Raw genomic sequence first — 50,097 nt, 5'->3', positions numbered from 1 at the left:
CTGAGCCCGTTAGGTTGCTTACAGCGCCCGGTGTAGTATAGAAAAAAACTGGAATTGCCTGTGATCTAGACGCACAACCTCCTTGATTGCACGCTTCAACGCTATAGTAGCGATGCCCATAATTGCTCAGCTTTACGACAGTGCTTCTACCACTGCCACCATAGATATAGGTTCCGTCTTGATATAATCGATAAGAAGTAGCGCCAGACACTGCCCCCCAACTAATAGTGAGAGATTGATTTACCGGTTGGTAACTCGCAGCAGGACTCGCCACTGGTGAATATGACGGCCTAGGAGGAAGTGGCTCTCGAACGACCCTTGTTGCTCTTAAATCTACACGATTCCCTTGGTAGTCCTCACAAAACCAATGCGTCGTGTGCGCTCCTGCACTCGTGTATCGGTGCGGTCCTGAACGCCCAGAGGTAGCCCTCGGACTCGTATTTCCACTACTATGCGGATATGCCTGACAATACTTTGCCCCTTCAACATTCCAATAGAAAGTCGTGCTTTCACCAACATCAATGACTGAAGGCGACCAGCTAAACTGCTTTACACTCATTTGCGCTTTTACTTGGAAGCTTCCGAGCAACAGTACTAGCGCTAGCCTTTTGATATCCATTCTAATTTTTCCGCAATTTTAAAAACGAAGAATTGTATAGAAAATAGGGAATAAATAAAAGTCTCAATGATAACAAACGTAACAACAGTTAAGCCTAATGGAGCCATTTAGGGTTCTTGGAGGCTAAACCCAAGCGCTTACAAACGTGTCGCGAATTGACAGCGAACACCTACCCAAACGCTGAACAGGGCAAATTTACTCAGCTGGCCATAATTAACGTGGGGAATATTAAACCAGACAGCTAGAAAGGTAATAATGAGTCAATGCTCAACTCATTAATAAAAATAGAACAGGAGCCATATATGGCTCCTAATCATCGCGAATATTAACCCAATAGTTCACCTAACTGCTTGCTTACCGCATCAACAGCTTGTGTACCATCTAGTTTGTGATATTGCGTGTTACCAGCATCCGCTTCCGCACTGTAGTAGTCTACCAGTGGTTTTGTTTGCTCATGGTAAATCGCCAGACGTTTACGTACTGTCTCTTCAGTGTCGTCATCACGAATGATTAGGTCTTCACCCGTTACGTCATCTTTGCCTTCTACTTTAGGCGGGTTGTAAACGATGTGGTAAACACGACCAGAACCTGGGTGTACACGACGACCGCTCATACGCTCAACGATGATCTCATCTGCCACGTCAAATTCGATAACATGGTCAACTTTGATGCCATTTTCTTTCATTGCATCTGCTTGTGGAATTGTGCGTGGGAAGCCATCAAGCAAGAAGCCATTTGCACAATCTTCTTTTGCGATGCGCTCTTTTACCAAGCCGATAATGATTTCATCAGATACTAGTTGACCTGCATCCATGACTTTTTTCGCTTCAAGACCCAACGGAGTCCCTTCTTTGATAGCAGCACGTAACATGTCGCCTGTAGAGATCTGAGGGATCCCATATTTGTCCATTAGAAATTGAGCTTGAGTACCTTTACCTGCACCCGGCGCGCCTAGCAAGATGATGCGCATAATTGAATCCTCGTTTGGAGTTATTGGTGTTTGTGTGGTGAATTTTTCCATATACGGTGCCGATCCTCAAGGAACTTATACTAATTGATAAGGAAGAATGGCAATTTTTCCGTCAAAAACAAAAAAGCTCCGCGAGCTGCAGAGCTTTTGGTCAGAAATTAATCCTGATTATAAAAATGCACCTAGTGCTTTAACTTGGTCTAGCATGCGGCAAGAGAAGCCCCATTCGTTATCATACCAAGCCATCACTTTTACCAGCTTTCCATCTACTTTGGTTTGTGTTGAGTCAAACACTGAAGAAGCTGGATTGTGGTTGAAATCGATAGAAACCAAAGGTAATTCATTGTACTCAAGGATTGCACTCATCGCGCCCTCAGCAGCCGCTTTGATTGCCGCATTCACTTCTTCTTTTGAAGTGTCACGCTTAGCAACAAACGTTAAATCAACCAATGATACATTGATGGTTGGCACACGAACCGCCATACCATCTAGTTTGCCAGCAAGTTCAGGAAGCACTAAGCCAACCGCCTTTGCCGCGCCCGTTTTCGTCGGGATCATCGACTGAGTGGCACTACGTGCACGATATAAATCAGGGTGGTAAACGTCTGATAGATTCTGATCGTTGGTGTAGGCATGAATGGTTGTCATGCTACCTTGCTCAATACCAATAGTATCATTCAATACTTTTGCAATAGGCGCAAGACAGTTTGTGGTGCAAGATGCGTTAGAGATAATGGTTGATTCAGCATTTAGCACTTCGCTGTTAACACCATGAACAACCGTTGCATCCATATCTGTGCCCGGCGCAGATACAATCACTTTTTTCGCACCGGCTTCAATGTGTTTAGCCGCAGCTTCGCGAGAAGTGAACAGCCCAGTACATTCAAGTACGATATCAACGTTTAGCGCTTTCCAAGGAAGATTTGCAGGGTCACGCTCTTGCGTTAGCGTGATTTCATCACCACCGATGACGAGTGTGTTGTCGTTAAGAACAACTTGTTCTTGAAAGCGACCATGTACAGAGTCAAATTGGGTCAAATGCGCGTTTACGTTCGCAGGCGCGAGATCGTTGATGGCAACGACTTTGATGTCTTTATTCTGACCTGACTCGTACAGTGCACGAAGTACGTTACGACCGATACGTCCATAGCCATTAATTGCGATATTAATCATGATAACTGTCCCCTAATCTATTTTACTTCACTTGCTTGTTTCGCAAGCGCTTCAATGGCTTGCCAGTCTTTGTTTGCGATAAGTGCTTTATCAAGCATCCAAGTACCGCCCACACATACCACATTGTCGAGTGCAAGATACTTAGGTGCAGTTGCCAACGAAATACCACCCGTTGGACAGAATTTAACTTGTGGAATTGGTCCACCAATGGATTTAAGCATTGGTGCACCACCTGCAGCTTCTGCTGGGAAAAACTTTAAGAATTCAAAACCGTGACTTGCAAGCTTCATCACTTCGCTTGGCGTTGCAGCACCTGGAAGAAATGGAATACTTGACGACTTAGCCAGTTCCAATAATTCGTCATTAACACCTGGACTTACCATGAAGTCAGCGCCGGCTTCTACAGAGGCATTAAAGGTTGCCTTATCCACTACCGTACCAGTACCAACATAGGCGTCTGGTAAGGCCGCTTTAATGTCTTTTACCGCTTGCGCTGCCACCGGTGTACGAAGTGTCACTTCAAGTGCTTTTAAGCCACCATTAAACAATGCCGTAGCAAGCGGCACCGCGTCTTCGAGGTTATCAATAACGATAACCGGAACCACTGGTGCTGCTGACAATATCTCTTTAATACTCATGCTCACCCTCATTCCCACTGTTATTATTCTTCGATGCCAAATGAGCATGCGCCTTGATCTGCACTGCTCACTACGTGTCTAAATCCTGAGAATAGCTCTCGACCCGTACCAAATGTTTGCGATTGCGGTGAAAGCTGTAATTCGCGCTGTGCCATTTCTTCATCAGAAACGTGTAGCACTAATTCACCTTTTGGTGCATTTAAGGTGATCAAATCACCTTCGTGTACTTTTGCAATTGCACCACCTTCAACCGCTTCCGGCGCAAGGTGGATCGCCGCAGGTACTTTACCCGAAGCACCAGACATGCGACCATCAGTCACAATCGCCACTTTAAAACCTTGGTCTTGTAATGTAGCCATGACAGGTGTCAGTTTATGTAACTCAGGCATACCTTTCGCTTTAGGGCCTTGCTCTTTGATCACGGCAATAAAGTCTTGGTTAAGCTTGCCAGCACTAAAGGCTTCTTGTAATTCGCTTTGAGAGCTGAATACTTTCGCCGGTGCAGTCACCGTTTGGTGCTGCTCTTGTACCGCAGACACTTTAATCACCGCTTTACCTAAATTACCATTAAGTAGTTGCAAGCCGCCTTGCTTGTTAAATGGGTTTGCTACTGGGCGAAGCACTTCTTCATCCAGTGAATTCTCAGGTACTGGTACCCACTTCACTTTGGCAGGACCTTGGTTATCGCTGATGATCACATTGTTGTTGATATCCAGTAGCGGTTCCTTCGTGTAAGCATCAAGCCCTTCACCCACAATCGTTTTTACGTCATTGTGTAAGAAGCCGCCATCTCTTAATTCACGCATTAAGAAGCCCATGCCACCAGCCGCTTGGAAGTGGTTTACATCGGCATGACCATTTGGATAAATACGCGTTAATAACGGCACTACTTCAGACAAATCCGCCATGTCTTTCCAAGTGATTTGAATGCCAGCCGCTTTTGCCATTGCGACTAAGTGAATGGCATGATTGGTAGAACCACCAGTAGACAACAAACCGACCAAACCATTGATCACCGTTTTTTCACTCACGATATCCGCAAGTGCATTGCCGCTTTTACCGTCAAGTAGCTGAGTGAGCATGGTCTCAACCGCACTCGCCGTTAAGCCATCTCTTAATTCTGTGTATGGGTTGATAAACGAGCTACCAGGTAAATGAAGACCCATGATCTCCATTAGCATCTGGTTCGAGTTTGCCGTACCGTAGAAAGTACAAGTACCTGCACTGTGGTATGAAGCACTCTCAGCTTCCAGTAACTCTTCGCGGCTGACTAAGCCTTGTGCAAACTTTTGACGAATACGTGCCTTTTCTTTGTTCGGGATCCCAGATTGCATTGGACCTGCGGGTAAAAAGAAAATCGGCAAATGGCCAAAAGACAAAGCACCAATTAATAGTCCTGGGACGATTTTGTCACATACACCAAGACAGAAAACCCCATCGAAGACATCGTGTGATAATGCCACCGCTGTTGACATGGCAATAACATCACGAGAGAACAAAGACAGTTCCATGCCATCTCGGCCTTGGGTAACCCCGTCACACATAGCAGGTACACCACCCGCTACTTGTGCAGTCGCGTCAAACTTGTTTGCCACTGCTTTAATTAAATCTGGATATTCTTTATAAGGTTCGTGCGCAGACAACATGTCATTGTACGAATTGATAATTGCTAGGTTTGGTTGCTCGTCTTCTTTTAGGCGAGCCTTATCACTGCTTGAGCAAGCAGCCATTACGTGTGCTAGGTTTCCACAGCCCAGTCCCGCTCGTACGCGCGTTTGTTTTTTTGCTTGTTGGATTCGAGCTAAATAGGCTTGACGTGTTGCTTTGCTTCGCTCAATGACGCGTTCGGTGACTTCCTGAATTCGTGGATGCAACATATTACTGACTCTCTAGTGTTAGAGGAAAAAGGCTCTGCACGATTACCAGCATTCGTGGTAATCCTTGTACAGAGCTGCTTTGATTTACCCGTTCAAAGGTACGCTATCAGGTTGTCTCTCACCCCAACCTGACACCGGTGTCACTATATTTACGCATAAAGCTGACACCGGTGTCAACCCTTCTTATAAATTTAGTCTAACTTTTTAAAATGACCAAATTATAACCGCTTAAAACTTTGCCGATATCTACGGTATTAAAATCATTACCTAACTGATTTTATTAGTAATTATTATGACAAAAAGCATAATATTAATGATTGAGCGAAATCATTATTTGGTAGGGAGTTTACAATGAGCCTTAACTTGGCAACGTGACCTTCAATCACTGGGTCAGCGAGCCTGATTATCGCGACATAAATCTGCGCATTTATCTAGTCCGCAACGTTTCCCTAGTAGCTGCGAAAATAAAAAGCCCAACGGCTAAGCGTTGGGCTTTGGGGCAAGTATAAAAATTGAAAAAGTTATGAATTCGAGCGCGCTTTCGTCGACTCTCGAGTGATGAGTTTAGCTTCTAAAACTTGCTGAAACGGTGCTTCTTGCGGTTGAGATATATGCTTAATCAGCTCTTCTACCGCTATCCGAGTCATTTCTTCCACAGGTTGTGCTATCGTCGTCAAACCCGGCCAAATATGCCTTGCGATAGGTGCGTTATCAAACCCAGCAATAGATAACTGCTCGGGCACTTTGATCTCTCGCTGTGTAGCAAGTTTTAACACGGCTGCAGCCATGTAGTCATTTGATGCAAATACAGCCGTTGGTCTTGGCTCTAAGTCCAATATGGCTTTTGCACTGTCTGCACCTGAGTGATAACTAAAGTTACCTTCTGCAACTAACCGCTCTCGATATTCAATACCATGCTTTGCCAGTGCTTTTTGGTAACCAGAAAAACGATTTTCTGTGGCACTGTGATCAGGGTGACCTTTAATAAAGGCAATTTCGGTATGACCTAAATTAATCAAGTGCTCAGTTAACTCAAAAGCGCCCTGCTCGTCATTACTGCGAATTGAAATCGAGTCATCGCCTTCAATGGCAGAAGCAACGCGTGCATAAGGAATATTGCGCTGCTTTAAAAAAGCAATAAGCTCATTGGAGTCTGAAAACGGCGGAGTAAGCACAATACCGTCAAGTCTCGATGTGGTAAGCAGCTGATCAACATTGTCGATAAGGTCTTGGCCGCGCAACTCACAAGGATGTATCAATAAATTGTAACTATGTTTCTGACACGCTTCCAGCGCACCACTTTGCACTCGCGTGATATAGCTTTTTGATGGGTTGTCGTATAAACAACCGATGATAAAGCTACGATTTTGTGCCAAACCGCGTGCGATAGGGTTAGGCTTATAATTCAGCTCTTCAAAGACCTTCAGGACTTTTTCCCGCGTTGCTGGACTAACATTTGGCTCGTTATTTAATACCCGAGATACTGTCTTTTTAGACACTCCGGCATATTCGGCAACGCTATTAATAGTTACTTTTTTCATCGATTTTCCCTTAAGCCCGGCGTCGCTCATGAATACATGCAGCTGCGCCAATCAGTGGGATATTATCTTGTACCACCAAAGTAACTGGAATTTGGCTCGTGTACTGTGACATCATGCCTTTTTCGGTAAAGCGTTCAACAAAACTACTTGCTTGTAATCGCGCTTTCATCCGCGGCAAGATCCCACCACCTATATAAACACCACCTAAGGCACCAAAAGTCAGTGCTAAATCGCCAGCCACACTCCCCATCCAGTCACAAAAGTGACTCAATGTTGCGTCGCACACTTTACATTCTTTCGCAAGCGCACTGATCTGCGCCGCATTAAGATCTTTAGCTTGCTCACCACGCACTTCTGCCATGGCTTTGTAGAGTCTCGCAATACCTGGGCCCGAAAACACCGTCTCGACTGAGACATGTTGAATACTCGCGCGCAGTACCGTTAACAGCTCTTTGTCTAAGGCGGTAACCGGTGCAAGCGAGATATGTCCCGCTTCACAGCTCATCACCGCGCTGCCGTTAATATCTCTAGCAAGACAAGCAGCACCAAATCCAGTGCCAGGACCCATTACGCCGATATTTGCACCTAATTCAGGCTGGCCTTGCTTAATCACTAGGTTTTTCTCTAGTGCTAAGTAGGGCGCCGCATAGGCAAAGGCAGCAAAGTCGTTGATCACGGCAAGTTCGGTAAAATCGAACTGGGCTTTGATGTCTTCGGAATTAAAATGCCAACCTAAATTAGTTAAATGAACTTGCTGAGATTTGATAGGACCGGCAACCGCGAGACAGGCTCGGCTTGGCTGCGCAACAGGTAGCTCAGTTAAATATTTTTGGATAGCGGATTCAAAAGACTGGAATTCAGCACTAGGAAAAGTGGCTTGATGCGTAATTACAAAATGGTTAGTTCGCGTATCAAAATCTGACACGATTGCAAATCTGGCGTTTGTTCCCCCGATGTCGGCAACGACAATCGGCTCAAACGGCACGGATGAATGGCTTGTTGTCTGGCTCATATTATTATCTCTTTATCACTGCGATTATGCTTGGGCTAACATCAGGGCTGCCAGCACACGTCCTGCAATTTACTGTCTCAACTCGCCAAAATTTGCACGCCTTGGCTTTTGCTCTTACCTATTATTCTGCTAATTTGGTAAAAAAATGCTGCCCTTGGCATAGGGCAGCCAAATACGTTTTGACAACAAAATGATAAAACATCGACATTATGACACCGGTGTCAGACTGTATCAATAAAAATTTGCAAATTCGGTGAAATTGGTTGAAAAAAAAATTGAATGGCTGACAATGTCACTGTCTTAAGCGTTGAGAAGAACATGAAAGGTAAAGCAACTTCATTTGATATCGCCCATTATGCTGGCGTTTCGCAATCTACGGTGTCGCGCGCCCTAAGAAATAGCCCTTTGGTTAACGAAGAAACTCGTCGTCGCGTTCATGAGATTGCTAAAAAGCTTAACTATAAGGTCGATAAAAACGCGAGTAATCTGCGCACTCAGCAAAGCAGTACATTGGCTTTGCTGTTATTTGAAGATCCCACAGAAGACGAGTCACAAATTAATCCTTTCTTTTTAAGCATGCTTGGCAGTATTACCCGAGCGTGCGCAAAAGAAGGCTATGACCTTTTAGTATCGTTCCAATCGACGAGCAGTGATTGGCATGCCGATTACGAGGACAGCCATCGTGCTGACGGGTTAATTTTACTAGGCTATGGTGATTACATCGATTACCAGTCAAAGTTACAAACTCTACTCGACAACCACACAAAGTTTGTTTGTTGGGGGGCAACGGTTGATAACCGTCCAGACCTAACTGTGAGCTGCGACAATTACGGTGGTGGTGTATTGGCTGCAAAGCATTTAATCGATATGGTCAGAACAGATTGTGCGTTTATTGGCGATGCTTCGGATCACAGCCCAGAATTTTTTGCGCGCTTTAAAGGCTTTAGAGACACCCTTAAAGCAAAAGGTATTGAGGTGAGCGACCGTAAGATGGCAAATGCGATTTCCACAGAAGACTCTGGGTATCATGCAACTCGCTCCTTAATCGCCAACAATGTTAAATTTAACGCGCTTTTCGCAGCTAGCGATCTCATTGCTATTGGCGCGATTAAGGCGCTTCAAGAAGCAGGCGTTCGCGTCCCTCATGATGTACATGTCGTTGGCTTTGATAACATTGCCGCGGCGGGTTATGTTTCTCCCTCTTTAACTACTGTGCAGCAAAACACCACATTGGCAGGACAAATGCTGGTCGATAACTTACTTACGCTTATCCGAGGTGAAGCAGTAGCCTCTACTCTCTTGCCGCCCAAACTTATTATTAGACAATCTTCGCGATAGCTAGGGCCTGTTTGACCTTTGCTGTTTGCTGCAAAAACAAACTTGAAAGATAAACAGGCCCTAGATCTTCAGCGGAATCGAATAAAAAATGCCGAACTCATCTTCGGCATTTTTTATGTGTTTACTTACTGCTTGTTATTTCAGTTTACTTTCTACGATTGGGTAGTGATCCCACACTTGTTTTTCATTAAGAGAGCGTACTAACTTTACGTATTCAGCATGTGTCCAAGCCAAAGGCGTCGCCGAGTTGGTTCCTTCGCCAAGTTGATAACCAAAGGTATTTTTACCCACACCATCCCATACTTGCTCTGGTAACATCATGCCTTCATTAGCAAAGTGCTCCATCCCCTTCACATAGGTATTTTGTATTTTGCTCTGCTCATCCGCACTCAACTCACCATCGAGCAGCGCCAGGGCAATATCATAGTGACCACGCTCTCCGGTAAAGAAAGGCCACACTCGACCGCGTTGGCCATCGGTATTCTGACCATTTTCGGCATAATTGATACCGCGCTTCTCGTCTTCACCATAACCGTCGTTACCGTAACGGCGATACCCCGGATAACTATTAACATCGCCATCAAATTTAAAGCTATATTTTACTCTTAAATTTTCAGCTATCGACTCATCATCGTATTCAGGTATGGTAGCCACAATACTCGGGGCGTCAGCCCCTCTAACCCCGTAACGCACAAGTTCCAAGAAGCCACCGTCGATGATCTGCTTCTTATCCATTCCGCTGCGGCCATTATTGGCATTTAAGGTCGTACTGGAATTAGGGTTTTCGTCTTGTCCAATACGGAAGAAATATTGACCGTCACTGTGTTTGCTTTGCAGACTCCCTTTGGTTGTGAACATGAATGACTCAACATCACGATTGTACTGCTGCGCCGTCGCAAGGAATTTCTCTTGTCCCGCTTTATCACCGGCCAATTTAGCAATGTCGCTCGCCGTCACCAGGCCTGCAATGATTGCCGCGGTCGTCGATGGTGAATAGCCATTTTGCTCTTCCCAACGCTCTTGTTGCGTCGCAGGCGGTGTGATTTGCGTGTCATTCCACAAGATTTTAGCCAGTCCTCCTTCAACTAAGAAATTAGCCGCAGGCTTTAACATCTTATTGTACCAATAAACCAGTCTATCATCGCTTAACACACCCGCTTGCCACAGTTTCCATGCCAGCATAATCGGCATTGCCGTTTGGTCAAGTTGTACACCAACCCACTCAAGCTCGCCATCTACATGCGTTTTTTGTAAGAACCAGCCAGTATCACCGTGGTTACCCGGTGTTTTATCCGTCACCTGCACTTTTTCTAGATACTCAAAAGCAGTGAGTGCTGTTTGTGTATCTCCCATCGCCAAAAATGCCATTGCTACTTGATAAAAATCACGTACCCATACAGCTTTATAACCGGTATGGCCTTGCTCTGCAGGCACTGTGTCACCCCAAGGATTTGACAACGATGCTATCAGCGCACCGGCATGGGTTTTATCTTCTTGCGCCTTAAGCACTAGCGCACTGGTGTAAAGTAACTTGCCGTTGTCTGCGGTATTTGCCGTCATGGACTTTAGTGGCGCTAAACTTTCGAGATAATCTTGCCAGCCCGTCGCTTCGCCTTGGCCATTATAATCAGCCAGTACTTTATCGTAACCTTTGGCTAATGTGGCAGCCCCCTCAGCAAAACTCTGCTGCTGAGAATGACCAAAACTCAAGGTAAGATCAAAGGTGCTGCTTCCCTTTACTTGCCCTAAGTTTGCCAACCAGTTAACGTTGCCACTTTCTTTGCCTGTAGACGCATAAGCCCGAGCTATATGTCCTGTAGACTCAAGTGCCGCTAAATTATCGCTGGTGCCAGTAAAACCAACAGATGCTTCAACAAAGCCGGTTTTGCTCTGCAAAGAGAGATAGTTCTTACCTTCCCATGCTAACAGACCTTGCTCTGTCACTTTCGCAAAATCGTTTAAGCCATTGTTATTCACGTATGGATTAACGTTCACAAAAGCCTTTACATCTTTGAGAGCACTGTCTACTTTTGCTCTAACAAACAAGGTTTGTCCATCAGGGTCGGTAAAAATGTGCTTTTCAAGGGTAAAGCGACCTTGTTTGTCCTTGCTTAAAATTTTGTAAGCTAGCGATAACGGTCGCCCACTGGCATCTTTATAAAGGTAGTCAATCGTGACATCTAGGGCGTCAGTATCAGATTCTTTCACTGCAAAGCCGTCACCCACGATGATAAATTGCATGTCTTTGATCTGCGCTTGGTGAATAAGTCCAAACATGGTCTCTGTGATCATCCCTTTTGCAACAGAAAACCATACCTTTGAAACTGCTTTAGTAACCGTAGAATCGCTGTACTTGCCGTCTTCGTAGGCTTCATACGATGTACCTATCCCCGTTTTTCCAGAGTATGACCAATAAGGTTTAACGCCAGGTGCACCTGGTGCCGTCAGGGTTTCATTGCCAGATTGCTGTGATCCGCAACCCACGAGGCCAGCACTTACTAAGGCAAGTGCGATTGTTGATAGTTTAATCATCTCGTTCTCCTTATTGAGCCTTTATCGTGACTCTTGAAACAGCTAATGCAGCGAGTAAAAATGACACGCCTCCGATGACGAGTGCGAATATCGGTTGGTTATCAAAACCATGACGCAGAATTAGACCTAGAATACTGGCGGCGAGTAATTGTGGGATCACGATAAAAAAGTTAAAGATCCCCATAAATACACCCATTTTGTTGCTTGGCAAAGCGTTACTTAACATCGCGTAAGGTAATGACAAAATAGATGCCCAAGCAAAGCCAATGCCCACCATTGGCAACCAAAGTAATGTGGGATCACCAATAAATTTGAAGCTAATTAAAGACACTGCACCAAAAAACAAGTTAGCTGCATGTGCCCCTTTGAGGCCGATGCGCTTAACCATGAATGGGATCACCATCGCAGCAATAGCAGCAAAGCCATTGTAGGCTGCAAATAACACCCCGACCCAATCAGCACCGTCGTTATAAAGCTTGCTCGTTACATCTGACGTACCATAGTGATGGCTCGTCACCGCTGAGGTGGTATAGATCCACATGGCAAATAGCGAAAACCAGCTAAAAAACTGCACCACAGCAAGCTGCTGCATGGTCTTTGGCATCGTAAATAGGTCAAAAATAACATGATAAAAACCATTACTTATACGCTGTTTTTGCTGCATCACATGCGCAATGACAAATACAATTGCAAAGGCGATAAGCAGCCCACTGAGCAAATAAAGCTCTTTTTCAAGGCCAAGAAGTGCAACGGCAAGCAACACAATAACGCCAATGAAACCGCTCACCGCACTGCCTTTTAAAAAGTTCACAGGTAGGTCTGACAGTGTTGCGCTTTGCGTATTTGTTTGCGCTTGTTCAAAGGCTGCGAGTTGTTCAGGGCTATATTCTTTCGTTTTTAGAATCGTCCACAATACGGAGATGAACAAAATAGCTCCCCCCCAGTAAAATGCGTATTTTACCGAGTCAGGGATTTGTCCTGCAGGAGCTGTGTTACTCACCTCAAACCAATTGGTCATCATCCAAGGCAGCGCAGACGCGACCACGGCACCAACACCAATGAAAAAGCTCTGCATCGCATACCCTGTTGCACGTTGCTTTTCATTCAGATTATCACCTACTAATGCTCTAAACGGCTCCATCGTGACGTTAATTGACGCATCCATGATCCACAGCATACCCGCCGCAATCCAAAGCGTTGGAGAATTGGGCATGATGAAAAGCGATAGCGTGGTGAGAATAGCCCCCCACAAGAAAAATGGTCTTCTACGTCCAAGTCTTCCCCATGTCCTATCACTCCAGTAGCCGATAATTGGCTGCACGATTAAACCCGTTAAGGGCGCTGCAACCCACAAAATAGGGATGTCATCGACCTTAGCACCGAGGGTTTGAAAAATACGACTCACATTGCCGTTTTGCAGTGCAAAACCAAATTGGATCCCAAGAAACCCAAAGCACATATTCCATATCTGCCAAAAACTGAGTTGTGGTTTTTGTTGTTCTTGTTGCATAGGTTACTTCTCTAATTGATAAACCACGCTGGCAAGCGGTGCTAGCGTAATCGTTGCGTTGGCGTGCTCGCCATCAGTCGTTGGTTGTAAATGTAAAGTCGGGTGTGACTCTAAAATATCGTTATAAACACCATGCCACTCTTTAGGCAGATTGACGGTGACTATTTGTTCTTGTTCTGCATTAAAGTTGCTCACGACCAACAGCTTTTGTTGACCTAATTTACGGCCAAATGCCATGACTGTTTCAGCATTGCTTGACATCTCAGCGCTCAGAGCGACTTGCTGGTATTCACCAGCCGCAATCGCCGGCTGCTTTGCAAGATTGAGTAATTTGACGTAGTAATTACGAAGTGCCTTTTGCTCATTTGAAAGTAGCGCGCCATCAAATTCCCCGTTATTCATCCATTTTTGATGTTCGGGTACACCAATATAGTCAAAGATACTGGTTCTGCTTGGACTGCCGAACCCCGCCTGCTCAGAGCCGTCTTCCCCTAATGTTTGTCCAAAATAGATCATCGATGGCGCTGTGCTTATCAGGTGACTAACCACCATTGCGGGTTTACCTTTTAGCGGATCGCCTACAAATTCAGGGCTTGCGATACGCTGCTCATCATGGTTTTCTAAAAAGTGCAACATATGGGGGGCAATATCGGCTACCGATTGATGCATATCCAACACCGCTTGGGCACTACCTTTGCCTTGCATTAACGCCTTCAAGGTGTCGTAGAAACCCACTTTGTCGTAAAGGTAATCCATCTTCCCTTGCTTGATATACGGGCGATATAAAGTGGGGTTATAAACTTCAGCAAGCAAGAAAGCTTCAGGATTTTTTGTTTTAATCGACGAGTTTAAGAAGCTCCAAAACTCTACTGGCACCATTTCCGCCATATCGTAACGGAAACCGTCTACGCCCTTTTCTAACCAAAAGTGGGTAATGGCTTGAAATTTGTACCAACTATCTGGCAATTGCTTGTGTTGCCAAAATTCAAAATGTGCACGGTAATCCTGCTGAGCATAATCGTCAGGCAAGCGGTCGAAATCGTAGCTACCGTCAGGCTTCACCCCGTAATTCACTTTGACGGTTTCATACCAATCATTAATATCAGGCTTTGCCGCACGAGCTCCGTTACCGGTCCACTTTGCTGGATTTTCTGCAAATTTGCCATCCGCCAATGGATGAGATCCACCACCTAACACCTGATAGCCTTCACTCGTTGGTACGGTAAATTCCTCACCAACCACGTAATAAAAGTTATTGTCCCGAGCATATGCAACTTGCGTGTCGTCATTCGCGCCAAAATCGACAGTTCCTTTAGGCGCACCGAGTGACTCATAGTTACGAGCGACATGGTTTGGCACAATATCAATGATCACTTTTAAGCCGGCGTCATGTGTGCGTTTGATTAAGGCTTCAAATTCAGCCAGTCGTGCAGAAGGATCGTTAGCAAGATCAGGGTTAACGTTGTAGTAATCTTTTATTGCATAAGGTGAACCCGCTCTGCCTTTTACAACATCAGGATCATCTTGGCTGATCCCATACTTGCTATAATCCGTCACTACAGCGTGATGGAGCACGCCGGTATACCAAACATGGGTCACACCCATCGCCTTAATTTGTTGTAATGCCGTAGGAGTAAAATCAGAAAACTTGCCTACGCCGTTTTCCTCTAGCGTTCCCCAAGGTTTGTTCACCGCTTTGGTGTTGCCAAAGAGCCTTGTGAAGACTTGATAAACAACGGGTTTGCTCACTGGTGCCACTTCCGATTGCAATGTCATTTGTTCGGTTTTTTTATCAACTGGCTTGGGGCCACAGCCGCTTAAACTTACTGCACCACCCAAAAGCGCTGACACAGCCAATAGTAGAGATTTATTTTTCATAGTGTTGTCATAATGCTGTTTTAAAAGAGTCTACTTGCGTATCCAAGTGCATTGAACCATCTGCATACGTATTCAGACTTTAATTCATCTCACCTTAATGCTGCAGTAACAGCAACGTCGTACTCATTGGTGCTACATCAATAGTGTCTTGTAATCTCATCATCTGGCCAGTCAATAAGTCTTTTCCTTGCGATACCGATTTTAAAAACTCACCAAATCGGCTTAATACTACGCTTTGCTTTTGCTTACTCTTATTCAACAGCACCAATACTTGCTGCTCATCTTGAATACGTGCATAGGCATAGATCCCATCGAAAGGACTAAAATGAACAAGCTTCCCCTTTTGCAGCACTGGATTTGCCTTCCTAAGTTGCAACAACTGACGCAAGTGTGCTTGCATTTCTTGTTGAGACTTATTGAGGCCTAGTCCTGTTTTAGCGTCTTGCTTATGTTCAGGAAAACCGCCTGGAAAATCGATACGAATATCACCATGGTCATCCGATGGGGTATTATCAAGCAAGACTTCTGTGCCGTAGTAAATTTGCGGAATACCTCGAGTCGTTAATAGCAGCGACATTGCCAATTTGGTTTTATTCAAATCTTGCTTTAATTGACTATAAACTCGGCTCATGTCGTGGTTATCAGCAAATATTAAGAGGTTATCTGGGTCTGGATACTGAAAATCATTGGCGATGGATTGATAAACTTTTATCCAACCTGTGTTCCAACTCTCTTCTTCATTCAACGCTTGAATAAGTGCTTCTTGCAATGAAAAGTCCATCACGCTTGGTAAACTCGACATATAGCCATCGCGATTTTGTTTGCCACGCTGCCAATAACTCGCAATAGCAGAATTTGGCGTCCACTCTTCACCCACTATATTGAAATTTGGATATTCCTCCATGATCCGTTCAGTCCACTCAGATAAAAAGGCCTTATCAGAATAGGAATAGGTATCGACTCGAATACCACTTAGCCCAGCATACTCAATCCACCAAATAGCATTTTGAATAAGATAATTAGACATATGTCGTTGCCGTTGGTTTAAATCCGGCATACTTGGTACAAACCAGCCTTCCACAAACTGCTTTTTGTCATATTCACTTGCGTGGGGGTCTTGCACTGTTTGCCGAGCGTGGGTTGTACTACTAAACTCCCCACCAAAGTTTATCCAGTCCAATGTTGGCTTGTCCTTTATCCACCAGTGTTCACTGCCACTGTGGTTGAGTACCATATCCATGATTATGCCAATGTTACGGCTTTTAGCCTCATCAACTAAGGTCTTGTAGAGGGCGTTATTACCCATTCTAGGATCAATACGATAAAAATCTGTCATGGCATAACCATGATAGGAGTAGCTTGGCATATTATTTTCGCGTACCGGAGTCATCCATATTTGACTGAAACCCATATCAGCAAGATAATCGAGATGATCGATCACACCCTGAATATCACCTCCGTGACGACCGCCTCGAAAGTTAGGCTGTGCTTTTTCAATCATTGCAGGCACAGAGTCATTGCTAAGATCACCATTAGCAAAACGATCAGGGTTTAGTAAATAGACGACATCTTCACTTGAAAAGCCGACACGCTCTCGACTCCCATCTACTCGTGCTTGTAACTCATAATTAAATGAGAGATTGAGGTCTTGATTCTTTAGTGTTAGAACACCAGGTTTTGCATCCTCACCAATATTCAGTGTGACAAAAGCGTAATTTGGACTATCACCGAAACTAACGCTCGACAAGCTTACATCGGCATAAGGCACTAATTGCCATGTTGTACCTTGTATATTGTCACCTTTAAGCAATAGCTCTACTTTCTGGTGTTTCATACCAACCCACCAGTTTTGCGGCTCTACTTTCAAATCAATGGCACTAGCTTGATTTACATAAAACCCAAATGCCATGAGAGTTGTTACTGTTATTTTTTTTATTCGATTCATGTTAAATAGCTTCTTAAAAAAGCGCGATGTGTCGGTAGCTCGTGCGCTATGTTTTGATAAATTTGCTTAAGGCTAGAGAACAGCTCTTGTCGCTGTGTGTCCGTTAATTGGTCTGCCAACGGGTGGCATTTTCTGGCTTGTATGCCCTGCCCAATTAACACTTGCTGCCAAGCAGCTTCTGTGAACAAGTCCTCTTCATCACGAGCTAATTGGCCCGTTTGCTCAAACAGTTCGAGCTTGTTTTGCAGTCGCGATGGAATTTCCATTTGTCTACACCAACGCCAAAAGTCACTATCACTGCGCGTAGTTGCCTTGTAATGTAGAATAATAAAATCACGAATTTGCTCCATTTCTCGAGTAAAGCTAGCGTTGCTTGCAGCAATTTGAACATCGTCAAAGCCGGTCTTAGGAAAGTGTTTAATTAACCTAACAATTGAAGTTTGAATAAGATGAATACTGGTTGATTCAAGTGGCTCAAGAAAACCACTCGACAGCCCAATTGCAAACACATTTTTATGCCACTGCTTTCTTCGCATTCCTGTTTTAAAGCGGATGAGCTTTGGCTTTGCCAGAGGCTCTCCTTGCAAATTTGCCTCTAGTGCTGTTAGTGCGGCTTGGTCATCCGTAAAACGACTAGAAAAGACAAAACCGTTACCAACACGATTTTGCAAAGGGATTTGCCACTGCCAACCAATAGCATGAGCGATTGATCGAGTATAAGGCGCAATATCATCGCTTGAGAGCGTAGTTGGGAGCGCGTAAGCACTATCTGCTGCTAACCAATGAGACCAGTCGTCATAGCCAACGTTTAATGCTCCATCAATCAGCAATGCATTCAGCCCACTGCAATCAACAAATAGATCTCCTGAAACCTGTTGGGAATCATCAAGGCATAGTGTTGTGACATACCCCGTATTTGGGCATAAACTTACTGATTCCACTTTTGCGTCGATATGTACCACTCCACGGCTAAGTGATAACGACTTTAGAAATTCGCCATAAAGATTCGCATCAAAGTGGTAAGCATAAGAAACACCAGCAAGTGAGGTATTGGGAATTTTCGTAAGCGGTGCAAACTTATTTGCTTTAGCGACTTGATAGTTAAGAGAGAAATCCCAAAAACTGCTCGATTCACCCAATTGCTGCGACTTCAACCAAAAGTGATAAAAGTCGCAAAACGGAAAAGGCTTACCTATTTGTCCAAAGGCATGCATATAACTATTATTCGCTCGTCCCCATCCTTCGAATTGTATTCCAAGTTTAATGGTCGCATTGGTTTTACGCATAAACTCACGCTCGTCAATACCAAGCGCACGGTTAAAATCAACCAAAGGAGGAATACTTGCTTCACCAACACCAACAGCTCCGATCTTGGTAGAATCAACAACCGTAATTTTGACAATATCACTCATCACTTTAGACAGCAGCGCCGCACTTAACCACCCCGCAGTACCGCCTCCCAAAATTACGACATTTTTTATTTCACTTGATGCCACAATTGTTTACCCCTTAAATACGCAAAAGCCCTTGCAAAAATAGACAAGGGCTTTGTAGCTATAAGCTCTAATTAGAACTTATAGCTTAGACCAAGAATATAGGTGCGACCATAATCTTGGTAATCACGTACTTGTAGAGCATTATCGCCAGAAAGTGCAGTAAATGGCTCTTCAGTGATATTTTGAACTTGGAAGTTAACGGTTAATCCCTCTAGGCTATCGAAGCCTCCATCAGCAAAGTCATAGCCGATTTGCGCATCCCAAATGGTTTCACCAAGAATGTCTACTTGTACTGTATCAAAACCTAAACCATAAACATCGCCTTTAAAGTCACTACGCTTACGCATACTGGTTCTGAATTGGAAACCATAGTTTTCGTAGTAAAGTGTAAAGCTTTGGATTGTTTTCGATAAACCAGGTAACTCATAGTCATTACCATTTTGGTCTTGAATATCTGAGTCAACGCCGGTATGACTTGCGATTAAACCAAAACCTTCTAAACTATCGTGGAATAAGTTGAATGGTAGTGTTACAGCAAGTTCATAGCCTGTGAGATCACCGCCGCCGCCATTAACTTTACCACTGCCAGATCCCATGCTGTTTGGTGGTACAACACCCGTAGCAGGATCTGCTACACCCGTTAAATCGACTTCATAATTACCATCAAAAATCCATTGCGTGATGTCTTTGTAGAATACAGCCGCAGAAAAATAACCTTCAGGGCTAAAGTAATTTTCGTAGGTCAAGTCAAAACCAGTTGCCTCTTTTGGCTCCAATAACGGATTGCCACCAGATACACTCCAGTAGTTACCATTATCATCAGGTTGTTGGTTGTAAGTAGCACTAAATGAAGCGTTCATCTCATCTAGACGGGCACGAGAAATAGTTTTTGCATAACCAAAGCGCACTGTTTGCTCATCATCAATTTTAAGCGACAAGTTTAGGCTCGGTAATAGATGGGAATAATCGTGCTCTGCATCCGTAGGAGATGTTACAACTTTTCCATCAATAGTATCAAATGCGTTGCCTTTAGAGCTTTGCTCAGTTCTTATGTAGCGTAATCCCGCGTTGCCCGTGAGCGGCATTCCATCAAGCTCATAGTCGATACCAACCTGAACATAGGCTGCTATCACCTCTTCTTCAACCTGCCACGATTTGGTAGCATGGCTTGAATTGGTTAAGCTTTCAGCAAGCAAACCAAACATACCATCAGCAACCATCGATCGTGAGTCATATGCAATCATATTACCCATGCCGATGAAGTCTAAATTAGCAGTGCCTAATCTATATTCTTCAGGAACCGTCATCATGCCTGGATTATCAGGGTATGAGAAACTCCCAATAGTCATAAAGTAACCTTCAGACTGTTTCGTCTTCTCTCGATTACGATAAGACATGCCGTATTCAATTGACTTAATAAAGCTACTATCAATCGATTGCTTTGCAGCCAATTTCAATGACGTCAGTTCATCTTCAACTGTCGGCGCGTTAATAAATCCATCTTGTAATTGGTTTTCGTAGTCAGTTCCCACAACACCATATTTTTCATTTAGTGCTGAACTCCAACCCCATGATAACGGACCACCGATTTTAATCAGATCATAATCACTGTAATCAAGCTGATGAGAAAATACCGCGCCCGTATTGCCAGAAGTAAATGCGTAACCTAAGTTATCTGCAACACCTCGAGCATCGCCTCGACCTGTCCCTGAGTAACTTTCTAAACTCCAAATCTTACGATCTACATTTGAGTGACTGGCATCAAACTCAAGTTGGATTGTGTCTGTTAAATCGTAAGCAGCATTAAAACCAAAAGAGGTTAATTCTGCATCTCGGTCTTCATAGTCATTGCGCACAACGACACGCTGGCCTTGGGTCACCGCACTAGTAACAAAACCAGACTCTGGGTCAACGGTAGCACCGGCTGCAGAGATTGTCCCTTGACCCCAAGCAAATGGAATTTCTATACCACGGAGAATCTTTTCATCTTTAAAGTCGACGTATAGTGCGTCAAATACCATCGACAGCCTGTCGGTCGGTGCAGCTTCCACCACTAACATTGCTGAATCGCGTTCTAATGTTGACGAACGAACGAAGGGCTTAGCACCGCCTAAAATAGAATAGGTATTACCATCCCTACCTTTAAATTCAGGATATCCCCACGCATTCCAGCGTTTTTCTTGGTTTGGAGATGTCATAGTAGTCAGTGCAAATGCAACCCCTATTTTATCGTCTGCAAACTTATCAATAAAAGAGAAAGTGCCACGTAAACCATCGTCATTGCCATCTGGATTTAATTTATCAAACCCTGTTTTTTCATAGCCAAGGTTTACTTGCACAACACGCTCATCAATGCTCAAGGGCTTCACAGTTTGCATGTCTATTACACCCGCGATCCCTTCGGCTTCCAAACTTGCACTTGGCGTTTTATAAACAGTTACGCCACTCATAATTTCCGATGGATATAAGTCAAATTCAACGCCTCGGTTATCACCGATAGAGACTTGCTCACGACCATTAAACGTCGTAGCACTTTCATTTTCACCGAAACCACGTATTGAAACTTTACTTGCACGGCCATCAAGTCGTTGTGCTGTCAAACCTGGCAGTCGAGCGATTGACTCTGCAATTGATGAATCTGGTAATTTACCGATATCTTCAGCTGTAATCGATTCTACAACTTCATCCGAAAAGCGCTTAGTGTTGATAGATTGAACAACACTCGCTCTGAAGCCCTTAACTTCGATAACTTCTACTTTCTTTTCGTTTTCATCTTTTGCTTTGGTAGCTTGCTCTTCTGCGTACGCGACATTAGTAATACCTGCGGAAATTAATGCCAGCGTGAGTAAACTAGGTTTGAACTTAGACATAATGTTTTATCCCAATTAACCATATTATATTGTGCGATTTGTTCATCAGGCGTGCAAACTGATGAAAAAACAAACGAGCACAGTTGTTGTCAGTCAAATACTAGCGGCTGATTAAATTTGTAAACAACTTTATGCATACGTATTCAAAGCTAGTGCATTTCAACGAAATTTACAGGCTTTTTACAGGGTTAAAACTCAACTACATGATAAATATACATTTTTATTAGTTAAGGTCATAAGACCGACCGCATTTATTTACCTGCTTTAATTTCACTAAATCTTAACTTTCATGGGCTATTATTGTCGACTGAGCATCAAAATATCCTCAACATGTCATCACTAGCCATACCCAAGTTAAATTGGTCTTACCAAAAGCTCTCTCTCGAAAAGCTTTATTTGTCTGGTTATTCCTTTTTAAAGGCCAATATTGGTAAATTTATTTTATAAAATAAAATTATGTAAATGACTTATCATAAATTTACCCAACAAAACCTGCATACGTATGCAGGTTTTTTACAGCCCCATGAGCATGACGTATTCTTTGGCAAAATTAATGGTGAAAGTGCCTAGCATAGTATTTACTTGATACTCAGCACTGCCAAAGAACAAACACGCACATAGCCTGGAGAAAGTGCATGGTAAATAATGAATGGTGGAAAGGCGCGGTTATCTATCAAATATATCCGCGTAGCTTTCAGGACAGTAATGCAGATGGTATTGGCGACTTACAGGGTATTATTCAACGACTAGACTACATTAAATCGCTTGGTGTTGATGCAGTATGGATTTCACCATTTTTTAAGTCACCAATGAAAGACTTTGGCTATGATATTAGCGACTATCGCGATATAGATCCTATGTTTGGTACACTCGACGATTTTGACACGCTTATCAGCGAAGCACATAACCGTGATATTAAGATCATTATTGATCAGGTACTTAGTCATACCTCAAATCAACACCCTTGGTTTGTCGAAAGTCGTGAAGACAAAACAAACGACAAAGCAGATTGGTATGTATGGGCCGATGCCAATCCAGACGGCAGTCCACCAAACAATTGGCTATCCATTTTTGGCGGTGTCGCCTGGCAGTGGGAGCCTAGACGTTGCCAATATTATCTGCATAACTTCCTCACTGAGCAGCCGGATCTTAACTTTCATCACCCTGAAGTACGTAAAGCCGTGCTAGACAACGTCGAATTTTGGCTTAAAAAAGGCGTTGATGGCTTTAGACTAGATGCCATCAACTTCTGTTTTCACGATAAGCAGCTTAGGGATAATCCAGCTAAGCCTATTGAGCTTCGTCAAGGTCGTGGCTTTAGCGAAGACAACCCTTATGCTTTTCAGTACCATTATTACAACAATACGCAACCTGAAAACTTACTGTTCATGGAAGAGATCCGTGCCTTATTAGATAGATACCCAGGCACAGTTAGCTTAGGTGAGATAAGCTCAGAAGACTCTTTGCAAACAATGGCAGAGTACACGGCCGATGGTAACAAGCTACACATGGGTTATAGCTTTGAGCTGCTAACTAACGACTATAGTGCAAAGTACATCAGAGAAACGGTTTCTCGCCTAGAGTCAGTCATGACCGAAGGTTGGCCATGTTGGGCGTTTGCAAATCACGATGTAGAACGGGTAGCAAGTCGCTGGAGTGTAGATGGCAAGGTAAACGATACACAGGTCAAAATGCTCACCGCCCTTCTCGGTTCATTGCGCGGTAGCGTCTGTATGTATCAAGGCGAAGAATTAGGACTTGGCGAAGCCGCCGTTGCCTTCGAAGAGCTGCAGGACCCATATGGCATTACCTTTTGGCCAAACTTTAAAGGCCGTGATGGCTGTAGAACTCCGCTTCCGTGGACGAAGGCAAAAACCAATGCTGGCTTCTCAGAGTCTAAGCCTTGGTTACCAGTTTCTGAAGCACATGCTCTACGAGCAGTAGACGAACAAGCAGTAGATAGCAATTCAACGCTCAGCTACTATCAAGCCTTTTTACAGTGGAGAAATGCGCAACCTGTACTAAAAACAGGTGACATTGAGTTTATTGATACCCCAGAGCCGGTGTTAGCTTTTTACCGTAAAACACAAACCCAGACACTGCTGTGCGCATTCAACTTAGCAGCTACTCAACAAAGCGTGACACTTCCTGAAGTTGCATTAACACAGTGTGACCTGAAGCACCTAAGTGGCACGGCAAGCGCAAATGTACTAACTCTTGATGCATTTGGTTGCTACTTCGCTGAAGTTGTATAATAGTTGGGCCTTTTAATTAAATAAGAGCGGTTAAGCCGCTCTTTTGTTATCTAACACTTTACCTATCTCACGCTGTAGTTGCGGCAGTTCCAGTGCTTTGAAATAAAGCCAACCTTGATGCACATTCACCCCTCGACTTTTGAGATAACGAGCTTGAGCTTGGGTTTCTACCCCTTCAGCAATCAGTTTTTTATCCAGCTTTTCCGCCATATCAATCACGGCCGATAAAACCGGAGATTGCAAAGTATCTAGGCCAATTGATGCAACAAAGCTCTGATCTATTTTCAGCAGGTCGATCGGAAAACTTTGTAAGTACTGCAAACCACTATATCCCGTGCCAAAATCATCAATCGCGATTTCTATTCCAGCACGTTTGAGCTCGGTGAGTACCGTTTTCGTTTGAGCCTGCGTCAGCACATCACGCTCAGTTAATTCAATAGTCAACGAGGATATTTGGTTTTTTGCAGCAAGTAAGGCGTCGATATAGCGTTTAGAGCCCAGAAGTAAACCATTAACGTTAAAAGAAACCTTAAAGTCTGGCTGAGCGGCTAAGATGTCCGTCAAATCTCGCACAGCATTTTCGACTTGTGCTATCGAGATATCTAAAATAGTACCATCACGCTCAGCTTCTGGCACAAAGTAAGCGGGGCCGAGCACTCCTTCAAGTGGATGACGCCAACGAATGAGTACTTCCACGCCCACTATCGATGGCACCTCTGCATTAACAAGAGGCTGATACACATTAAATAACTCATCATTTGCCAATGCTCTTAATATTTGTGTTTTACTGCTTAGCTGGCGCTTGTCATAGCTGATTAATAACAACGTGAGGCCAACCCAAGAGGCGCAATACAACACACTCCAAAGTACTAGCCACAGCCAACCTAGACTCACTAGTTGCTCATCATTTTTTGCAATAATTAAGCTCATCTGCGGCAAACTCGGAATAGCTGCAACGTACGCAAACTTTACCTTTTCATCATCAAAGAGTCCTTCTACTGCGCGGCTATTAGCAGTTGGAAATAGTTTTTGGCGGATTGGCAAAGCGTATTTACCATTTAAAAAAACTGGCACGCCCGTGCTATTGTCGACCAAAGCAGCAAAATCGGTATTATGATGAGCCGAGATATCAAGCATACTCTTTAGCCAATGATCCGGCATCAACACATTTACCTCATAACCATCGTCTCTCGTACGCGCTAAAACAAAGGCTGGAAGTTCTAAATAGTCGGTAATAATTGGGCCATAGTATCTAAGTCCGGGCTTTTTTATTGGGGCACTGGTATTCACAGGTGGAGTGAGTTGCCCAAAAGAATTGCAGACCAATTTCCCTTTACTATCTACGATCCCTATCTCGCTCATGCCAGGGTTTTCAAAAACCAATCGACGCATGTGGTGTAAACCCTCAGGGTCGCAATTTGGAGAAAGGTGGATGGCGTGTTTTAAGGTATCGTCTACAACGACAAACTCTTTGTTGATGTCAGATACAATTCGACTCGCTACGGTGACAAGATTGGATTTAGCGGTCTCTTTTTGATGCACATAAGTGAAGGCAGCCACAATTGAAAATACAAAGGTGCAAGACAACCAAGCAATAAAGATATTCTTAAACAACTTGCTTAAGGAGTGTGCTCCTCGCATAAGCTCCTCACTCCACGGAACGCAAACAGGCGCAGAGTGTAGCTTGAATATGTGACAAAACTATTTCAATATAAAAAAAGCCTTGGTATCACCACCAAGGCTTTCTTATATTACAAGTTTTTGCTTGTGCCGACCTCAACACGGGTTTTTAACTTTTGGCCAGGCCTAAAAGTTACCACGCGTCGCGCAGAGATAGGAATATCTTCCCCAGTTTTTGGGTTCCTACCTGGGCGTTCCTTCTTGTCGCGAAGGTCAAAGTTACCAAACCCGGAGAGCTTCACTTGCTCGCCGTTTTCTAGCGCTGAGCGGATTTCTTCAAAAAACGCTTCAACTAAGTCTTTGGCATCTTTCTTATTGATCCCCAGTTTTTCAAATAGGTGTTCAGCTATGTCGGCTTTAGTAAGCGCCATATCTAGTCCCTCAACGATGCATTGAATTGTTTGGCCAGTTCGGCCACCACGTTTTCTACAACCGCGCTGATGTCTTTCTCTTCGAGCGTTCTATCAACCGCTTGTAATGTTAGAGCAATGGCTAAACTCTTATGATCAGGTTCAACCCCTTGCCCTTTGTACACATCGAATAAGTTTAGGTCAACTAATTGATTTCCGCCAACTTTCTCAATGCACTCTAAAATATCGCCTATTTTTACGTCATCTGCAACTAAAATAGCAATATCTCTTCTATTTGATGGGAATTTCGAGATACTAACTGCTTCTGGAAGCAAGCGATTTTCTAAAGCAGCCATGTCGATTTCAAATACATATGGCGTATCTTTAAGTTCTAACGGCTTTAATAGCTGAGGGTGAACTGCACCGATGAAACCAACCTTTTTACCGTCTGCATAAATTGCAGCTGATTGACCTGGGTGCAAACCATCGCTCGCTTCTGCTTTAAAACTAAAGCGTGCTTTGTCGTTACAAAGCGCAAGTAATGCTTCTACATCGCCTTTCACATCAAAGAAATCAACTTTACGTGAAGGCACTGACCAATGTTCGTTATGCGTGTTACCATACGCGATACCACCGATCACAGCAGTTTGACGCACGCCGTTTTCTGCGTTGTCGTCTTTGATAAACTTAAGGCCCGTTTCGAATAAGCGAATACGTGACTGTTGGCGGTTTTGGTTATAAGAAACCGCATTGATCAAGCCTGTCATCAGGCTTACACGCATTGCTGACATTTCAACCGAAATTGGATGCGGAAGAATTAATGCATCTGCTTCTGGGTGTAGCTGCTGTTGTGCTTTTGGATCAACGAAGCTATATGTGATGGCTTCTTGATAACCACGGCTTACTAACTCATCTCTAAAACGCGCTACAGGCAAACGTGCTTCTTGATGATCTGTCATCTTTAACGCAGCGGTTGGTGCCACATTTGGAATATTGTTGTAGCCAAATACACGCGCAACTTCTTCAATTAAGTCTTCTTCGATACTAATATCGAAGCGATAGCTTGGTACTTGAGCTTGCCACTGGCCACCTGCAAATGTTACCGCTAAGCCCAGACGCGTTAAGATGTCTGACACTTTAGCATCTTCGATATGATAACCGATCACGCGGTCTAAACGCTCACGGCGTAAAGTGACTTGACGCTCTTTTGGTAAATCAGTTTCTGACACGGCTTCAACAATCGGTCCTGCTTCACCGCCAACGATTTCAAGTAGCAAGCCTGTTGCTCTTTCCATCGCATCGCGCTGCAATACCGGGTCTACACCACGCTCATAACGGTGCGATGCATCGGTATGCAAACCGTAGCTGCGAGCCTGGCCTGCAATCGCAAGCGGTGCAAAGAACGCGCTTTCTAACAAGATGTCTTTTGTCTCGTCACTAACACCTGACTGTTCACCACCGAAAATACCTGCCATCGCAAGTGCTTTATTATCATCAGCAATCAGTAGTGTTGATGGATTAAGCTTCGCCGTGTTGCCGTCTAACAATACTAGCTCTTCTTTCTCAAAGGCATTACGTACTTTAATTCCACCTTCGATTTGGCTTAAATCGAACGCGTGCATCGGGTGACCTAGCTCAAGCAACACGTAGTTCGTAACATCAACAACGGGATCAATCGAGCGTACACCGCAGCGGCGCAGTTTCTCTACCATCCAAAACGGGGTCTCTGCTTTAACATTAACGCCCTTGATCACACGACCTAAGTAGCGCGGACATGCTTCGCTGTTTACCAGTTCAATAGAGATTTTATCATCAATCGTTGGTGTAACTGGCGTGATAGCAACTTCTGTTACGTCGATACTGTTTAGTACTCCAACTTCACGAGCCAGACCTTTGATCCCCAAACAGTCGCTACGGTTAGCCGTTAAATCGACATCAATCGTTACATCGTTCAAGCCGAAGTATTCACGAATATCTTGACCGATTGGCGCATCCATAGGGAGTTCTAAAATACCGTCTGAACTTTCCGCCATACCAAGCTCTTCAAACGCACACAGCATACCGTGAGACGGCTGACCGCGAAGTTTAGCTTTCTTAATTTTGAAATCGCCTGGAAGCGTTGCGCCCACTTTAGCAACCGCCACTTTTAAACCGGCACGGCAGTTAGCGGCACCACAAACAATATCTAGTAGTTCGTCTTCGCCTACGTTTACTTTTGTTACTCTAAGTTTGTCAGCGTCTGGGTGTTGACCACACTCAACCACTTCACCGATCACCACACCTTGGAAGTCACCGGCAACAGGGTCTACACCATCAACTTCTAAACCCGCCATTGATAATTGCTCAGATAGCGCATCAGTATCAATTGCTGGATTGACCCACTCGCGTAACCACTTTTCACTGAATTTCATACTTTTGTCGCTCTTATCTGAATTGGTTTAGGAATTTTAAGTCGTTTTCGAAGAAAGCTCTTAAGTCAGTTACGCCATAACGTAACATCGTCAAACGCTCAACCCCCATACCAAAGGCGAAACCAGTGTATTTTTCAGGGTCAATGCCTACCGAGCGCAGTACGTTCGGGTGCACCATGCCGCAGCCTAGTACTTCAAGCCATTTACCATTTTTACCTTTTACGTCCACCTCAGCTGAAGGTTCTGTAAACGGGAAGTATGAAGGACGGAAGCGAATTTCCATATCTTCTTCAAAGAAGTTGCGTAGGAAATCGTGCAAAATCCCTTTAAGTTCTGTAAAGCTCACGTTAGTGTCGACCATCAAGCCTTCAACTTGGTGGAACATTGGCGTATGTGTTTGATCGTAATCGTTACGGTATACACGACCTGGCGAGATAATTCGTAAAGGCGGCTGCTCAGCTTCCATAGTACGGATCTGAACGCCACTGGTTTGTGTACGTAGTACCAATTTAGGATTGAAATAGAAAGTATCATGATCGGCACGCGCTGGGTGGTGCTCTGGAATATTTAGCGCGTCAAAGTTATGAAAGTCATCTTCAACCTCAGGGCCAGATTTAACAGCAAATCCTAGCTCACCAAAAAACTGCTCAATACGCTCAATGGTGCGAGTAACTGGGTGAAGGCCACCAGCTGGCATTGTACGACCCGGCAACGTCACATCAATCGTCTCAGCTGCTAGCTTCTGCTCAAGTGCTGCATTGGCTAATGCTTCACGTTTTACCGTAATCGCATCTTGTACTTGGGTCTTAGCTTGGTTAATCACTTGACCTGCATCTTTACGCTCTTCTGGTGCTAGTTTGCCTAGCGTTTTAAGAAGACCTGTGATCTCACCCTTTTTACCAAGGTAGTTAACTCTAACTTCCTCAAGGTGCGCAATTTCGCTTGCCTGCTCAACGGCTTCAAGCGCTTGCGCTAAAATATTTTCTAAATTCATTGTCTACCTGATCTTTGCTGAGGTAATTTGCTGTTATTTAATCTCTTATGATAACTGAATTGCAAGGCGATATTCTAGCCCTGTTACAGCTTTAAAGTGGCTTTTATAAAAGGAATTGTTAACTTTCTTTGCGCAGCCATGGATGCGTGATCGAGTTTATCCAATACATCAAGTAACGCGCGCATATCACGACTCAATCTCGTGAGCAAAAATCGCGCACATTCATCGGAGAGCTCAAGGCCACGCATGTGTGCTCTTTTTACTAAGGCTTCGGCTTTATCATCATCACTCATCGAGCGGATCTGAAAGGTCGTTCCCCAGGTTAGACGCGATTCTAAGTCTGGCAGTGACAAATTCAGCATGTTGGGCAACAGATCGGCAGTAACCACAAGGCATTTGCCTTTTTCATTAAAGCGATTGAAAAAGTTAAATAAGGCTTTTTCCCACGCTTCATCTCCTGCAACCAAATGCACATCGTCTATACAAACTACATCCAATGCATCGAGCCCATCTAACACTAACGGACCAAAATCCAACACTTCTCGCATCGACAATAAAATAGTCGAGAGTCCAAGCTCTTGCGCTTCAATGCACGTGGCATAAAGCAAGTGCGACTTGCCAGAGTCTGCCAACCCACACAGATAAGTGTACTGAAAACCGGTTAAACGACGGGCAAGACCATTTTTTAAGTGGCTTACTTCCAATGAAGCTTCGCCGCCAAAATACGAGGCAAAGGTTTCGTCATCAGGCAGCGTCACTGGCAACGCCATTTGACGTGGCGATTCCATCCTATTTACCCACCCAATTGTATTTAAGGTTGTTGTCGTCTGCGATTTGATAATAGGCTCTCGGGTCTTCGTACGCCTTAAAGCTTTGCTCCAATGCAATGGTTTTACGCAAGTCTGATACGCTTGAGGTATGTTCAATCGCAAATTTCACAGCTGTTTTCGCACGGTAGATCACATCAACATCCACCACGGTACTCATAGATAGCAAACGACGCTTCGCCATTTCTACATCCGTAAATGACTGTAATTGCTCAACCACAATTTCAGTTCGATGGGCTTCTAGAGTGAGATTAGGATCGATAACATATTTCTGAGCTAAGGTGCTAGATAGCTGGTTCACCATATCAATAATAACTTGTTGCTTGTCACCGACATATTGCTCAGGCTCAAAATATTCGGCATCAGTGTAGCGCCAGTCTAGCTGCCAAGAATTTGTATGGGGAGGCTGAAACAAACGTGCGGTGATAACGCGCTCCGCCTCATAACGCAATGACGCTTCCTCAACTTCGTTAGAAAAGTTTCCCCACACCTCTGCGATACTCACATTACTGCGATCTTCAAGATCCATCAAAGGAACAACCACTGGCACTCCCCATTCGTCTGCGGTGTCATAAATCAGGCGTTCGAGTTGAGGGTAGCTTTCTTGCGTAACAAACTCTCGGCGGAAATTATCTTCAATCACCATCCAAATCGCGACCATAGGACGGCGGTTACCCCAAAGCGGTAGACCAGCTTCTCTGACTAGATCTTCGACCTTACCAGGCTCAAACTCCACCTTTATTTTGGTTACGCCTTGTCGATCATAATATTCATATCTCAGCATGTAATCTGAGATGCGCTTAAGGCTCGCTTGGATAGAAGGGTGAGAAAAATCATCGGCTTTACCTGTGAGCTTTTGCAACACTTTTAATAATGCCTGTTGGCTCGCTTGCGCTCGCGTTGCGCGAGATTTGTCGCTAACACTCAGCGAGGCTTCATATAAATTTTGAACTTCTACTGCTTTTGCCGTCATAGCAAAACAAAACAGTGCAATAAGGATCAGCCTGATGATCATAATGTCCATGTTTTTCTGACTATAAAGCCTGATCCTAAATCAATCATCTGCTTAAAGCAAAGGGCAACGAGCAATATCATGAAATTTTATAAAAACATGATAAATAACAAAATATTAATCTTATATTCAGTGTTATTTGAAGCTAAATGAGACCTGATTTTTGCCCTTTCCTTTCGACTCATAAAGCGCTTGATCCGCTACTTTTAATAACGATTCCGCACTGAATTCTACGCCCTCAGAAACCGCCATGCCGATGCTACACCCGACATTGACCAACTCACCATTGGTAAGCAAGATATCTTCATTTATCACACTCAACAGGCGATTTGCTAAGCTTTCAAGCAAGTCTCTGGCAATTTTTTCATTAATCACAAAGACAAACTCATCTCCACCAATGCGACACACAAAATCATACTCTCGTAACGCTTCTTGTAGACGTCTTGCTACATGTACCAAAACCTCGTCACCACTATGATGGCCGTGATTATCATTAATCGGCTTGAAGTTGTCTAAATCGAGATACCCTAAATACACATTTACTGGCTGTCGCATCGAGCGAGCAGACATTTTATTCAGCTCGTTAAAAAGGTATTTTCGGTTCGCCAGTTGCGTAAGATTATCGTGGTAGGCGTCAAACTCTAGCTTTTCTTGAAGTGATTTGCGCTTTTCGACCTCTGTTCTTAATTCTTCTAAACTCACACTAAGTTCATGGGTGCGCTTTTCTACCATTGCTTCCAATTCAAGCTCATGGGTTCTAAGCGCTGTATTCGCTTCAATGAGTGCTTGCTGGTTTGCAAATGCATCCATCGCAGACGCAATAACATGGCTGACGGTATACAACAAATCCACCATGGCTTCTGAATATTCATCGCTACGACGGTAGGATTGGATCACAAACGCGCCTAAATGCTTGTCGCGATTGATTAGCGGAAAGCACAGCCATTGCTTGGGGAAACTGCCTAACATTTCAATAACCCCTTTTTCGGTCAGTGCCATCAAAGCGTGCTCAGAATAGTTCTTTACACTGTCAGAGCGCAGCGCATAACTAGTAAGCGTTTTGTCTATTTCTGTGCTAGTTAGGCTATTTAATTCCTCGAGCGAAATACTGTCTTTGACGTCATGGAAATAGGGAAATTCAAACTCGCCATCTTGTCTTTGCAAAACCACATAGAAATTGTCCGCGTAAGTAATTTTTTGCACAATACAGTGCACATTCAACAAGAAGTGCTCCAAAGATTCGCTGGTGTTTAAACACGAAACGATATCGGTCATGCTATCTATTACTTCAGGAAGTTCTGCCATCATTGAGCGCCCTTTTGAATCGTTAATTCTCAATCTCACAAAAGCTTAACTAGCAGTGCTAAAAATTACCAGAAATCAATTACTTTTTTATCCGCTCATCTAGGTGCCCGAGGTCTGTTGACCTTTCAATCTGATGTGTAACACTTTAAAATTTGCTGACTAGAGTCTAACCGGAATACATAATGAAATACTTACATACTATGGTACGAGTACGTGATCTTGATGAATCCATGAAGTTTTATTGCGACCTCTTGGGTCTCGTTGAAGTGAAACGTTATGACAGTGAACAAGGCCGTTTTAGTTTAATTTATCTCGCCGCCCCTGATCAAGTTGAGCAGGCGCAGCAAAGCTTTTCTCCTACTATCGAACTTACCTATAACTGGGATCCGGAAGAATACACTGGTGGTCGTAATTTTGGCCACTTGGCCTTTGCCGTAGAAAACATTTATGCACTTTGCCAAAAGCTGCAAGATGCCGGTGTGGTGATCAACCGACCACCGCGCTGTGGTCACATGGCATTTGTTAAATCTCCAGATGGCATTTCTATCGAATTACTCCAACAAGGTGATGCATTGCCTCCAGCCGAGCCTTGGCAGTCAATGGAAAACACGGGTAGTTGGTAATAATTGCTGATAATCACTAAAGCACCGGAGCGATGTATCTAACCTGGAATCAGAATAACTACGCTCCTTTCCCCCTTACTTCAATAAGCAAGATGGTAGCTTTTAAGCAATTTCACCAGTTGCTTTTTGAAAGGCTTGGAATCTAACACCTGTTGTAGCGCCTCAAAATCCGATGCTGAATCTTTAGGCGCCAATATTGCTCTAAAATAGGTTTCATGGGGATTTTGAGAAAAGTGAAACACTCGCTTCCAACCATTTTTAGCAATAAGATATTCTGTCGTAGAGCGACTGACAATGGCAATACTCACCCGCCTTTTGAGGATCATCTCCAATAGTGCTTCTTCGGAATTTACGTTCACTCGCTGGATATTGGCTTGCTCCACTCCTTGATCCAAGTGGCGATAGTAGTACCCAGCAATGGCGCCAACTTGATTACCGTACAATGAGCTTGGGTGATAATATTCAAACGGTTGCTCTACATGCGAGACGAATTCGTCCGTGTCATACATTAACGGGCCGCTCCACAAATACTTTTGTTTTTTGCGGTCATCAAACCAAGCTGGGTTTACCCCTAAAATAAATCCTTTGAGTGTTTGCTGTTCAAGCTGCTTATCTAAGCGTTTACGTGGTACAAAACGTACTTCTACCTGCAGCTCTTTTTGCACGGCATTAATCAGTTTTGCTAAATCAAAATAAAGACCTTTTTGCGATTCTAGATCAATAATATAGGGCGGCTTGTGATGATATACGTAGAGAATTTGGGTTTCAGCGGCTGTCACTGAAAAGGCCACCATTAACCAAGTGGAAATGGCAATAAAGTACTTTTTTAACACTGAGTGCCTCGTGTCTAACCTAAACTTTTAATACAGTCTAAAACTACAGCCTAGCTCCTTCTCGGCATATCGGTTAATTCCTTTCACATGTTTTTAAATGAGTAAAGGGACCAAAGGCCCCTTATTTTACAAAAATATAACAAAAACAAATTATGAACAAGTAATAACTGTGATCTCTATCACCCGTTTTATTACTTTCATTATGTCTGCCTTAGTATTAGGCAATTACTGACAACCATCTTTGTTATAAGACACTTTCAGCGCTGCCCCCGTTGGTGCGCCTGACACTTTCAAGTATCCCCAATATTCAGATTGCGCACTTATCTCAATGCACTCTTGGTTACCTTGATTGAACGAGCTTGCATCCACATTAGTGCCATTTGGCCATCCTGCATTGCTGTATTCAAGCCCAAGATCACCACTACCATGAGCTGTTTTGATCACCACCGATTGTTGACCACTTACATTCTCAAGGCTAAACCACATAGGCTCTTGGCTTCCAAGGCAAATTGTTTCATCCGCTGCTAATCTACCATTAGAGACACTACCCTGCGACTGACATACGTCCTCTATTGTTGAATTTGTTACGATTTCTCCTAACAACTGCACATTTTCAAAGCGATTATAACCATGCAGCATAATGTAATAGGTGCCAGCGGTAGGTGTAGTGATTTCACATACCTCTTCGTTACCGGATTGGTATGGTCTGCAATCATATTCGCTGAACGTTGGCGCCGAGCCTAACTTAACATAAAGATCGGCATCACCTGTACCTCCAGACGTGCTGATGACTAATTTATCAGTGCCAGCAGCGACATCGATTGAAAATGCAACTTGTTCATCTTGCTCGCCCGCAACCGTGACAGGTACGCCAGACTGTAGTTTGTTTGAAGTCGTTGCGCTTACAGTAGCCACTGTATTACTAGTGTGATTCAAACCGCTAGGATCGCTCACCGTTAAGCTAATTTGATACTCGCCTGCTTGCACATAACTGTGCGTGGGGTTGGCTTCATTACTTTGGCTACCATCACCAAAACGCCACAGATAAGTGAGTACATCACCATCAGGGTCGACACTACCTTGGCTTGAAAATAGTATCGCTTGATTAACATCACCGGAGTATGGCCCATTAACCTCTGAAGTAGGTGCGTTATTCTGACCACCAGCAGCAAGCTCGTTGCACCATTGAACAAACTCTGATTGATACTGTGATGCGAGGTGGTCCATACGGGCTTGGTACGCATTCCAATTTGCTTGTCGCGTTTCCTGTCGCATTGCGAGCACTTCATCAAAGTGTTTTTCATACAGGAATCTCACCCCTAAATAGCCCCAACGGTAAATTCTATCTTGGTCAAAACCGTCATACGTCGTACTGAATATTTCGGCTAGCGTATATACTGAGCCATCTTTGATTGTATCTATTGCGGCTTGATTATCATTGAGGTTTGCAATGTACTCAGCCACCCCTTCACTCCACCAAACGATAGGCTTAGTCGGAGCATTAAAGTCACCATAAAGATCAAAACGCCCATCAAGATAATGTACGTATTCATGCTCTAAGTTCCAGATGTAATGATCCGGCTTTGCATAACTGGCCTCGTATGCAACAAAATTAGCAACGTTATTCACATCGCTAGGATTACCCTCTAAATACATACCACCGTTGTCGGTGCTGATTTTAAAAATGGCTTTGGCATATTTTTTATAGTCTGCACTGCTATTAAAGATATTCACTTGCAGAAATTCATTGTTATCATCGGCAACCGGTAAGCGGCCTGTTTCCAGCATAGTGTGGAATCGCCCTTCTTCCGCTTCCATGGTTTGACACGCTGAAGTCAATTGCTGAGCGGTGAGTGCTTGTGCTCTAATCTTTATTGTATCGCTACAACTATGTTGTTGAGAAAGTACTTTGCTCTCAAGTTCTTTATCAAAATTACAAATACCAAACTGGCCACAATCAGCATAATAGGTCGCGACATCAGCCGCAGCTAACCAGACACCATCGCCAAAACCATAACTGTTATAACGCGAGAATAAAGCGGTTAATTGCGTGTCGACTGACTCTTGAATAGCTGCACCATTGTATAATTTAAGTCGAGCCAATTCGCTCGCAGCATTGATGATTAGATATTCAGAGTCTGAATTTACCATCCAAGTTTGTGCGGTGAAGCTCCCTAGTAAACTCACCAATTGTTGATCGTTTTTAACCAAAGCGACAAAGTTATCATTCCACTGACCTCGATATAAGATAGTGAAAATGCCGTTTACCGCACTGCGCATATTCCACTTTTGAGCGTAACTTTCATTCCATTTAGATAGCCATGCTTTTACAACTGGCAGATAGTGCCCCTGTAGTTCCGATGAGTCCATTGTAGTAATAGCCTCACCGAGTACTTTACCATGAGCATCATTGTCGTCGTAGAAATGGCTATTACTAACAAAAGCATCCAACGCATCTTTCACCGCAGGCTTAACCCAAGTAGCAAAAGTCACCTGGTCATTGTAAAACTCAACATAAAAGCCAGCGCGAATAAATAAATAAAGCGCTTCGAGGTCGGCACTGCCGTTGCCTGAATAGCTTTGCGAAAGCGATTTGGCATTTTGCGCCGCAGCGTACATTTTATCTGAAGTGAATACTTGTGTTTGGATGCTGCTGTCAGCGGAGAACAAAGCATTGATACAGCTCGTACCCTGTTGCTTTATTTCAGTAACAATTTGGCTACTGCTCGCACTTGCTAAGCTATTTAAATCACATGCAGCAATCGCTTCACTTTGGCTTACTGCCATCGCTTGCAATAATGGCGTGTGTTTAGCAGATAACAGCGGCATGCTCCGAGTTGGTGTATGTGCAACGGGTGCTCTATCATGCAAATTTTTGTGCTCATGGCCATGGGAAATGTTCGTTTCCACTTGAACCGATGCATCGAGCGGCTTAAAGAGTCGCTGTGATTCTTGATGTGCGTTGGCTGAATTTATCGCTGTAAGCGCAGATAACGCCAAAGTGAGTTTTGTAATTTTCATCATTTACCTTTCCTGTTGTGTATCCAAACCCGATTGGGTTATAGGTTTTTAACACTAAAATTACAATGTATACAATATATTTTATATAACTTTATGGAATAGTGGCTCGACGGAAAAGCCACCATAATCTTAAAAGCGGGTATCCAAGGGGGAAGGTCGTTGGTTATAAATTCACCTAATTGGTTGATCTTTATGATTAAAAGTCCAACCAATTGACGAAAAGAAGGAATAAAAATTTATAGTGAATGGAATAGATTAGATCTTATCAATATGGGAAATGGCGCCAGAAGTGATTTTTACTCTCACTCTATAAGTGGATAGCGTGATTGAATAAACACCGTCATTTGGCTTTTGTGCTAATAAATGCTGTAGCCCTAACAGCAACTCATCTGTATCGTTACCACTGCTGGTGTTTCTTGAATCTAGGTATTCTTTTCCCTGCTTCATAGCCTTATCCAATACCACTGAAGCGACTTGCTGAGTAGACTTATTTTTCAACGTCTTAAACAATGCGCTTTTTAATAAACTCATGGTTATTCTCCTGATAAAGATACCGGCTCATACTAACATATCATTTATGAACCGGTGCCTGATTGGTTTTGGGAACAATCCGAGTGTAACAAGCTCGCACTAAAAGTCTAAATCAAATTCGTTTCAAACTATGTCAGATGTGTATAACCCCTACGCTATCTCAGCTAAATAACCTGAGGTTTGGATAAGGAATGAGCCAACTCATTGTTTTTAATAGCACATTAAATTATCCCCTTATCTAGCCAGAGAGTTTTAGGGATAACCAGGCGAATTTACGCACCAATAGCTGGCTATTGGCAGTGAATTCAACGCAGTTAGCGCTAAAACTAGCTGCTAGAAAGGCATTAATTATTCGAAGTTCAGGTTAAATAATTTAGTTGCTCGGCAAGCTGCTTACCAGAGAAAAGCTTCGGTACAAAGTGTAATAGGTTCAAGGACAGCTGGTGCTCTGAGCGGGTGGTATTTACTAAACTGGGTAAAGTGCCTAATTCGCTGCTTATATCATGCCAAACGGGATTTGCCTCATTGAGCTTGTCATAAGCAATCGTATTGAACTCAAAATTTTCAAAATATTCATCAACCAAGAACAAGGGCTGAGTGAGCTTAAGCGAATCAAGTAACTCACGAGAAAAACTGTGTCGAGCTTCTGAGCTTTCACTGGTGAAAAAGTGGCCTGGCAGGTTATAGCCAATGATTAAATCAGAGCTTGCGTATAGGCTGTTGGTATACAACAAAGCAGTAAGAATAAGATAGGTATCATATCTCGCTAAGCTCACCCCTTGCAAAAGCTCACTCTGCTTACTAAGGTCAATCGCACAGCGACTACGCATGGTACGCCAAAAACAATGTTGATTCAGGGAGAGGTCCCGCGCGCCAGCGCCTGCCAACTTAGATTTCCAACTCGATATAAACAATTCAAACCCCTCTGTTTTGAATTGATCGACTTCAAATGACATCCTTTTCTCCTAAAATTGTTGTACCAAAAAATATACAGGCATCACACAAAGCTATAAGAATATAGAGAAATGGCAATTACACGGCATTACAGCAGCAAAAGTAGAAATGATTGTTATAGTAAAAAGCCCGCGGATGCGGGCTTTAAAAGAAAGGATTACTTGTATTCAACTTCGATGATTTCATATTCAACAGCACCATTTGGTGTTTGAATATTCACTGTATCATCTAGTTCTTTACCGATTAATCCACGCGCAATCGGTGAATTAACAGAAATCAAGTTGTTCTTAAGATCGGCCTCGTCGTCACCAACGATACGATAAGTTACTTCTTTGTCTGTATCTACATTCACAATAGTCACAGTACTACCAAAAATAACCTTGCCGTTGTTCTGCATTTTAGTCACGTCGATGATTTGCGCTGTTGACAGTTTAGCTTCAATTTCTTGAATTCGGCCTTCACAAAAACCTTGCTGCTCACGTGCAGCATGGTATTCAGCATTTTCTTTCAAATCACCGTGTTCACGCGCTTCTGCAATATCTGCAACGATTTTCGGGCGAACAACTTTTTTTAAATGATTCAGTTCATCACGAAGCAATTCTTCGCCTCGTACTGTCATCGGAATTGATTGCATAAGTATCTCACTCATTGCCAGAGCTGACGCTCTGGCCTTGTTCTTTTTAGTTCAAACGCTGGTGTAGTTCTTGAACAGAGTTTACAGAACTTCTGTCGTCAGCTTCATTCGCTGTACAGTTTGCAAACGCTGCATTTAGCGTAGTGGTGTAGTTAGTCTTATGCTGAAGTGCACCACGACGTAACACCTTCGAGTCCTCAATAGCTTGGCGACCTTCGGTAGTATTAACGATATAGCTGTACTCACCATTCTTGATACGGTCAAGAATATGAGGACGGCCTTCGAATACTTTGTTTACGCGACGTACTTCAATACCCGCTTCTTCAAGCGCTTTCGCCGTACCATTCGTTGCATCTAACTCAAAACCAATTGCTTTCATTGTCTTAGCTAGTTCAACTACGCGTGCCTTATCACCATTGCGCACAGATAGTAGCGCGCGGCCGCCACGTGGTAAAGTGTTTGATGCACCTAATTGGGCTTTTGCGAATGCTTCGGCGAAGTTTTCACCAACACCCATCACTTCACCCGTCGAGCGCATCTCTGGACCACGCATTGGGTCAACACCTGGGAACTTAGCGAATGGCAATACCACTTCTTTCACACTGTAATATGGAGGGATAACTTCCTTCGTTACACCTTGACTTTCAAGAGACTGGCCAACCATACAACGTGCAGCAACCTTTGCAAGTGCAACGCCTGTTGCTTTTGAAACAAATGGTACTGTACGAGCAGCACGCGGGTTAACTTCAATCAAGTAAACTTGGCCGTCTTTCACCGCAAACTGGGTATTCATCAGGCCAACAACACCTAGTTCCAACGCCATATCACGGACTTGCTTACGCATCACGTCTTGAATATCTTGCGGCAGCGTGTGTGCAGGCAATGAACAGGCCGAGTCACCCGAGTGAACACCTGCTTGCTCGATGTGCTCCATAATACCGCCAATGATAACGTTCTCACCGTCACAGATAGCATCTACGTCTACTTCAATTGCATCATCTAAGAAACGGTCAAGTAGTACTGGTGCTTCATTAGAAACAGACACCGCTTCTGTCATGTAGCGACGTAAGTCGTCTTCATCGTACACGATTTCCATTGCACGACCACCAAGTACGTATGATGGACGAACAACCAATGGGAAGCCAATTTCTTGTGATTTAGCAACCGCTTCTTCTAGTGAGGTTACCGTTGCATTTTCTGGTTGTAGTAGGTTTAGACGCTCTACAAGCTGTTGGAAGCGCTCACGGTCTTCTGCGCGGTCGATAGCATCAGGAGAAGTACCAATCACTGGCACACCATTCGCTTCAAGATCTCGTGCCAGTTTAAGTGGAGTTTGACCACCATACTGAACGATCACGCCTTTTGGCTTTTCAACACGGACAATTTCTAGCACGTCTTCCAGTGTAATTGGCTCGAAGAATAAGCGATCAGACGTATCGTAGTCTGTTGAAACCGTCTCTGGGTTACAGTTAACCATGATAGTTTCATAGCCATCTTCACGCATAGCAAGGGCTGCGTGTACACAGCAGTAATCGAATTCGATACCTTGACCGATACGGTTAGGACCGCCACCGATAACCATGATTTTGTCTTTGTCAGAAGGATTCGCTTCACATTCTTCATCATACGTTGAGTACATGTAAGCAGTGTCTGAGCTAAATTCTGCAGCACATGTGTCTACGCGCTTGTAAACAGGCAGAATTTCAAGCTGGTGACGCTTCTTGCGAATTTCTTTTTCTGATACGCCTGCGATTTCGGCAATGCGAGCATCTGAGAAACCTTTACGCTTCAAGCGGCGCAGGAAGTCTTTGTTTAGACCTGCCATGCCCACTTCAGCGATTGTCGCTTCATCTTTTAAGATGTCTTCGATTTGCACTAGGTACCAAGGGTCAACTTTAGTGAGTTCAAATACCTCTTCAACAGACATACCGTGACGCATCGCATCAGCAATGTACCAAATACGCTCAGCACCTGGCTCGCGTAATTCACGGATGATCGTTTCTTTTGCGTTTGGCGCGTCTAGTGCAACGATTGGGTTCAGACCCGTTGCACCCACTTCTAGGCCTCGTAGTGCTTTTTGTAATGATTCTTGTTGGTTACGACCAATTGCCATTACCTCACCAACCGACTTCATTTGCGTAGTTAGACGGTCGTTTGAACCTGCGAATTTTTCGAAGTTAAAACGAGGGATCTTAGTCACTACGTAGTCGATTGACGGCTCAAATGATGCTGGAGTTGCACCACCTGTGATGTCATTTTGAAGCTCATCAAGCGTATAACCTACGGCAAGCTTGGCTGCGATTTTAGCGATCGGGAATCCCGTTGCTTTTGACGCAAGCGCAGAAGAGCGCGATACACGCGGGTTCATCTCGATGATAACCATACGGCCATCAACAGGATTTACACCAAACTGAACGTTTGAACCACCCGTTTCAACACCAATTTCACGAAGTACCGCCATCGAGGCGTTACGCATGATTTGATATTCTTTATCAGTTAGCGTTTGTGCTGGTGCAACTGTGATTGAGTCACCAGTGTGTACGCCCATTGGATCGAAGTTTTCGATTGAACATACGATGATACAGTTGTCGTTTTTGTCACGAACCACTTCCATCTCATATTCTTTCCAGCCTAATAGGCTTTCATCGATAAGCAGCTCATTTGTTGGTGACAGGTCAAGACCACGAGTACAGATCTCGTCAAACTCTTCCATGTTATACGCAACACCACCACCGGTGCCGCCCATCGTGAATGAAGGACGAATAATACATGGGAACCCGATTCGAGTTAAGATATCGTGCGCTTCATCCATTGAGTGTGCAATTTCAGCACGAGGACATTCTAAGCCGATATTTTTCATCGCCGCGTCAAAACGCTCACGGTTTTCCGCTTTATCGATTGCATCTGCAGTCGCACCAATTAGCTCAACGCCATGTTTAGCAAGCACACCGTGCTTATCTAGGTCTAGCGCACAGTTAAGAGCTGTTTGGCCACCCATAGTCGGCAGCACCGCATCAGGCTTTTCTTTTTCGATGATCTTTTCTACCACTTCCCAGTGAATAGGCTCGATGTAAGTTGCATCCGCCATTTCAGGGTCAGTCATGATAGTCGCAGGGTTAGAGTTTACAAGAATAACTCTATAGCCTTCTTCTCTAAGCGCTTTACAGGCCTGAGCACCAGAGTAATCGAATTCACATGCTTGGCCGATAACGATTGGGCCTGCGCCCAAAATCAGAATGCTTTTTATGTCGGTACGTTTTGGCATTATTACTCCGGTCTAATTAAGCGTTGCGAGATTGCATTAATTCAATGAAATGGTCGAATAGCGGTGCCGCATCATGTGGACCAGGACTTGCTTCAGGGTGACCTTGGAAGCTAAACGCTGGCTTATCAGTACGGTGAATACCTTGCAGTGTGCCATCGAACAGTGACTTGTGCGTTGCACGTAGCGTATCAGGAAGCGTTGCTTCGTCAGCAGCGAAACCGTGGTTTTGTGCAGTGATCATCACGACATCACGATCTAAGTCTTTAACCGGGTGGTTACCACCATGGTGACCAAACTTCATTTTTACTGTTTTCGCACCAGAAGCGAGTGCTAATAACTGATGGCCTAAACAAATACCAAAAATAGGTGTATCTGTTTCTAAAAATGCTTTGATTGCTTCAATGGCATAAGTACATGGCTCAGGGTCGCCAGGGCCATTTGATAGGAAGATACCATCAGGGTTTAATGCAAGTACGTCAGCAGCGGAGGTTTCTGCTGGAACAACGGTTAACTTACAGCCTCTATCAACTAACATTCTAAGAATGTTCTTTTTCACACCAAAATCGTACGCAACAACATGGAATTTTTCTTCTTCAGCAGAAAGCGTTTTAAAGCCCTCGCCTAGAGTCCAGCTTGATTCACGCCATTCAAACTGAGATTCTGTTGTTACTACTTTTGCTAAATCCATCCCTTTCAAGCCAGGGAATGCTTGCGCCGCTTCTAGCGCTTTTTGCTCGTCTACTTCGTCGCCTGCGATGATACAGCCGTTTTGAGCGCCTTTATCACGTAAAATGCGAGTTAGTTTACGAGTATCAATATCTGCGATCCCTAAGATATTGCGTTCTTTCAAGTAATCACTCAATGATTGTTCGTTACGGAAATTACTCGCAAGCAGTGGTAAGTCACGGATCACTAGGCCTTTTGCCCAGATCTTGTCCGCTTCCTCATCTTCGCTGTTAGTACCGGTGTTGCCGATATGTGGGTAAGTAAGCGTAACGATTTGTTCCGCGTATGAAGGATCCGTTAAGATCTCTTGATACCCCGTCATTGACGTATTGAATACCACCTCACCGACTGACATACCGTCAGCACCGATAGCAGTACCGCGAAACACCGTGCCGTCTTCAAGGACTAACAGAGCGGATTTAGTCAAGTTAACCTCCTAATAGTAAAAAACGGGCGAAAGCAAAACGCTCAACATCCCGTCTACAAAGCGCTTGGTAACACGCAGTTATTAAAATTTTGGCAAATTCGTTATAGTCTACAGCATGAATGCCTTTTCGTCTAATAAAAATCACAAAAATTATAAAAATAAGCCATTAAACTCTTTTTTTGCTTTAAAGCCTCAAAATGTTATACTTACTTCTTTAAATCTAGCACATCTTGCATATCATAAAGGCCTGCTGGTTTATCTTTTAACCACTGTGCAGCCCTTACAGCACCTGATGCAAAGGTCAATCTCGACGCTGCTTTATGTGTTAATTCGAGCCTTTCCCCCATTGTCGAGAAGTAAGCCGTATGTTCACCTACTATATCTCCCGCTCTAAGGACCGAATAACCGATTTCTTGTTGAGATTTCGCTTCATGGCTCTGACTTCGGTCGTAAACCGCAACCTCATCATGTTGCCAGCCTTTTGCTTCTGCAATCGCCTCTCCGATAGCGAGCGCAGTTCCTGAAGGCGCGTCGATTTTGTTGCGATGGTGCGCTTCGAAGATTTCAATATCCATGTCGTCAGCCAGCTTTTGTGCGGCTGTTTGTACTAGGTTCAGTAGCAGGTTAATGCCAACGCTATAGTTGCGAGAAAACACAATTGGGATATCTTTTGCGGCTTCGACCAACAGCGCCATTTCACTTGCTGTCAGTCCAGTAGTACCGATCACCATCGGTTTTTTAGCAGCAATTGCAGCTGATAAATGCTGCTTCATGCCCTCTGGCAAAGTGAAGTCTATTAATACGTCAACATTTTCAAGCTTACTTTGCTCGGAGCTAAAACAGATATTTGCGTCTGCTTGAGGCTGCAATTGATTAACTGCTTTATCAAGATATTGTGAATTATCTCGTACAAAGGCGTTGGCCAGCTCTACTTGTTGCGACAAATAACAGGCTTCAATCAATGCTAACCCCATTCTGCCATTCGCACCGTAAATACCTATTCTTGTCATACGTTACCCTTTTTTATTTGCGATGTTGATTATCCAAAAGGCAGCAACGATGGCTAACCGGATAATAGAAGTGTGTTTTTGCGGGAGTAGAGTTTACCGTATCTGTGTGTCATAGTCAGTTAAGTTGAAAATAATAAAACATTAGACTTTAGACGTCTAAACATATAAACTGCCGCGCTCGCTCACTCACCTATTGAAGTTGAGAGATTTTCATCTTATGCCAATTGCATTAAGTAAATGGGCTATTTTGAAGCGGAGAAATAGCTTTAGTAGCTAGGCAAAAATTTTGCTATTCATTTGTTCTAAATGAGAAATTTTTAACGACGCTAATATGCTAGTTCCCCCTTCAAATTGGTTGGAGAATTAATACAATTGGTATTAGGTGTGTTGTGCGGTTTTGCAGCTGGTTATTGGCTGTGCTTTATTGTTGGGGAGTGCTATGCAACCAAATTACAATCAAACAAAGGCGAAACTATCATTATTGCCGCTGTTGACCTTTGTAGGGATTTTTCTTGGCGCAGGATTGTATTTGCAATCGCAAGGCGTTGACTATGCGTTTTATCAATTAAAAGCTCCTGTCGCGATTCTACCAGCCATCGTTCTCGCTTTTTTACTTAATAAAGATACCATCAACCGCAGTGTCGAAACTTTTATTCAAGGCGCTGGACACAGCAATATTATCACCATGTGCCTCATCTATTTATTAGCAGGTGCTTTTTCTGCGGTTGCAAGTGCCACTGGCGGTGTTGACGCTGTGGTTAACGCCGGTTTATCACTTATTCCTCCGGCATTTTTATTACCCGGCTTGTTCCTTATTTCTGCTGTCGTCTCTACCGCAATGGGAACCTCCATGGGCACAATTGGTGCAATTGGACCTATTGCTGTAGCCGTCGCGATGAAAACCGGAATTGATCCGGCACTGATGGCTGGCACCATCGTTTCGGGCGCAATGTTTGGCGATAACTTATCCATTATTTCTGATACCACAATTGCAGCAACGCGAACGCAAGGCTGTGAAATGAAAGATAAATTTAGAGAGAATCTAAAAATAGCCCTACCAGCTGCACTGCTGACTGTTTTACTCTTGGTGTTTTTAACCCCAGAGCCGCAGGTTGTAGAAACCAAGCCGTTTGATTGGTTATTAGTTTTACCATACGCATTTATTTTGGTCTTGGCGGTGATTGGTATCAATGTTTTTGTTGTGCTCTTTAGTGGTATCGTTTTTGCTGGCTGTATGGGTTTTGCCGGTGACTATCAAGGCGCTGCGTTCTTAAACGATATCTATAAAGGCTTTAGTGATATGCAGGAGATTTTCTTGCTGTCGATGTTCATTGGTGGTTTATCTGAGTTTATTCGTATCAATGGCGGCCTAGATTTTTTAGCCAAACAGATCCAAAAAATTACCAGCATTATCGCAAAATGGCACCGTCAAGTTGCAGATCAACTCGGCATTGCTGCACTCGTGCTAACAAGTAACTTGTGTATCGCAAATAACACGGTAAGTATCATAGTTGCAGGCCCTGTCGCTAAAAAACTGGCTGACGATGGAAAGATCTCAGCTAAACGTTCAGCAAGCTTATTAGATATTTTCGCTTGTGTTATGCAAGGCTCTTTACCCTATGGTGCACAAGCGCTGCTACTCGGGGCCACGTTTAAAATCAGCCCTTGGGATGTATCTAGCTCTTCTTATTACTGTTTCATTTTGGCTTTCACCGCCATTACCGTTATCTGTCTAAGAAGAAATAAAGCATAATTTATTCGGTTTACGCGCCCAACTTTGGGCGCTTTTGTTATACTTTCATTTTTAACGCTATCCGAATTAATAAATGAAAATCAACACGCTCATCATTTCCTCCTCACTCGCTTTTAGCACATTTGGTTATGCTGCTGATTGGAGTACAACGCAACTACATATAAACCGCGGTGATTTCAAAAACCCGTTTACCAGAAACGAAGCAACGGCAACGGTTTACTCATTACAACATGCGTCTGGATATCGCTACGGCGATAATTTCTTCTTTATCGATTACAGCAAAGATGACCTTAGTGATGGTTACCAAGACGGTGACTTTTATGGAGAGTGGTATTCGAGCTTGTCGATGTCAAAGATTGCAGGCTTTAAGTCTTCTTTCGACGCCATAGCTGACGTTAGCTTAACCATGGGTTTCAATGCAGCCGGAGACGCTAAGGTGATGAAATACTTACCTGGTGTCAAAGTAAATTGGAATTTTGACGGGTTCAATTTTTTCTCTTCTACATTCACACTTTATCAAGACGACAGCCAAGGTATTAGTCATGGCGGTGCACCTAAAGAAAGTGATAGCTGGATGATAGATCTCGCTTGGGGTTACCCCTTTACAATTGGCGAGCAAAAGTTCTATCTCACAGGTCACGTAGAATATATTGACGAGCGAGAAAACGAGTTGGGTAATGACGTAAAAGGCTGGTTGCTCGCGCAGCCAATTCTACAATGGGATCTCGGCTACGCAATGGGCATGCCTGACAATCAATTAATGTTAGGTGTTGAATGGCAATATTGGCGTAACAAACTTGGTACAGATACCAATGAATCTGTTCCCCAGCTACACCTAGCATGGACTTTCTAACTCTAAACTCGCTGTTGACCTTTGATGTTATACCAATTTAACTTAATACTTGTTCAATTTGAGGAATTAAATCTGACGCTAGCTGTGTTAAAAATTTATCATTTAGAACAACTAAATAGCAAAATTTTTGCCGGGCTATCGACAAGATTTTTTTGCCTCAAAATAGACCACTTAATTAAGTAAATTGGTATTACTCTGTGATGGTTGAGTCAAAGGTACTCATTATTTATCAGCCACACCTGACTACATCTACTATTCAAAGTATAAAGAGTAGTGCTGTGGTAATAGTTTTTTGTGATGGATTAGTGTTCACACCAAGATAGTGCAGCTTCCGGTAGCGAAGTATCCGGCGGTACATTGGCGGCCACTTTTTGCTGCTCAGACAGTAACGTATTATATGACGCTATCAATTCTGGGAGTTGCAATGTATAAACATATTTCTCCATATTACTGCCGTAATCACTTTGGAGCAATATGGGTAAAGTCGAAATAAGAAACTCAACTTGATCTCCTTTTGGCTGTATGCCATTTCTACTTTTTTGAAAAATCAGCTCCTGCCAAGTAAACACAATGGATAATTCTTTATCCTCTACCGCACTTAGCTGAGTTTTCACTGTATTCATATAGCGCCTAAAGTTTTTCCACTGATTAGCAAGCAAATAAACATTTAATAAATTTAACCCCGTATAGCTTGCTTCGTAAGCTTGCTCTGCTTTTTGATGATAGAGGAAAGCTTGCCTATATAGTCTCGCAGCATGCTGATATTTACTCATATCAAAATAAACATTAGCTAAATTATTGTTAAGTGCCGCTTCCAGTTGTTCATCCTTCACCTCAGACAATGTCGGCGCTAAAATATTGATTGCTTCTTCTAACTGCCCTGTTGTTCGATATAAAACAGCAAGATTATTAACGATAAGTGGCCTTTGCTCGTGAGTTGAGTACTTAAGAGCACATTCATAGTTTTTTTGCGCAAGCGCAGGCTTACCGATCCGGCGATAATAAATCGCGAGGTAATTTGCAATTTGCCCCTTTTCGGACTGCAAATACGCAAGCCACTCAGTATTGTCGGAAAATAGCGCTACTATTTCACGAATTCTGACCGTATCGTTTGTTTTAATTGCAGCTTCTAAACCGGCGCGATGTAACTCATAGATACCTTTAGAGGGCTGTTCTGGAAGTTTGGGTAACGCTGCTTCATATACTCGAGTTGCTTGTGTTGGGTTAGAGATGTTTAAATCTTGAATAACCTGTAATGTCTTAAACAATTCATCAGGGGCGAGTACTGTCAGAGAAGAAACAATAATTAAAACTGGTAGCACTTTCGCTCTCCGATTTCCTGATTTAAAGTAATCATAGTGGAGCTTCCGCCGGTTGGCAAAATGCCCGAGCGTGCAGAAGTATAAAACCGCTAGCGACTTCACATTAAACACATCAAACCCATTAAAGTGGGTCATCAAAATATGGACTCTGTGGCTACAAAAACTAAAAGCAGCACAACAAGGTATTTACTCGATGCAGAAAGACACAGCAATTAAACAGTCACAACTTAATAGAAAGATGACACAGGCCATCGAGTATTTTACTTCGGGCCAAGATCAAGCAGCAGAGCAAGCATTTCAGCAACTATATCAACAGCAGCCCACCCAGCAGGTCATTTTATATCTCGCACAATTGGCACAGCGTAGACAAGCCGGGAGTGAATGGATTGAACAACTTGAAGCACTGCTACATAAACACCCAGATGTACCAGATAGCTATTATATTCTCGCTCGCAGTTATCAACAAAACAGACAACTACCACTCGCCGCTCAAACCTTCTATCAAGCGCTAGGATGGCGCTTGCAGCATGACGCACTGACAAACATTGCAGCAGTTCAATCATCCGAAGTACCAATACATGAAAGCGCGAGCTCAACTAAACTAACTCCTGAACACGCTTTACACCTATTACTACAAACCTTGTCATCCTTAAAAAAGGCCGGATTTTATGCTTTTCCTACGGCTGGTACTTTGCTCGGGTTAGAGCGTGAAGGTCAACTCTTAGAAAATGATAAAGATGTTGATATTGGTATCGACTGGTCTCACATGGAAAGCGCAATCGAACATTTACAGCATCTTGGCTGGCAGGAAGAAGCGCAATCCTATGGACTTATAAACCCTCGATGTTTTCGCCACCAATCTGGCTTAGTGCTTGACCTTTGCGGTTATGCCACAGAGCAAAGCACTGGAGACACCATATCAGGTTTATGGATGCAAGACGTACCTTTTACTTGGAATAGAGTGACGCGTTTCTCTGCTATTCAAGTTGTGAGCATCAGCTCACCTGCCGGAGAGATTTGTTATCCCCAGTATCCAGAACAAATCTTACAAGCATTATATGGGCTGGATTGGAAAATACCTGACGCAAATTTTGATACCATCGTCTGCGCCCCGAATATTATGCAAGATTCCTACTTATATTACTGTTATGCCTACTCTCACCTCTACACTGAGTGGAAAAAAGGCAACTTCAAAAAAATGCATGCCATGCTTAAAGTGCTATTACAATTCAAACCTCATGACGGCCTTTTAAAAAATCTTATGCAGTTCGTACTAAAGCAGGAGGAATCACATCAGCCGTGCCGTGTTTTAGCGCTTGGTTTTTTTGATCTGCTTCACCCTGGTCACTTAAGGTATTTGTCGTTAGCGAAATCACACGGAGACTACTTAGTTGTTGGGGTCGCACCGGATGCTTTTGCGTTAAAAAGTAAGGGACGACCGCCAATAATGGATCAAGACGAGCGCTTAAGTATTATTAAGGCATTAGCATGCGTAGATAAAGCGGTTTTAGTCGGTGCACCAATGGCCGATACTGAGCGAGCAGCACACTGGATCGCACAACAAAGTGTAAACCTTGTGATCTGCGGTGATGAATGGCAACACACGCCCCGCTGGCAAGCGTTGGAAGCAGCTTTAGCACCACAAAATATTCAGGTTGTTTATATCCCTTATACCCAAGGAATTTCTAGCACTAAAATTAAAGAAAGAATACAAAACTTCAATGAGAGTTAACGCTGTGTATCTGCCGGGAGCGAGTGTTGAAACGGGTTTTGATGTACATGGTTTTTTTGCCGGAACTTCATTGCAACCTATCGGCGGATAAACCACCTTATATGGACTCCTCCAATTGTACAAGCCACTTTTAGCATTATTAGTGTGATTGCGTGCTTATATCCGGGCTCTTGATGAGGT

General features: G+C 43.6%; 35 protein-coding genes. 6 read left to right on the top strand and 29 right to left on the bottom strand.

The annotated features are described in order from the left end of the window. The 7 genes from MHN30_RS23230 to glk all read right to left on the bottom strand — a co-directional run. Positions 1-619: hypothetical protein (locus MHN30_RS23230; protein WP_239361253.1), on the bottom strand; the 619-nt coding region annotated here is incomplete at its 3' end. Positions 620-944: 325 nt separating this feature from the next. Further along, positions 945-1,589, bottom strand: coding sequence for an adenylate kinase (adk, locus tag MHN30_RS23225; RefSeq protein ID WP_010378026.1), 645 nt, complete (start codon positions 1,587-1,589; stop codon positions 945-947). A gap of 168 nt (positions 1,590-1,757) precedes the next feature. Beyond that, the gene (gene gap / locus MHN30_RS23220) at positions 1,758-2,762 is read right to left on the bottom strand and encodes a type I glyceraldehyde-3-phosphate dehydrogenase (RefSeq protein WP_010604051.1); all 1,005 of its coding nucleotides are present in this window, start codon (positions 2,760-2,762) and stop codon (positions 1,758-1,760) included. Positions 2,763-2,779: 17 nt separating this feature from the next. Next, positions 2,780-3,400, bottom strand: coding sequence for a bifunctional 4-hydroxy-2-oxoglutarate aldolase/2-dehydro-3-deoxy-phosphogluconate aldolase (locus tag MHN30_RS23215; protein WP_010378022.1), 621 nt, complete (start codon positions 3,398-3,400; stop codon positions 2,780-2,782). A 23-nt stretch (positions 3,401-3,423) separates the two neighbouring features. Next, positions 3,424-5,277, bottom strand: a complete 1,854-nt coding sequence (gene edd / locus MHN30_RS23210) for a phosphogluconate dehydratase (RefSeq protein ID WP_239361251.1) — start codon at positions 5,275-5,277, stop codon at positions 3,424-3,426. A gap of 521 nt (positions 5,278-5,798) precedes the next feature. Further along, the gene (locus tag MHN30_RS23205; protein ID WP_010378018.1) at positions 5,799-6,818 is read right to left on the bottom strand and encodes a LacI family DNA-binding transcriptional regulator; all 1,020 of its coding nucleotides are present in this window, start codon (positions 6,816-6,818) and stop codon (positions 5,799-5,801) included. Between the two features lie 10 nt (positions 6,819-6,828). After that, complete coding sequence (gene glk, locus MHN30_RS23200; RefSeq protein WP_039495541.1) at positions 6,829-7,830, bottom strand: glucokinase; 1,002 nt, start codon at positions 7,828-7,830, stop codon at positions 6,829-6,831. Positions 7,831-8,148: 318 nt separating this feature from the next. On the opposite strand from glk, the gene MHN30_RS23195 reads away from it, so the two are divergent. Continuing rightward, the gene (locus MHN30_RS23195; protein ID WP_010378014.1) at positions 8,149-9,168 is read left to right on the top strand and encodes a LacI family DNA-binding transcriptional regulator; all 1,020 of its coding nucleotides are present in this window, start codon (positions 8,149-8,151) and stop codon (positions 9,166-9,168) included. Between the two features lie 135 nt (positions 9,169-9,303). Here MHN30_RS23195 and MHN30_RS23190 read toward each other — a convergent pair whose 3' ends face one another. The 6 genes from MHN30_RS23190 to MHN30_RS23165 all read right to left on the bottom strand — a co-directional run bounded on the left by MHN30_RS23190 (position 9,304) and on the right by MHN30_RS23165 (position 21,399). Continuing rightward, entirely contained in the window at positions 9,304-11,700 is a 2,397-nt protein-coding gene (locus MHN30_RS23190; protein WP_239361249.1) for a glycoside hydrolase family 15 protein, read from the bottom strand. Positions 11,701-11,710: 10 nt separating this feature from the next. Continuing rightward, positions 11,711-13,210 (bottom strand): MFS transporter, encoded by a 1,500-nt coding sequence (locus tag MHN30_RS23185; RefSeq protein WP_069021104.1) that lies wholly within the window; start codon positions 13,208-13,210, stop codon positions 11,711-11,713. A 3-nt stretch (positions 13,211-13,213) separates the two neighbouring features. Then, a complete protein-coding gene (locus MHN30_RS23180) occupies positions 13,214-15,088 on the bottom strand; it encodes an alpha-amylase family glycosyl hydrolase (protein ID WP_130164367.1) in 1,875 nt (624 codons plus the stop codon). A gap of 94 nt (positions 15,089-15,182) precedes the next feature. Continuing rightward, positions 15,183-16,997 (bottom strand): glycoside hydrolase family 13 protein, encoded by a 1,815-nt coding sequence (locus MHN30_RS23175; protein ID WP_239361255.1) that lies wholly within the window; start codon positions 16,995-16,997, stop codon positions 15,183-15,185. Between the two features lie 32 nt (positions 16,998-17,029). Beyond that, positions 17,030-18,529: a tryptophan halogenase family protein gene (locus MHN30_RS23170; RefSeq protein WP_130164368.1), complete on the bottom strand. Its 1,500-nt coding sequence runs from the start codon at positions 18,527-18,529 to the stop codon at positions 17,030-17,032. A 71-nt stretch (positions 18,530-18,600) separates the two neighbouring features. After that, a complete protein-coding gene (locus MHN30_RS23165; RefSeq protein WP_239361248.1) occupies positions 18,601-21,399 on the bottom strand; it encodes a TonB-dependent receptor in 2,799 nt (932 codons plus the stop codon). Positions 21,400-22,034: 635 nt separating this feature from the next. Here MHN30_RS23165 and MHN30_RS23160 point away from each other — a divergent pair. Further along, positions 22,035-23,654 (top strand): alpha-glucosidase family protein, encoded by a 1,620-nt coding sequence (locus tag MHN30_RS23160; protein ID WP_239361247.1) that lies wholly within the window; start codon positions 22,035-22,037, stop codon positions 23,652-23,654. Positions 23,655-23,684: 30 nt separating this feature from the next. Here the strand turns inward: MHN30_RS23160 and MHN30_RS23155 are convergent, their stop codons facing one another. The 7 genes from MHN30_RS23155 to MHN30_RS23125 form a co-directional block, all read right to left on the bottom strand. Then, on the bottom strand, positions 23,685-25,295 hold the full coding sequence (locus MHN30_RS23155; protein WP_069021097.1) for an EAL domain-containing protein: 1,611 nt from the start codon (positions 25,293-25,295) through the stop codon (positions 23,685-23,687). Positions 25,296-25,405: 110 nt separating this feature from the next. Then, entirely contained in the window at positions 25,406-25,705 is a 300-nt protein-coding gene (gene ihfA, locus MHN30_RS23150) for an integration host factor subunit alpha (RefSeq protein WP_010377997.1), read from the bottom strand. 2 nt (positions 25,706-25,707) lie between these two features. Continuing rightward, entirely contained in the window at positions 25,708-28,095 is a 2,388-nt protein-coding gene (gene pheT, locus MHN30_RS23145; protein ID WP_239361246.1) for a phenylalanine--tRNA ligase subunit beta, read from the bottom strand. 13 nt (positions 28,096-28,108) lie between these two features. After that, positions 28,109-29,089 carry a phenylalanine--tRNA ligase subunit alpha gene (gene pheS / locus MHN30_RS23140; protein WP_010604038.1) on the bottom strand — a complete coding sequence of 327 codons (981 nt, stop codon included), beginning with the start codon at positions 29,087-29,089 and terminating at the stop codon, positions 28,109-28,111. Between the two features lie 83 nt (positions 29,090-29,172). Then, the gene (gene hda / locus MHN30_RS23135) at positions 29,173-29,877 is read right to left on the bottom strand and encodes a DnaA inactivator Hda (RefSeq protein WP_117332898.1); all 705 of its coding nucleotides are present in this window, start codon (positions 29,875-29,877) and stop codon (positions 29,173-29,175) included. A 1-nt stretch (position 29,878) separates the two neighbouring features. Next, on the bottom strand, positions 29,879-30,940 hold the full coding sequence (locus MHN30_RS23130; RefSeq protein ID WP_017219235.1) for a DUF2066 domain-containing protein: 1,062 nt from the start codon (positions 30,938-30,940) through the stop codon (positions 29,879-29,881). A 123-nt stretch (positions 30,941-31,063) separates the two neighbouring features. Then, on the bottom strand, positions 31,064-32,236 hold the full coding sequence (locus MHN30_RS23125; protein ID WP_206472696.1) for a sensor domain-containing diguanylate cyclase: 1,173 nt from the start codon (positions 32,234-32,236) through the stop codon (positions 31,064-31,066). 179 nt (positions 32,237-32,415) lie between these two features. Here MHN30_RS23125 and MHN30_RS23120 point away from each other — a divergent pair, with 179 nt between their 5' ends. Next, the gene (locus MHN30_RS23120; RefSeq protein WP_010604034.1) at positions 32,416-32,856 is read left to right on the top strand and encodes a VOC family protein; all 441 of its coding nucleotides are present in this window, start codon (positions 32,416-32,418) and stop codon (positions 32,854-32,856) included. Positions 32,857-32,936: 80 nt separating this feature from the next. On the opposite strand, the gene MHN30_RS23115 is transcribed toward MHN30_RS23120, so the two are convergent. The 8 genes from MHN30_RS23115 to dapB all read right to left on the bottom strand — a co-directional run bounded on the left by MHN30_RS23115 (position 32,937) and on the right by dapB (position 44,257). Further along, complete coding sequence (locus tag MHN30_RS23115; RefSeq protein WP_039495523.1) at positions 32,937-33,689, bottom strand: transporter substrate-binding domain-containing protein; 753 nt, start codon at positions 33,687-33,689, stop codon at positions 32,937-32,939. Between the two features lie 225 nt (positions 33,690-33,914). Next, positions 33,915-36,713, bottom strand: coding sequence for a collagenase (locus tag MHN30_RS23110; protein ID WP_239361245.1), 2,799 nt, complete (start codon positions 36,711-36,713; stop codon positions 33,915-33,917). A 252-nt stretch (positions 36,714-36,965) separates the two neighbouring features. Then, the gene (locus MHN30_RS23105; RefSeq protein WP_039495521.1) at positions 36,966-37,241 is read right to left on the bottom strand and encodes a hypothetical protein; all 276 of its coding nucleotides are present in this window, start codon (positions 37,239-37,241) and stop codon (positions 36,966-36,968) included. 359 nt (positions 37,242-37,600) lie between these two features. Next, positions 37,601-38,197 carry a hypothetical protein gene (locus MHN30_RS23100; protein ID WP_039495520.1) on the bottom strand — a complete coding sequence of 199 codons (597 nt, stop codon included), beginning with the start codon at positions 38,195-38,197 and terminating at the stop codon, positions 37,601-37,603. 155 nt (positions 38,198-38,352) lie between these two features. Further along, complete coding sequence (gene greA / locus MHN30_RS23095) at positions 38,353-38,829, bottom strand: transcription elongation factor GreA (protein ID WP_010377973.1); 477 nt, start codon at positions 38,827-38,829, stop codon at positions 38,353-38,355. A gap of 46 nt (positions 38,830-38,875) precedes the next feature. Continuing rightward, positions 38,876-42,094 carry a carbamoyl-phosphate synthase large subunit gene (carB, locus tag MHN30_RS23090; protein WP_039495519.1) on the bottom strand — a complete coding sequence of 1,073 codons (3,219 nt, stop codon included), beginning with the start codon at positions 42,092-42,094 and terminating at the stop codon, positions 38,876-38,878. 16 nt (positions 42,095-42,110) lie between these two features. Further along, positions 42,111-43,247 carry a glutamine-hydrolyzing carbamoyl-phosphate synthase small subunit gene (gene carA, locus MHN30_RS23085; RefSeq protein ID WP_010377970.1) on the bottom strand — a complete coding sequence of 379 codons (1,137 nt, stop codon included), beginning with the start codon at positions 43,245-43,247 and terminating at the stop codon, positions 42,111-42,113. A gap of 206 nt (positions 43,248-43,453) precedes the next feature. Continuing rightward, on the bottom strand, positions 43,454-44,257 hold the full coding sequence (gene dapB, locus MHN30_RS23080; protein WP_010604027.1) for a 4-hydroxy-tetrahydrodipicolinate reductase: 804 nt from the start codon (positions 44,255-44,257) through the stop codon (positions 43,454-43,456). A gap of 439 nt (positions 44,258-44,696) precedes the next feature. Here dapB and MHN30_RS23075 point away from each other — a divergent pair, with 439 nt between their 5' ends. Further along, positions 44,697-46,010, top strand: a complete 1,314-nt coding sequence (locus MHN30_RS23075) for a Na+/H+ antiporter NhaC family protein (RefSeq protein WP_239361244.1) — start codon at positions 44,697-44,699, stop codon at positions 46,008-46,010. A gap of 73 nt (positions 46,011-46,083) precedes the next feature. Further along, a complete protein-coding gene (locus MHN30_RS23070) occupies positions 46,084-46,863 on the top strand; it encodes a nucleoside-binding protein (protein ID WP_239361243.1) in 780 nt (259 codons plus the stop codon). A gap of 302 nt (positions 46,864-47,165) precedes the next feature. Here the strand turns inward: MHN30_RS23070 and MHN30_RS23065 are convergent, their stop codons facing one another. Continuing rightward, on the bottom strand, positions 47,166-48,185 hold the full coding sequence (locus MHN30_RS23065) for a tetratricopeptide repeat protein (protein ID WP_239361241.1): 1,020 nt from the start codon (positions 48,183-48,185) through the stop codon (positions 47,166-47,168). Between the two features lie 193 nt (positions 48,186-48,378). Between MHN30_RS23065 and MHN30_RS23060 the strand changes: the two genes are divergently transcribed. Continuing rightward, a complete protein-coding gene (locus tag MHN30_RS23060; RefSeq protein WP_239361237.1) occupies positions 48,379-49,917 on the top strand; it encodes an adenylyltransferase/cytidyltransferase family protein in 1,539 nt (512 codons plus the stop codon). The last annotated feature ends 180 nt before the right edge of the window (positions 49,918-50,097 follow it).

Origin of the sequence: Pseudoalteromonas sp. OF7H-1, assembly GCF_022347825.1 — a bacterium.
GTDB classification, from domain to species: domain Bacteria; phylum Pseudomonadota; class Gammaproteobacteria; order Enterobacterales; family Alteromonadaceae; genus Pseudoalteromonas; species Pseudoalteromonas maricaloris.
The sequence above is the reverse complement of the archived record's forward strand: the minus strand, read 5'-3'. Positions and strand labels throughout refer to the sequence as shown.

Coding starts and splice junctions, on each gene's coding strand:
- pheT (WP_239361246.1), bottom strand. CDS start 28,095: ATGAAATTCAGTGAAAAGTGGTTACGCGAGTGGGTCAATCCAGCAATT.
- MHN30_RS23195 (WP_010378014.1), top strand. CDS start 8,149: ATGAAAGGTAAAGCAACTTCATTTGATATCGCCCATTATGCTGGCGTT.
- MHN30_RS23070 (WP_239361243.1), top strand. CDS start 46,084: ATGAAAATCAACACGCTCATCATTTCCTCCTCACTCGCTTTTAGCACA.
- MHN30_RS23155 (WP_069021097.1), bottom strand. CDS start 25,295: ATGCGAGGAGCACACTCCTTAAGCAAGTTGTTTAAGAATATCTTTATT.
- MHN30_RS23190 (WP_239361249.1), bottom strand. CDS start 11,700: ATGATTAAACTATCAACAATCGCACTTGCCTTAGTAAGTGCTGGCCTC.
- MHN30_RS23165 (WP_239361248.1), bottom strand. CDS start 21,399: ATGTCTAAGTTCAAACCTAGTTTACTCACGCTGGCATTAATTTCCGCA.
- MHN30_RS23125 (WP_206472696.1), bottom strand. CDS start 32,236: ATGATGGCAGAACTTCCTGAAGTAATAGATAGCATGACCGATATCGTT.
- MHN30_RS23120 (WP_010604034.1), top strand. CDS start 32,416: ATGAAATACTTACATACTATGGTACGAGTACGTGATCTTGATGAATCC.
- MHN30_RS23105 (WP_039495521.1), bottom strand. CDS start 37,241: ATGAGTTTATTAAAAAGCGCATTGTTTAAGACGTTGAAAAATAAGTCT.
- MHN30_RS23175 (WP_239361255.1), bottom strand. CDS start 16,997: ATGGCATTTGGGTTTTATGTAAATCAAGCTAGTGCCATTGATTTGAAA.
- MHN30_RS23215 (WP_010378022.1), bottom strand. CDS start 3,400: ATGAGTATTAAAGAGATATTGTCAGCAGCACCAGTGGTTCCGGTTATC.
- MHN30_RS23160 (WP_239361247.1), top strand. CDS start 22,035: ATGGTAAATAATGAATGGTGGAAAGGCGCGGTTATCTATCAAATATAT.
- MHN30_RS23180 (WP_130164367.1), bottom strand. CDS start 15,088: ATGAAAAATAAATCTCTACTATTGGCTGTGTCAGCGCTTTTGGGTGGT.
- MHN30_RS23130 (WP_017219235.1), bottom strand. CDS start 30,940: ATGGACATTATGATCATCAGGCTGATCCTTATTGCACTGTTTTGTTTT.
- MHN30_RS23185 (WP_069021104.1), bottom strand. CDS start 13,210: ATGCAACAAGAACAACAAAAACCACAACTCAGTTTTTGGCAGATATGG.
- dapB (WP_010604027.1), bottom strand. CDS start 44,257: ATGACAAGAATAGGTATTTACGGTGCGAATGGCAGAATGGGGTTAGCA.
- MHN30_RS23205 (WP_010378018.1), bottom strand. CDS start 6,818: ATGAAAAAAGTAACTATTAATAGCGTTGCCGAATATGCCGGAGTGTCT.
- greA (WP_010377973.1), bottom strand. CDS start 38,829: ATGCAATCAATTCCGATGACAGTACGAGGCGAAGAATTGCTTCGTGAT.
- MHN30_RS23110 (WP_239361245.1), bottom strand. CDS start 36,713: ATGATGAAAATTACAAAACTCACTTTGGCGTTATCTGCGCTTACAGCG.
- adk (WP_010378026.1), bottom strand. CDS start 1,589: ATGCGCATCATCTTGCTAGGCGCGCCGGGTGCAGGTAAAGGTACTCAA.
- MHN30_RS23100 (WP_039495520.1), bottom strand. CDS start 38,197: ATGTCATTTGAAGTCGATCAATTCAAAACAGAGGGGTTTGAATTGTTT.
- edd (WP_239361251.1), bottom strand. CDS start 5,277: ATGTTGCATCCACGAATTCAGGAAGTCACCGAACGCGTCATTGAGCGA.
- ihfA (WP_010377997.1), bottom strand. CDS start 25,705: ATGGCGCTTACTAAAGCCGACATAGCTGAACACCTATTTGAAAAACTG.
- pheS (WP_010604038.1), bottom strand. CDS start 29,089: ATGAATTTAGAAAATATTTTAGCGCAAGCGCTTGAAGCCGTTGAGCAG.
- MHN30_RS23075 (WP_239361244.1), top strand. CDS start 44,697: ATGCAACCAAATTACAATCAAACAAAGGCGAAACTATCATTATTGCCG.
- glk (WP_039495541.1), bottom strand. CDS start 7,830: ATGAGCCAGACAACAAGCCATTCATCCGTGCCGTTTGAGCCGATTGTC.
- gap (WP_010604051.1), bottom strand. CDS start 2,762: ATGATTAATATCGCAATTAATGGCTATGGACGTATCGGTCGTAACGTA.
- carB (WP_039495519.1), bottom strand. CDS start 42,094: ATGCCAAAACGTACCGACATAAAAAGCATTCTGATTTTGGGCGCAGGC.
- MHN30_RS23060 (WP_239361237.1), top strand. CDS start 48,379: ATGCAGAAAGACACAGCAATTAAACAGTCACAACTTAATAGAAAGATG.
- hda (WP_117332898.1), bottom strand. CDS start 29,877: ATGGAATCGCCACGTCAAATGGCGTTGCCAGTGACGCTGCCTGATGAC.